Genomic DNA, 57671 nt, shown 5'->3' on the forward strand with positions numbered 1-57671 from the left:
CGAGCTGCCGCAGCACCAACGCCTGCTCGCGCTCCCGTACGGCAACCACGGGTTCGCCGTCCTCAAGTCGGCGCCGATCGACGCGGCCGCGCTGCTGGCCCAGATCACGGAGGCTGTGGGGGAGTGGGTGCTCGGGCTGCTCTGAGCGGGGGCCGTCCGGCTGGTGGGGGGTGCCGTGTTGCCAGTCAGCGTGGTGAGGCTAACCTAACCCCGCCGCACTTCTCCTGGGCGGAACCACCGACCATCTGACTCAAGGGACGCCCCGTGTCGTCTGCCGAGATCGCGCTGCTGGGCGCCATCGCCGGGTTCACCATCTTCCTCGGCCTCCCCCTGGGCCGCCTGAAGAAGCCCATGCCCAGGCTGCGCGCCATGCTCAACGCCACCGCCATCGGCATCCTGGTGTTCCTGCTCTGGGACGTGCTCGACCACGCCTGGGCCCCGATCGACGTGGCGCTCAGCGGTCACCACTACGCGACGGCGTTCGGCAACGGCGGCGTGTTCTTCCTCTGCTTCGCCGTGGGCCTGGTCGGCCTGGTCTACTTCGACGCATGGATGGCCCGCCGCACGGCGGCCGTCACCGAGCTCGGCGAGGCCCAGCGGACCGGATCGCGCTTCCGCACCCTGTCGATGATGATCGCGGTGGGCATCGGGCTGCACAACTTCGCCGAGGGCCTGGCCATCGGCAGCTCCGCCGCCTCCGGCGAGCTCCAGCTCGCCGTCCTGCTCATCATCGGCTTCGGCCTGCACAACGCGACCGAGGGCTTCGGCATCGTCGCCCCCCTCGCCGCCGAGGGCACCCGCCCCTCCTGGGGCCGCCTCGCCCTCCTCGGCCTGATCGGCGGCGGCCCGACCTTCCTGGGCACGGTCGTCGGCGAGCACGTCACCAACGACACCCTCTCCATCGGCTTCCTCACCCTCGCGGCGGGCTCGATCCTCTACGTCGTCATCGAGTTGCTCGCGGTCGCCCGCAGGAGTGCCATGAAGGAACTGGTCACCTGGGGCATCCTGCTCGGCGTGGCCCTGGGCTTCGTCACCGACGCGGTAGTGACCGCCGCCGGCGCCTGACCGCTCGGCCGCGGCGACACGGCTGCACCCCCTCTGTCCCTCTGCAACTGACCTGCGGATCCAGCGAATGGTGCACCGAGGCCGGTAGGGGGGTCTACGGAAGACTTGTTGTGTTCCTTATGATGTCAACTGCTTGTGCGCCTCTCGGGGCGGCGTCGGCACTGTAGGCGAAGGAACGGGGAGCGGACGATGAGCGGGTACGAGGTAGACCTCGGTTACTTGAAGGCGACGGTCAGCAAGCTGCAGGGGGTCGTCGACGGCATGAACGACACCCACAACAAGGCCAACTACGAAACCATTCTGACGCGGACGCAGGTGGGCTCCGAGGCGTTCGGCGAGGCCGGCACGCTCCACGCAGCGCACGACACCATGCAGACGTCGCTGACTGCGATGATCAAGACGCTGCAGACCATGATCCAAGAGTTCGCGGACAAGACGAACCACGTGCACAACACCTATTCGCAGAACGAAACCAACACCGCTGGCAACTTCGGCAAGTAGTGACGACGGCGACGGACGCTAGGGGGAGGGGTCGGATGTGACCGACTACGGGTACGGCGAGGCGCAGTTGCAGGCTTCCCTCGCGCAGCAGCAGGCGGACGCTGACGCTGAGTGGAAGAAAGCGATGGCCGCCAACGCCGGAGGGCATTCCGGTGCGGGCGGGTTCTCCACGGACTTCGAGACGGCCGGCGGACTTGTTGGCCTCCGCAAAATGATCACGGATGCGGATCCGAACGCGATGCACACGGTGTCCGGCCGCTGGACCAACGTCCACCAGGCCTTGCAGGCCACCGCCGACGAGCTCGGCACGCATGTCAGCAGTTGTCTGCAGAACTGGACCGGCCCGACTGCAGACGCTTTCCAGAAGAACGCACAGGATCTGCACACGAGCCTGACCAACGGTGCGCAGTACGCAAGCGGTACGTCGTCGGCACTTTCGGATGCGGCAATCGCGCTAGCGACGGCACAAACGAAGATGCCGCATGAGCCGAGTACGTGGGCGAAGATGTCTCGTGCCCTGACGAGTGAGCGCCAGGACTGGCAGTTCAAACAGGATGCGGCGCAGCACGGGTTGGACTGGGCGGTTCAGCACGACGGATCGCAGTTGTCCGCGTTGGAGCAGGCGCATCAGCAGGCAGTCGTGGTGATGGAGGAGTTGGGGACCAAGTACAACAATGCTGCGGCGCAGATGCAGCCGCCGCAGCAAGGCGGGGGAAACGGCGGAGTCTGGCCGCCTCCTCAGCCACCGCCACCGCCACCGCCCGTGCGACAGCCCAAGGGGACTGTCCCGGCATCCCCCGGACATGCGGGCCTGTCTGGCGGCGCTGGTAGCGGTAGTGGCACGGTGAAGCCGATTCACGGCGGCTACATGCCAGAGTCGCCGATTAAGACGACTCCGATCACTGTTCCCCCACCCGGCGGTGGACTTGGTGGAGGAGGGGGCGCTTCACCTGTCCCGCCCCCCGGCAGCACGATCGACGGGCACGGTGGTCCGACCACTGGTGTCGGCGGAGGTGCCAGCGGCGGCTACGGCAGTGGCGGCGGCTATGGCGGCGCTGGCGGCGTTGGGTCCGGTGGCCTCGGCCATGGTGGCGGCATGTTCGGCGGTGCAGGTGGCATGGGTCTTGGGGGTGGAGGTCGGCTGAGCGCCAACGCTCGCAGTCTTTCCGGCGGACTCGCTGGCGAGGGCCTCGCGGGCGGTGCGGCTGGGGAGGCTGGCCTGGTTGGCGGCGCTGCAGGGAGTACCGAATCTGCCAGCGAGATGGCCGCGAATGAGGCGAAGCTCGCCGCTGGCGAAGGTGCTGGCAAGGGCGCCGGTGCGGGCATGGGCATGGGTGGCATGGGCGGCGCCGGGCGCGGCAACAACAAGAAGAAGCGCAAGGGTCGTGCGGCGTACCTCCTTGAGGATGAGGAGACCTGGGAGCAGGACGCCACGCCGAACCCGCCGGTGATCGGCTAGCGGCCGCCAGCAAGAGACGATGGAAGACCGAGTAGTGTCCTGATGGCCCTGCAGGGGTGACCTGTGGGGCCATCAGTATTGAGCGAGCGAGGTGGATTGCATGGGCTTCACGCAAGCATTGCGTGCGGTGGGCGGGGCGGTGCTGGCGGGGGCCTTGGTCATGTCGGCCGCGCCTGCGGCGAGTGCGAACGATGGAGCCCGGGCGGCGGAATGGCCGTTGACCGAGTACGGCGCCACGAAGGACGTCTGGACTCACTCGACGGGCAAGGGTGTCACTGTCGCGGTCATCGACTCCGGCGTTCGCGCGACTCATGTTGATTTGACCGGACAGGTGCTCCAGGGGACCGACTACGTCCACGGAGGAAATGGTCAAACTGACTATGCTGCCGATGGGCACGGAACTGGCCTCGCAAGCCTAATTGCCGGGCATGGACACGGCTCCAATGGTGATGACGGAATCATGGGCCTTGCTCCTGGCGCAAAGATTCTCCCCGTGGGAGTCGGGACAGACGCGGATCACGCTAAGGACCACACTTCACTAGCCATCAGGTATGCAGTGGATCACGGTGCTTCCGTCATCAATATGTCCTTCGGCTCGGTCTATTCGAAGTCCGATGACGTTCAGGCGGCGGTCGCCTACGCCGAAGCGCACAACGTTGTGTTGGTGGCAGCAGCTGGAAATTCCGGAATGGAAGAGGATGATTATCCTGCTTCCTATCCCGGGGTTATCTCTGTTGGAGCTGTCGACCAAAATGCAAGCTTGTGGGGTCGGTCCGCATACGGCTCGCATCTCACGGTCGTCGCGCCCGGTGTCGGCATCGTTCGAGACGGTTCCGGCAGCGATGCTCAGATGTACAAAGACGATGGCACCAGCTACGCAACGGCGTACGTCTCCGCCATCGCTACCCTGATCCGTTCCGCGTACCCGCATCTGACGCAGGGCCAGGTCGTCAACTACATCATCAAGGGTGCCAAGCTCCCGGCCGGGGTCGCGCAGCATGACCCGCACTGGGGGTACGGCATCGCGCGGCCGAACCAGTTCGACAAGTGGGCGACGATGGACCCCGGGCCTGCGGCGGGGCCGTTGCCGCAGGCGACGGGGGCGGCGGCCGCTGCGCCGACGCAGGGAGGGACGCAGCCCGCGACCGGGCTGGCGAGTGGCAGCGCGAAGTCGTCGTCCGGGACGATCGTGTTCGCGGCGGTCGGGGGCGTGGTGCTGATCGTTCTCCTCGTCGTGATCGTTCTGATCGTGTGGAGGAAGAACAAGAACACGCGCGGTCCTGGTGGGCCAACCGGTCCTGGAGGCTATGCCCCGCAGCCGCCGCTGGGCGCGGGCGCGCAGGGACAGGCCTACCAGCCTCCGTACCAGCCGCAGCAACCCTTCCAGCAGCAGCCTTATCAGCCGCCGTACCAGCAGCCCCAGCAGTCGGTCTACCAGAACAACCCGTACGCACAGCCGCCTCAGCCCCCGCAGCCTCCCTACGGGGGCGGCAATCCGCAGGGCTGACCGCCGGCGGTTGGTCCAGGTGGCGCGGAGAGCGTGCGAACTGCTCTGCGCCACCTGCCCGGAGTCCGCTCCTGCAAAGGCGTCGCACCTGGTCAGAGCTGGTAGATCAGCAGTGGCTGCAAGGGGATTCGTCTGCCACCGTGGGCTCATGGAGCAGCAGCCGCACACCCACGATCACGGCCACGACCACGAGCACGACCACCCCCACGACCACCCGCACCCCCGCCGCCGTTTCCCCCGGCTCCGCCTCCCGCACGTCCTCGCCCCGCACAGCCATGACTCCGCCGACAAGGTCGACCGCGCCCTCGCCACCTCCGCCGACGGCCTCCGTACCCTGTGGCTGTCCCTCGCCGTGCTCGCGGCCACCGCTGCCGTGCAGCTCGCGGTCGCCTCGGTCAGCCACTCCGTGGCGCTCCTCGGTGACGCCGTGCACAACGTCGCGGACGCGCTCACCGCGCTTCCCCTCGCCGTAGCGTTCCTGGTCGGCCGTCGCGCGCCCACCCGTCGGTACACCTACGGCTACGGGCGCGCAGAGGACCTGGCCGGGCTGGCCGTGCTGGCGGTCATCGCGGCCTCGGCCGGCTTTGCCGCGTACACCGCGGTCGAGCGGCTGCTGCACCCGCGCCTCGCCACCGACCTCCCCGCCGTCGCGGCTGCGGCGCTGGTGGGGTTCGTCGGGAACGAGTTGGTCGCGCGCTACCGCATCCGTACCGGGCGGCGGATCGGGTCGGCGGCGCTGGTCGCGGACGGGTTGCACGCACGGACCGACGGGTTCACCTCGCTCGCGGTGCTGCTGGGCGCGGGCGGTACGGCGCTCGGCTGGGGTCAGGCGGACCCCGTGGTCGGACTGCTGATCACCGTCGCTGTGCTCCTGGTGCTGCGGGATGCCGCTCGCGAGGTGTTCCGACGGCTGATGGACGCGGTCGACCCGGCGCTGGTGGATGCCGCGGAGGGAGCGCTCGGCGCGGTCGGCGGGGTGCGCGCGGTCGGGTCGGTGCGGCTGCGCTGGGTGGGGCACGGGTTGCGCGCCGAGACGGAGATCGCCGTCGCGCCCGAGCTGACCGTCGTCGCCGCCCACGCCGTCGCCGTCGAGGCCGAGCACACGCTGCTGCACGCCGTTCCCCGGCTCACGGCCGCGACAGTGCACATCGACACCGTGACTGTCGACACGGTGCAGAAGGGCCACGCCGAGGCGACCGCACCCGGCCACCCCGGCCACCCCGGAGACGCCCGCACCGGCGACCCGCACGCCGTGCTGGCGCACCACGCATCCGCCTGAGCCGCAGTCAGGATCCCTCTCTGTCTACGGGGCTTGACCTGGAGTCGACTCGTGCCGCCCGGGACCAACCTCTACCGGCCGGACGGCGCCTGGCGCCCGCCGGTGCTGGCCGACACCGCGCGACGTCGGCGGCCGCTCGCGGATCGCGCCGCGGGCTAGTCGGGGCAGGGCGGCCGGGCGCCGCTCGACTGGGCGCCCGGTGCTCCGCGACGGTGGGCGACTACTTGTAGACGTCCACCGAGTCGCCGCCGGTGTACTCGCTCAGTGAGATCAGCGCGCCGTCCGGGGTGGTGTAGAGCGCGCCGCCGGAAAAGGTCCAGCCGTTGGTACCGGACGGCAGCGCGCCCAGGACCGTCGACTTGCCCGTCGTCGGGTCCAGCGACACGAAGTGCGGTGAGCCGCTGAAGCTGCCCGTGGACAGGGCGTAGAGCTTGCCGTCCGCCGCTGCGTTCACGAGGACCGCGCCGTGCTGGCTCTCGCCGTTGTACGTCCACAGCGGGTCGCCGGTGGAGAGGTCGTAGGCGACGACCTTTCCTGCCGTGCTGCCCGAGCTGGAGCTGAGGTCGTCAGCACTCTGCACCACCATGGTCTGCCCGGAGAGCGAGATGGCGTTGGTACTCCAGACGGAGCTCGTGTCCAGGCGGACACCCGAGACATTGAGCGGCTTGGGGTTGCCGCTGCCGTCGTACACGTTGACGGTCTCGTTGCCGCTGCTCGACACCGCGGCCACAAGCGGGTTGGCGCCAAGGACGGTGTCGACGTTGACGTGGTCGGTCTCGGTCTTGCGCCACAGCACCTTGCCCGTGGCACCATCTACTGCGCTCAGGGTGTAGGCGGGGCTGGCGTCGGCGCAGTAGTCGTCGACCAGGATGGCTCCCGTCGTCCCCTTGTTCGTCTCATTGCAGTACTGCCCGCGTGGCTGGTAGAGCCAGACCCGCTTGCCCGTCGTGGTGTCGAAGCCCCCGGCCTCGCCGCCGCTCACGACCGTCGCCACCGAGCCCTGGATGTACGTCTGGGCGCTCATCGCCACGGTGTGGCCCGCGCCGGTCAGCGGGATCGTCCAGAGGATCCTGCCGGTCGAGGAGTCGACCCCGGCGAAGACGGTGCAGGAGTTCGGGTCGGTGCCGAAGGCCATGGTGCCGATGCCACCGGTGGTCACCGTCGGGGAGATGGCGCAGGGGACGGAGCCACCACTCGGCGGAGTGATCGTCCAGGCCTTGCTGCCGTCGCTGACGTTGTAGGCGACGACTCCGCCGGCGCTGCTGGCGCGGACGAGAGTCGTGCCGGTAAGCCACGAGCCGACGAGCCGGTCCTCGGAGCCGTTCGCGGTCACCGACCAGACCTTCGCGAGGGTCTTGCCGCCGGGACTGCTGCTGCCGCCGGTCAGCATCACGGTGACGCCGGCGATGGCGGCGAGCACGACCACACCGATGATGATGCCCGCGATGGCGCCGCCGCCGAGCTTCTTCTTCGGGGCGGCCTGCGGGTAGCCAGGGCCGGGGTATCCGCCGTAGCCGGGGGCGCCGGGCACGGGGTAGCCGGGTTGCTGGGGGTAGCCCTGCTGGGGGTAGCCCCCCTGCGGGTAGCCCTGCTGCGGGTAACCCTGCGGAGGGTAGCCGGGTTGGGGTGCGAACGGCGTCGGCGGTGGCGTCTGCGTTGGCGGTGGTGCGTAGCCAGGTTGGGGGTAGCCGTAGCCGCCGTGCTGCACCGACGGGTAGGCCCCCGTCGCCCCGTTAGCGGGCCACGCGGCGGCCTGCGGGGGAAGGGCCTGCGGAGGCGCGCCCTGCGGGGGCGCGGTGGGCGGCGGCATTCCCGGGTTGTACGCCTGCGTGGGCGCGTAGGCGACACCCTCCGCCTGCGGCTGCCCGGCCGGCACCTGCTGCGGCACTTGCTGCTGTGGGGCACGCTGAGATTGCGCGGCGTGCGGCGCGTGCGGCGGTTGCGGGGCGTGCGGCGGTCCGCCCGCGTTGTACGTCTGCGTCGGCGCGTACGCCGCCCCGCCCGCCTGCTGGGGCACGCCCGGCGGGTACATCTCGGTCGGCGCATGGCTCTGCTGCGGCGGGAGCGGAGGTACCGCCTGAGCCGCTGACGCCCCGTCAGCCGCCACTGGTGGCCCGTCCAGGGGGCCGCCAGGACCTGATGGGTTCTCTGTCATCCCCCGCACACCCTTCATCGAAAACACGTCCGCTCGCGGGACATCGTAGAGGGAGGGGCGCACCGGGCAGCATGCGCCACCCGTGGACCCCTCCTCCGTCGCTGTGTCCCGGCCGCCGTTTCCGACTGAGCGTCAGCCCGCTGCCGCCGCCTCCGACTGAGCGTCAGCCCGCTGCCGCCGCTTCCGCCATCGCCGCAGTCGCGTCCCGCTCCTGCGCGCGCAGCGCCCGCGCCAGGTCGTCGCGGCACTCGAGCACCAGCCGCCGCAGCGCCGGCGCCGCGCCCTCGTGCTCGGCCAGCCACAGGTCGGTACGCTCCAGCGTCGCCGCCGTCGTCACCAGGTGCGGGAACAGGCCCTTGACGATCCGTAGGGCGATCTCGATCGAGCGCTCGCCCCAGACCTTCTCCAGGACCTCGAAGTAGGGCTCAGCATAGGGCGCGACCAGCTCCCGCTGGTCCGCCTGCTGGAAGCCGCTGATCCGTGCCTCGACCAGTGCGTTCGGAAGCTCGTCCGAATCCACCACCAGCCGCCACACCTCGGCCTTGGCCTCCGCCGTGGGCCGGGCCGCCAGGCACGTGGTCTGCAGCCGCTTGCCGCTCGCCGTGTCGTCGCGTGCCAGCTCCGCCGCGAGCTCGGCCTCGTCGGCACGGCCGGCCGCGGCAAGCGTCTGCTGCAGCGCCCAGCGCAGTTCCTGGTCGACGTCCAGGCCGTCGATCCGGGCGCTGCCCGCGAGCAGCCCGCTGACCAGCTGCAGGTCGGCCTCGGAACCGGCCGTACCGGCGAAGAAGCGGGCCCAGGCGAGCTGGTGGTCGCCGCCGGGTGCGGCGGATCGGAGCTCGCTCAGCGCGCCCTCGGCGAGCCGCGGCGCCCACTCCGCTCGCGCCGCGGGGGTGAGGTACATGTCGAACGCGGTCTGGGCCTGCTGGTGCAGCGACTGCAGGACGCCGATGTCGCTCTCGCGTCCGGCGAAGCGCAGCACGATGTCCAGGTAGTCGCGGGCCGGCACCAGTCCGTCACGCGTCAGGTTCCACAGGGCGGACCATGCGAGTGCCCGCGCGAGCGGGTCGTCCAGGTCCCCCAACCCCTCCCGCAGCGTCGTGAGTGACGCCTCGTCAAAGCGGATCTTGCAGTACGTCAGGTCCTCGTCGTTGACCAGGACCAACGCCGGCCGCTGCAGCCCCACCAGCTCGGGCACCTCCGTACGTGGCCCGGCGGCGACGTCCAGCTCGACCTTGTGGGTGCGGACCAGTGCGCCCTGCTCGTTCCGGTCGTAGAGCCCCACCGCGACCCGGTGCGGGCGCAGCGCGGGATGCGACTCCGCGGCCTCCTGGAGCACCGCGAACGAGGTGACGGTGCCCGCCGCGTCCGTCACCAGCAGCGGCGTCAGCACGTTGACGCCTGCCGTCTCCAGCCAGGAGCGCGACCACTCGGCCATCGCGTCTGCGCCGCGTCCGGACGTCTCGGCCAGAACTGCGAGCAGGTCCGCCAGCCTGGTGTTCCCGTACGCATGGCGCTTGAAGTACCGCCGCGCGCCCTCGAAGAACGCGTCGCGCCCGACATACGCGACCAACTGCTTCAGCACCGACGCGCCCTTGGCGTAGGTGATGCCGTCGAAGTTCAGCTTGGCGTCCTCCAGGTCGCGGATGTCCGCCGTGACCGGGTGCGTCGTCGGCAGCTGGTCCTGCCGGTAGGCCCACGCCTTCCGCCGGTTGGCGAAGGTGATCCATCCGGCGGCGTACTTGGTCACCTCCACCTGCGCGAACGCGCCCATGAAGTCGGCGAAGGACTCCTTGAGCCAGAGGTCGTCCCACCACTGCATGGTGACCAGGTTGCCGAACCACATGTGCGCCATCTCGTGCAGGATGACGTTCGCCCGGCCCTCGTAGGCGGCCTCGGTCACCTTGGAGCGGAACACGTACTCCTCGCGGAAGGTCAGGCAGCCCGGGTTCTCCATCGCGCCGAGGTTGTACTCGGGCACGAACGCCTGGTCGTACTTTCCGAAGGGGTACGGGTAGTCGAACTCGTCGTGGAAGAAGTCGAGCCCCTGCTTGGTGACCGTGAAGATCTCGTCCGAGTCGAAGTGCTGCGCCAGCGACCTGCGACACATCGCGCCGAGCGGGATCTCCAGTCGGCGGCCGTCCGCCAGCACCCGGCTGTAGTGGTCGCGGTCGACGTGGTACGGCCCGGCGACGACGGCGGTGATGTAGCTGGCGATTCTCGGCGTCGGGGTGAATTCCCAGATCAGGCCGTCGTCGGTGGTCTTCGGGTCGCCACCGGTGGGGGAGTTGGAGAACACCGCCCAGTGCGCCGGCGCGGTCACCGTGAAGGTGAACGGCGCCTTCAGGTCGGGCTGTTCGAAGGTCGCGAATACCCGTCGCGCGTCGGCTGGCTCGTACTGGGTGTAGAGGTAGGTCTCACCGTCCACCGGGTCGGTGAAGCGGTGCAGCCCCTCACCTGAACGGCTGTAGGCGCAGTCCGCCTCGACCACCAGCTCGTTGGTCTCCGCGAGCCCGGCCAGGGCGATCCGCGAGCCGTCGAACACCTCGGCCGGATCCAGTTCGCGGCCGTTGAGTACGACGCTGCGCACGGCCGGGGCCAGCAGGTCGGCAAAGCTGTCGGCACCCGGCTCGGAGCAGCGGAACCGAAGCACCGTACGGGAGCCGAACCTGCCGGCGCCCTGCCCTTCCGCCACCGGCTGTACGGCTGAGCGCAGGTCGAGGTGAACCTCGTAGCCGTCCACGCTGAGGATGCGGGCCCGCTCGCGGGCCTCGTCGCGGGTGAGATTGGTCCCGGGCACTGCGGTACTCCCTACTACTGCACTGCTGCCTCGTGCAGCCGGGTGAGGGTCCCGGCCGTCGAACCGCTGAGCTACCGGGTCGCGGCGCCGCTGGTTCCCGCGCATCCTTTCATGGGCCACCGACTTTCCGAGATACGGGAACGAACCTGGGAATGGACGGGCGGTCGGACGTGTTCGGCTGGACGCACGCGGACACCGCGGCTACGGCTATGCGCCTTGTGCGCCTTGGAGGAACCCCATGTCCGACTCGCTCGGCACTCCCGTGATCGCTGACTTCTGGTTCGACCCGCTGTGCCCCTGGGCCTGGATGACCTCCCGTTGGATGCTGGAGGTCGAGAAGCAGCGCCCGGTGACCACGCGCTGGCACGTGATGAGCCTCGCCGTCCTCAACTCGGACAAGGACATACCGGAGCAGTACCGCGAGTTCCTCAAGGAGGCATGGGGCCCGGTCCGGGTCTGCATCGCCGCCGCGCAGGCGCACGGTGACCAGGTGCTCGGCGCGCTCTACACCGCGCTCGGCACCCGTTTCCACCTGCAGGGCGAGCCGCGCACCAAGGAGACCATCGCCGCCGCCCTGGCCGACGCGGGCCTGCCGGTCGAGCTGGCCGAGGCCGCCGACTCCACGGACTACGACGAGGCCCTGCGTGCCTCCCACAAGGAGGGCATCACCCTGGTCGGCGAGGACGTCGGCACCCCGGTGATCGCCGTTCCCGGTCCGGACGGCGAGCAGGTCGCCTTCTTCGGCCCGGTGGTCACCCCCACTCCGCGCGGCGAGGCCGCTGCCCGGCTGTGGGACGGCACCCTGCTGGTGGCCGCTACCCCCGGCTTCTACGAGATCAAGCGCACCCGCACGGCGGGCCCGTCCTTCGACTGAGCGGGCCAGCAGGCGAGCCGGTCAGGTCCGCACTGCGCGTCGCGGCCCCCGTACGGATCACCGTGCGGGGGCCGCGGTGTGATCGGGACTCGGAGCGGGAGCGGGACTGGAGCAGGAAGAACGGTGCGCCGTCCTGCGTCAAGCATCCAACGCACTGAGCTGCCCTTTTGTCGGGATCGCCATACGCACGCACCGGTTGCAGCCGATAGGTTCACAGGCGTTAACAAGCATTCACGAGCGCCCGCCGGCACGCACGACCCGCGTCCGTACCACCGTCCCGCCCACGCCTCCCCAGGCCCGCCCCCGCGGAGAAGAACCATGAGCCTCGCCACCGCCGCTGTGCGCACCGTCCGCCCCGGCACCGTCCTCGCCGACCTCCTCCCCGCCTCCACCCGGGCCCGCGGCCACGCCCGCGACCTCGCCCTGGTCCTCGGCGGCGCGGCGTTCACCGGCCTGGCCGCCCAGTTCGCCGTGCCCGTTCCCGGCTCGCCGGTCCCGGTCACCGGCCAGACCCTCGCCGCGCTGCTCGTCGGTACCGCCCTCGGCGCCCGCCGCGGTGCCGCCTCCCTTGCCCTGTACCTGCTCGCGGGCCTGGCCGGGCTGCCCTGGTTCGCACAGGGCAGCTCCGGCTCCGGGGCGACCTTCGGCTACATCATCGGTTTCGTCGTCGCCGCCGCCCTCGTCGGTGAGCTCGCCCGCCGCGGCGCGGACCGCAGCCCGCTGCGCACGGCCGGAGCCATGGTGCTCGGCAACCTCGCCATCTACGCCGTCGGCGTCCCCTGTCTCGCCGCGTCCCTGCACGTCTCCCTCGGCACGGCCGCCTCGCTGGGCCTCTACCCCTACCTGATCGGCGACGCTTTGAAGGTCGCCCTCGCGACGGGTCTGCTCCCCGCCGCCTGGAAGCTCGTCGGCCGAAAGGCCTGACAGCACGGCACGGCAGGGACAGCACGGCACTGGGTCGACAGCACGGCACGGGGCGGGGGCCGCCGGAGGGCTGACGGGCAGCCGGGCGTCGCCTCGTGCCACACTGGCGACCATGCGCGTGTACCTGGGATCCGACCATGCCGGATACGAACTCAAGCAGCACCTCGTCCAGTGGCTGAGCAGTGCCGGGCACGAGCCCGTCGACTGCGGTCCGCACATCTACGACTCGGTGGACGACTACCCCCCGTTCATCCTCCGCGCCGCTGAGCGCACCGCCGCAGACCCCGAGGCGCTGGGCATCGTCATCGGCGGTTCCGGCAACGGCGAGGCCATCGCCGCCAACAAGGTCAAGGGCGTCCGTGCCGCCCTGGCCTGGAGCGTCGAGACGGCTTCGCTCGGCCGCGAGCACAACAACGCGAACGTCATCAGCATCGGCGGCCGGATGCACAGCCTGGACGAGGCCACCAAGTTCGTCGAGGTCTTCGTGGGCACCCCGTTCTCGCAGGACGAGCGCCACATCCGCCGCATCGACATGATCAGCGAGTACGAGACCACCGGCGAGCTCCCGCCGGTCCCGGCCCACCACCCCCAGGGCTGACGCGCAGGACCGATCAAACGACCAGAGCCGATGCCTGAAGGCCACACCCTCCACCGCCTCGCCGCCGAGTACCGCAAGGTGTTCGGCGGCGAGTCCGTGCGCGTCTCCAGCCCGCAGGGCCCCTTCGCGCCCGCCGCGATGCGCCTCGACGGGCGCACCCTCACCACTACCGACGCCCACGGCAAGAACCTGTTCCTCGGCTTCCGCGACGTGGGCTGGATCCACATCCACCTCGGCCTCTACGGCAAGGTCCGGCTGGGCGAGGGCCCCGCGCCCGCCCCCACCGGCCAGATCCGGCTGCGCATAGCCACCGACGAGCACTATGCCGACCTGCGCGGGCCTGCCACCTGCGCGCTGATCAGCAGCTTCGACAAGAAGGACGTCCAGCAGCGGCTCGGCCCCGACCCGCTCAGGCCCGCAGACGGGCTGGGCGGCGACCCGATGCCGGCCTGGCAGCGCATCAGCCGCAGCAGCACCACCATCGCCGCCCTGCTCATGGATCAGAAGGTGCTGTCGGGCGTCGGCAACATCTACCGCGCGGAGGTGCTGTTCCGGCAGGGCATCGACCCCCACCTCCCCGGCCGCGAGCTCACCCGCGACCAGTGGGACGCCGTCTGGACCGACCTCGTCGACCTGATGCGGGCCGGCGTGCAGAACGGCTGGATCGACACCGTCCGCCCCGAGCACACTCCGCGGGCGATGGGGCGCGCCCCCCGCGAGGACGCGCACGGCGGCGAGGTGTACGTCTATCGCCGCGCCGCCCAGCGCTGCCTGGTCTGCGGTACGCCGGTCCGTACCGAGACCCATGCCTCCCGCAACCTCTTCTGGTGCCCGACCTGCCAGCCGCCCAGCACCCACGGGGGACGGCCTTAAGGCGTGCAGGGCATGCAGGGCATCCAGGGCGTGCGGTGCCTGTCCAGCCCTAGAACCCCCGGGGCAGCCACGGCGCGATGTCGCTCGCGAAGGCGCGCGACGTCTCCGGAAGCGCCCCGGCGCGCAACTCCTGGACGCGCCCCGCGCCCGCCAGCGCACTCAGCGCGAAACCGCCCAGATAGGCGGCACTCAGCTCACGCACCGTCAGTTGCAGGTCGGCCGCGTCCGTCGTGCGCGCGCACACCGCCCCGTCCGCGTCGCCGCTGAGCCGCCAACGGCCCTCGTTCCAGCGGCAGAACGGGTCGCTGACCTCGAACACCACATCCAGCGGCGTCGCATAGCGCCGCGCCGCCAGCGCCGCCCCCACGTCCACCAGTCGGGCGTGCAGACCGTCCCGGAGGTGCGCCTCGCACCTCCGCACGTCCGACACCAGATGCAGCAGCGGATCGTCCACCGCCAGGTTGCGCGCCGTCACCGTGTCCGTCAGGTCGACGTCGAGCAGGAACCGCCAGAGTGCCGCGTACGCCGCCGGCGTGGCGGCCAGCACCTCGTGCACCACGACCGTCCCGCTCGGGCCGCTGAACTCCCAGTCGGGCCTCACCGCGTAGCGCGCGTACCCGAGCAGGCCCCCGCTTTCCGGGTCCTCCACCAGGACGCAGCCCAGCGGCGTCAGACCGCCGCGCTCCGACGGCGGGTCGAGCAGCGGCTGCCGCTCCCACCCCGGCGGGCGGGCCACCCACCCCGGTCGTGCCGGGCCGACCCGCTCGTACAGCGCCTCGCAGCCCGCCACAGCCTCCGCCGGATCGGCCAGCCGAAGCCGAAGATCCCGCCCGAGGTCCGAATCCAGCCGCACCCGGTGCCGGGGGATGGCCACCCGCATCTGCGCCGCCGCCACGGCATACCCGAACCGCCCGTAGATGCCCGGCTCCGACGCCGTCAGCACTGCCACCGCCTCGCCCCGCTCACGCACGTCGTCCAGCTGGTGCCGCATCATCCTCGTCAGCAGTCCCCGCCGCCGGTGCGTCGGCAGCACTCCCACCATGGTCACGCCCGCGGTCGGAAGCAGCGGCACGCCCCCGGGCAGCGCGAGCCGGAAGCTGAACGCGCCCGCCGCCGCCACCGGCTGCTTCCCGTCGAACACCCCGATCGAGCGGTCCAGTTCGGTGAGTCCCTGCCACAGTTCCCGTTCCTCGGCGGACTCCGGCATACCGCCGAAGGCCCGTTCCAGCATGTCGTACCAGGCGCTCCACTCCTCGGCGGTGATCGTCCGCAGTTCGAGACCAACGGATGAGGAGGGCACAGCGGGCACAGCGGACACAGGGGAGGAGGACGGTTCGCTCATATGCTCTCTCTATCAACAACGACTCGCCGACGCGACCGGATTTTCCGCCCCCTGCATCCGGCCACACGCGCCCCTTGCACGCCCTGTTCCGCGCCGCCGTGCGCGCCTTCCCCCGCGCGCCCCGTTCCGTCTCTTCCCTCGGTCCGGCGTCGACGCGCGGCACGCGCGCTCGGTAGGGTCAGCGGGCATGGCAGGCGGATCGGCCGAGGCACTCCCTCGGGACACTCTCACGGCACGGGGGCGCAGGGCGCTCAACCGGGCCCGCCGGAGGCTGCGCCGATCCGCCGTCGACTACTTTCGCGGTGATGCCTCGGACTGGTTCGCCTTCGGCGGGCTGTTCCTCCTCATCCCTCTGATCACCCTGGCGACCCTCATGGCGCCGTTGTGGTGCCCGCCGACCGCACTGGTCGTCCCGGTGCTCGCGGGAGCCCTGCTGCTCCGCCCGAGCAGCCTGGTCCTCCTCTACGCCGCTGCGGCCTCCGCGCTCGGGGTCGAGTCGGCACTGCTCGGCCCTTTCGGCGGGGGTCCCGGCCGGGTCACTCCTGGCTGCGTGCTGGTCGTCGGCGCAGTCGGCGCGGCGGGCCTGCTGCTCGCCCAACTCCGCAGTCGCGTCGGGGTGCCGTGGCGCGGTGGCGGCACCATGCTGTTCGACCTGCGCGAACGCCTCAAGGTGCAGTCGCAGATCCCCGACCTGCCCGCCGGCTGGCACGCCGAGATGGCCCTGCGCCCGGCCGGGGGCCAGTCGTTCTCCGGTGACTTCCTCGTCGCCGCCCGCACCGGCGACGGCAAGCGCGTGCTGGAGGCGGTCCTCGCGGACGTCTCCGGCAAGGGCATGGACGCCGGTTCCCGCGCCCTGCTCCTCTCCGGCGCCTTCGGCGGCCTGCTCGGCTCCCTGCCGCCGCACGACTTCCTCCCCGCCGCCAACGGCTATCTGCTGCGCCAGGAATGGGAGGAGGGCTTCGCCAGCGCCGTCCACCTCGTCCTGGACCTGGACACGGGCGAGTACGAACTCCTCTCGGCCGGGCACCTTCCCGGTATGCAGCGCTGCATGGGCGCGGGCCACTGGGAGACCAAGGAGGCCGAGGGCCCGCTGCTGGGCATCGTCGACGGCGCGAAGTTCACCGGACTGCGCGGGCGGTTGGCGCGCGGCGACGTCCTGATGCTCTGCACGGACGGGATGGTCGAGGCTCCCGGGCGAGACCTCTCCGAGGGCATGGACAGGCTCATGGGCGAGGCCGACCGGCTCATCGGTTCGACCTTCTCCGGCACCGCCTGGCGGCTCATCGAGACCGTCGCCAAGGACCTCAACGACGATCGTGCACTGCTGCTGATCTGGCGTGAATGACCGCGCTGCAGTGCAGAGTTAGTCACACCTGTACCATCCTCACCAAGATCTCTCGCCGCTCTTCGGCCAAACTCGGCCGAATAAGGATCACCTGGTGAGCTGTCTCCCAGAAGTGCTTTACGGAGCGGGTCGCTCCGGAGACACTGATGGTCGGGCGTGGGGAGGGAGGGGGCAGTGCCGGAGATCGGCGCGGCGGACCGGCCTGCCGGGTGGCCCGGGCCCCGAGCACGTCTGGAACGAGGAAGTGGAACCGAGTGACAACCTTCTCTGTCTCCGCCGTTGTCCTGCTGGGCATTCTCCTGATTGTGTTCATCAGGAACAAGAGCATGAAGCTCGGCTATACGATTCTCGCGGCTTTGTTCGGCTTCTTCCTTGCGAAGACGTCAGCTGCGACACCGATCCAGAGCTTTCTCGACCAGGTCGCCACCACCATCAACAACCTGACGAAGTAGCAGGCCTCAGCTTCAACGCCAGAGCCAGCGCCGCAACATCGCCGACGACGTCAGCGGGGCGACCGTGTCGGGTACCGACACGGGCCCCGGCGTCGCGCCGCCCGCGCCGAGGCTCAGCGGATCGGCGGCCAGCAGGACGAAACAGCGTGCCCAGGCGAGCCGCTCACCCCGCGGCCAGGCCAGTCGCCCCAGCGCCGCCGACGCGGCAGCGACCGGCTCGCCGTTGACCCGTACCTCGGAGACCTCGTCGTCTGCGCGTCCGCCGAAGAAGAACTTCACGCCGTTCAGCGCGGGTTCCGTGAGGTACGGCAGCACCGCGTCGGCGACGGCCGGCAGCAGCTGGTGCTCCGCCACCCAGTCGCCCAACGGCCCGCTGCGGAAACCGAACACGCAGGCCGGCCCCTGCACGGCATGCCATCCGGCCACCCCGCCGACGGCCCCCGGCGCGAAGTGGTCCCCGTGCAGCCCGCGCCGCTCCAGCAGCTCCACCACCGCTGAGGCGGTCGTGGTGCGCCACATCCGCACGGCGTTCTGCAGCCGCTCCTCCTCGGTGCGACCCAGGCCAGCGGTGCAGTCCCACACCACGGGCCCCTCGCCCTCACCAAGCCGCAGCGCGTAGCCGAGGTCGACATGCCCGCTGCCGTGGCCCCCGTGCTCGCGCACCGCCACAGCGGTCGTCCCCGGCCCCCGCACGATCCCGCCGTCGATCTGGAACTCCAGTCCCAGGCACGCCATTTCGCGCACGATGCTGCGCTGTATGACCCTCAGCCGCTGCGGCCCGCGCACGGGGAATCTCCAATTGTGTAGGGGCGGTGAACATTTTCACCGTCCCCGGGAGGGTACCGGCGTTCGACTCCCCTCCGTCACCCCCTACGAGTGCCCTACCGGGTCCGTGGCACAGGTCGGTCAGCGGGCGGTGCGAAGGTCGATGACGAGTCGAAAGCGTTCGAGGACCACCAGGGTGGTGTCCTGCACGGTGAAGGAGGGATCGTCCATCGCCTGCCGCATCTCCTCGCCGTGCCAGAACTCCTCGTGGTCCCTCCTCCACTCGGCCACCGTGGTGTGCCCCTCGCCCTCGTCGCGGGCGTGGGCGATGTCGACCTCGTTCAGGGGCACCACGCGCACACCGGTCACCTCGATGACCGCGACGGGACGGTCGTCGGAGTCGACCACCACCGCGCGCCGGCCGACCTCGGGCAGCGCCTCCTGGCCGTGCTCGTAATCGGCGACCAGCCCAGTCGTGGAGGTCTTGGACCCGTCCAGGATCGCCGCGACGAGCTGGTCGCGCAGCGGTCCGGGAAAGGCGAACTCGGCCTTGGGCAGCGAAGAGGCGTCCACGGACGCGGCGGGAGCGGGATCGGTAGTCACCCGGCGACCCTAACGACACTGAGGCCCAGGTCAGGAATCATTTTCCTGACCTGGGCCTCAGTCGTGTGAGCGGGCGACGGGAATCGAACCCGCGTAGCTAGTTTGGAAGACTAGGGCTCTACCATTGAGCTACGCCCGCAGAGCGCGCCGGTGCAGCACGTTCGGGGCACAGCCTAGCGGACCGGATCGGGCGGACGCACACCGGTTGACGGTGTCGCGGAAGATCGCGGGGACGCGGGGGAAAACCGGCTGGGGCCGGGTGATGAGCATGTACGCTACGTGTCGTCCAGAGAGTGGGCGGCGCGGGGTGTGGCGCAGTTTGGTAGCGCGTCCGCTTTGGGAGCGGAAGGTCGTCGGTTCGAATCCGGTCACCCCGACCAGTACAGCAGCCAGGTCACAGAGCCGCGCATCCCCGTCCCGAGCGGAGGGGATGCGCGGCTCTGTCCTTGTCCGGGTCCTTGTCCGGCCGGGCGGACCCGTCGATCGTCAACCTCGCGCCGCCGTCCGTCGGCCATCGGTTCCGCGTTGACGCCGCCTCCGTCGGGGTGGTCTACGTCGCCTTCCTGGTCCTCGCCGGGACCAATGCAGATTGTGGTACCGGTAGGATGGACCGCTGGCGGTTGTCCACGTGGCATGTCCCTCGGGATCTGCAGCTCAGGCCGACCGCCCGAGGGCGAGGAGCGAGCTCACCGTCCGATCCACCCGGCGGGCGATGTCGCCTCTGACCTATCTCCCGTCTCGCCGTGCCGCAGGCTCCCACCTCTGGCCCGGCGGACACCCCGACCGCAAGCCCCCAAGGAGACCCAACCGTGAAGAGCGCCGTGGAGACTCTGAACCCGACCCGGGTTCGACTCACCGTCGAGGTGCCCTTCGAGGAGCTCAAGCCCAGCCTCGACGCGGCGTACAAGAAGATCAACCAGCAGGTCACGGTTCCGGGCTTCCGCAAGGGCAAGATCCCGGCTCGCGTCATCGACCAGCGCTTCGGCCGTGCCGCAGTGCTGGAAGAGGCCGTCAACGACGCGCTGCCGCGTTTCTACACCCAGGCCGTGGACGAGGGAAAGATCGACGTCCTCGGCCAGCCGGAGATCAGCGACCTCGAGGGCATCGAGAAGATCGCGGACGGCGGCGACCTGAAGTTCACCGCCGAGGTGGACATCCGCCCGGAGATCACCCTCCCGGACTTCACCGGCATCGAGGTCGAGGTCGACCCGATCGCTGTGTCCGACGAGGACATCGAGGAGAGCCTGAACCAGCTCCGCGACCGCTTCGCCTCGCTCAAGACCGTCGAGCGCGCCGCCGCAGCCGGCGACGTCGTCGTGGTCGACCTCGAGGCCAAGGTCGACGGTGAGGTCCCCGAGGACGGCACCGCCACCGGCGTCAGCTACGAGATCGGCTCCGGCCGCCTCCTCGACGGCATCGACGAGGCCGTCACCGGCCTGGAGGCCGGCGCCACCGCGACCTTCACCACCGAGCTCAAGGGCGGCACCGCCGAGGGCAAGGACTCCGAGGTCACGGTCAGCCTGACCACCGTGCAGGAGAAGGAACTCCCGGCCCTGGACGACGACTTCGCCCAGCTCGCCAGCGAGTTCGACACCCTGGACGAGCTCAAGGACGACTCCCGCAAGCGGCTCGTCCGGATGAAGGAGTTCGACCAGGCCACCCAGGCCCAGGAGCGGGTGCTCGACAAGCTCATGGAGCTCGTCGACATGCCGTACCCGGAGAAGCTGCTCGCGGACGAGGTCGAGACCCGCAAGCACAACCTGGAGCACCACCAGCTGCCGCAGATGGGCATCGACCTGGACGGCTACCTCCAGCTCCAGGGCAAGACCGCCGAGGAGTTCGAGGCCGAGCTCGTCGAGCAGGCCAAGAAGGGCATCAAGACCCAGTTCGTCCTTGACGCGATCGCGTCCAAGGAGGAGCTCGCGGTGAGCCAGGAGGAGCTCACCGAGCACCTGCTGCGCCGCGCCGCCGGTTCCGGCATGACCCCGGACCAGTTCGCCCAGCAGGTCGTCGAGGGTGGCCAGGTGCCGCTGCTCGTCGGTGAGGTCGTCCGTGGAAAGGCGCTTGCCGTAGTCGTCGAGGCCGCCAAGGTCGTCGACACCGAGGGCAACGTCGTCGACTTCGAGGACGACGAGGACGAGGTCGAGGAGGCCGCCGAGGTCGCCGCCAAGGCCGCGAACGAGGCCCCCGAGACCGTCGAGCCCTGATCCGCAGGCAGCCGTAGGCAGTACTGAGCGAGGGGCCCGGACGCGCTGCGCGTCCGGGCCCCTCGTCGTCGTTTTGTGCACGATGGTGACCCTGCGCTCACAGCGAACAGTTCTGTGTAGGGGATGGCCAGGCCCCGCCTGCGCGTTAGGGTCCTTGGTACGAGGGGCAGGGTGACTGTCGGTCCATCAGGGTCAGCGCCTACCGACCTTCGACCGAGCTTCCTTCGTAAGAGACGCAGTGACGGCGGACGATCAGCCGTCCGAAGACAATGAGCGGGTGGATACGTGACGACTCCCCAGTTCCAGATGCCCGGCCAGCCTCACATGTCAGGGGCGCTGGCTCCCCACGCAGCCGGTGAGATCGGCGGCGGCGGTCTGGGTGACCAGGTCTACAACCGTCTGCTCAACGAGCGCATCATCTTCCTCGGCCAGCAGGTCGACGACGAGATCGCCAACAAGATCACGGCTCAGCTGCTGCTGCTCGCGGCCGACCCGGACCGCGACATCTACCTCTACATCAACTCGCCCGGCGGCTCGGTCACCGCGGGCATGGCGATCTACGACACCATGCAGTACATCAAGAACGACGTGGTGACCATCGCCATGGGCATGGCCGCCTCCATGGGCCAGTTCCTGCTGACGGCGGGTGCCAAGGGCAAGCGCTTCTCGCTTCCCAACGCCGAGATCCTGATGCACCAGCCCTCGGCCGGCCTCGGCGGCTCGGCGACCGACATCCGCATCCAGGCGCAGCAGCTGGTCCGCCTGAAGCACCGGATGTCCGAGCTGATCGCCCAGCACAGCGGGCAGACCACCGAGCAGATCATCAAGGACTCCGACCGGGACCGCTGGTTCCGACCGGAGGAGGCCAAGGAGTACGGCCTGATCGACGCCATCATGCACAGCGCCGCGGACGTCCCCGGCGGCGGCGGCACGGGCGCCTGACCGCCCGTAGTCAACGACCGTCAAACGACCACAGTCCGTACGCTTCCGGAGGCACACCGTTATGAACATCCCCAGCCTGTCCAGCGCCCGTGAGCGCGTGACGGACATGCGCGCCGAGGGCCGCTACATCATCCCGCGCTTCGTCGAGCGCACCTCGCAGGGCGTCCGTGAGTACGACCCGTACGCGAAGCTGTTCGAGGAGCGCATCATCTTCCTGGGCTCCCAGGTGGACGACGTTTCCGCGAACGACATCATGGCGCAGCTGATCTGCCTGGAGTCGATGGACCCGGACCGGGACATCAATATCTACATCAACTCGCCCGGCGGCTCCTTCACGGCGCTGACCGCGATCTACGACACCATGCAGTTCGTGAAGCCCGACGTGGCGACGGTCTGCATGGGCCAGGCGGCGTCCGCCGCCGCCGTGCTGCTCGCCGCCGGCGCCCCGGGCAAGCGGATGGCGCTTCCCAACGCCCGGATCCTGATCCACCAGCCGTACACCGAGACCGGCCGCGGCCAGGTGTCCGACCTGGAGATCCAGGCGAACGAGATCCAGCGGATGCGCGAGCAGCTGGAGGAGATGCTGTCGAAGCACTCCAACCAGACCGCGCAGCAGATCAGCGAGGACATCGAGCGCGACAAGATCCTCACCGCCGCCGAGGCGCTGGAGTACGGGCTGATCGATGCGATCACCTCGACGCGCAAGAGCTCGCTGAACGACTGAGCCGAGGCTCACTGAGACGAGTACCACGCGGGCCGTTGGCCCCCGGCTCTTGGAGCGGGGGCCCCGGCCTGGCACCATCGGTGGTACCGACTGTGCACCACTCGCCCCTGTCCTGAAACGGCGTGGTGGTGCCGAACGGGCTTCACAGTCTCCTCCCGGCACCTCGGCCGTATCCGCCGCCGTATTCGCCCAGGGCGGAAGAGGGAAGACCGCCGAACGCGGCGGATCGGGGGTCCTGACGGAGTACCGTCGGAAACCAAGACCAGGCTCCGGCCCCCACGGAGCCTTTGGCGAAGGGGAAGCACCTCGTGGCACGCATCGGTGACGGTGGCGACCTGCTCAAGTGCTCGTTCTGCGGGAAGAGCCAGAAGCAGGTGAAGAAGCTCATTGCCGGGCCCGGCGTGTACATCTGCGACGAGTGCATCGACCTGTGCAACGAGATCATCGAAGAGGAGCTCGCAGAGACCTCGGAGGTGAGGTTCGAGGAGCTGCCCAAGCCCCGAGAGATCTACGAGTTCCTCGACGGGTACGTGGTGGGCCAGGAGGCGGCGAAGAAGTCGCTCTCGGTGGCCGTCTACAACCACTACAAGCGCGTGCAGGCGGGTGAGAACGGCAAGCACGGCCGCGACGAGGGCATCGAGCTGGCCAAGTCCAATATCCTGCTGCTGGGCCCGACCGGCTCCGGCAAGACCCTCCTCGCGCAGACCCTGGCCCGGATGCTGAACGTGCCGTTCGCCATCGCGGACGCCACGGCGCTGACCGAGGCCGGCTACGTCGGCGAGGACGTCGAGAACATCCTGCTGAAGCTGATCCAGGCCGCTGACTACGACGTCAAGAAGGCCGAGACCGGGATCATCTACATCGACGAGATCGACAAGGTGGCTCGCAAGAGCGAGAACCCCTCGATCACCCGCGATGTCTCCGGCGAGGGCGTCCAGCAGGCCCTGCTGAAGATCCTGGAGGGGACCACCGCCTCGGTGCCGCCGCAGGGCGGCCGCAAGCACCCGCACCAGGAGTTCATCCAGATCGACACGACGAACGTGCTGTTCATCGTGGGTGGCGCCTTCTCCGGCCTGGAGCGGATCATCGAGTCCCGGGCCGGCAAGAAGGGCATCGGTTTTGGTGCGACCATCCGCAGCAAGCACGAGATCGAGTCCAGTGACCAGTTCCGCGCGGTCATGCCGGAGGACCTGGTCAAGTTCGGAATGATCCCGGAGTTCATCGGCCGCCTCCCGGTCATCACCAGCGTCCACAACCTGGACCGGGACGCGCTGCTGCAGATCCTCACCGAGCCGAAGAACGCGCTGGTCAAGCAGTACCGGCGACTGTTCGAGCTGGACGGGGTGGAGCTGGAGTTCACCGACACCGCGCTGGACGCCATCGCCGACCAGGCCATCAAGCGCTCCACCGGCGCGCGCGGGCTGCGCGCCATCATGGAGGAGGTGCTGATGTCGGTGATGTACGAGGTGCCGTCGCGCAAGGACGTCGCCCGCGTGGTGGTCACCGAGGACGTCGTCCTGGAGCACGTCAACCCGACGCTGGTGCCACGCGACCTGCGCACCCAGCGCGAGCGCCGCGAGAAGTCGGCTTAGACCGGTCGGTCTTCGTCGCAGGACAGGTTCTGTCGAGGAGCCCCACCCCCCGAACCGGGGGTGGGGCTCCCTGCGTTCGGCCTCGGCCCCGCGGTCAGCCCTTGGTCACCGGAACCGAGTTGATGACCACGTTGTCCTTGGGCTTGCCGTCGGGGGTGCCGGTCGCGGTGCCGTCCTTGGCGATGTGCTGCAGGATGTCCAGGCCGGAGGTGATGGTGCCGAAGGGCGTGTAGGCGGGGGACAGCTGGCTGTCCTGGTACACCAGGAAGAACTGCGAACCATTGGTGTTGGGGCCGGAGTTGGCCATCGCGACGGTCCCTGCCGGGTAGGTGCCCTTCTGCACGGCGGGGTCGGTCAGGTACTCGTCGGCGAATGTGTAGCCGGGCCCGCCGCTGCCGGTCGCGGTCGGGTCGCCGCACTGCAGGACGTAGATGCCGCTGGTGGTGAGCCGGTGGCAGGTGGTGTGGTCGAAGTACGCCTGCTGGGCCAGGAAGACGAAGCTGTTCACGGTCTTCGGCGCGTTCTTGGCGTCGAGTTTGATGCCGATGTCACCGCAGGAGGTCTTCAGCGTGGCCGAGTACGCGGCCGCGGTGTCGATGGTCATGGCCGGTGGGCTGGACCACTGCTTGCCGTTGGGACTGCCCGAAGCCGCACCGGTGCAGAAGGAGGCGGAAGACGAGGACGAGGAGGAGGCTGAGGAGGACGCGGAGGTGGGGCGGACCGCGTAGGCGATACCGCCGCCGACCACGGCGACCACGACGGCGCCGGACACCCAGAGCAGCGTCTTCCGCCGCCTGGCCTTCGCCTTCTCCGCCGCCCGCAGCTCCTCGATCCGGGCCCGCCGGGCCGTGTTCCGCTCCGCAGGGGTGCCGTCGGGGCCGCCGTCCGGGGTGGTGCCGTCCTTGCCGCCGCCGTCGCTCACCTGGGCTCCTCCTGTCGTGCACGCTGCCTCACAGCCGACAGTTGACCAGAGGTGGCCCGGCTGGGCGGAGGAGGCGCGGCCGACGCGAAGGGCCCCGCACCCGAGTGGGTGCGGGGCCCGGGAGCGGCGCGGCCGTTACTTCTTGACCTCCATCACCGTGCGCAGCGCGATGGTCTTGGCCGCGAGCGCCGAGAGGTCGGGGGTCGCCGTTGTCCCGTCCACCTTGGGCATCTGCATGAGGATGTTCATCGTGCTGTTGTCGGCCCAGACGCACATGGGGATGGTGACAGTGCTGTCGCTCATCACCGCGCACCTCATCGCGCCGCCCAGCGAGCCGGGGTTCTCGTCCGTCTTCTGGCTGATCTTCGGGCCGTTGGCACCGGCGGTGAACTGCGAGAAGGCCAGGTCGAGCTGGACCGAGGGGACGGCGAGGCCGCCGTAGAGACCGTAGCTCACATAGGCAGGCAGGCCGCTGGAGCCGCCGTAGACCGCAGTCACCGGGGTCTGACCCGCCGCGCTCACCTTGCTGTTGGCGGAGGAGAGCGAGTTGCCGATGGCGTTGTTGGTGGTCAGCTGCTGGCCGTCGAAGGCGGCCGGCGGGACCAGCTTGTACTTGCCCATCTGGGACGCCTGGTCGAAGACGAAGTAGGCGACGGAGCCGCCGACGGCGACGATGACCGCGGCGACGATGCCCAGCGCGATCTTCAGGCCCTTGCGGCTCTTCTTCGGCGGCAGGGGCTGGGCGTAGCCGGCCCAGGCGGCGTTGGGGTCCTCGAACGGGGCTCCGGGCTGCGGGGGCACCTGGCCGTAACCGGGCTGGCCGTACGCCTGCTGAGGCTGGCCGTAACCCTGCTCGGGCTGGCCGTAACCGGGCTGGCCGTACGCCTGCTGAGGCTGGCCGTAACCCTGCTCGGGCTGGCCGTACGCCTGCTGAGGCTGGCCGTAGGGGGCCGGGGCGGGGTGACCGAAGGGGTCGGCCTGGCCGGAGTTGTCCTCGGCAGGCGGCGGGTACATCGACATAGTCGAACATAAGACCAGCATCAAAGCTTCGATGTCCATCGGATTCCGGCCACCGGCCCGTTTCGATGGCCTTCGTCCACCGGATGGAAAGCCGTTCGTGACCACGGCCGCAGGCTCGTAAACTGTGCGTCGTGACCGACACGAACCAGCGCCCCGACAACTCCGGGGACCACAGCGCCGCCGAGACCCTGCCGACCCAGTACACCCCGGCGGAGGTAGAGGGTCCGCTGTACGAGCGCTGGGTCGAGCGCGGTTACTTCGAGGCCGACGCCAAGAGCGACAAGCCGCCGTACACCATCGTCATCCCCCCGCCGAACGTCACCGGCAGCCTGCACCTCGGCCATGCCTTCGAGCACACCATCATCGACTCGCTGACGCGCCGTAAGCGGATGCAGGGCTACGAGGTGCTGTGGCAGCCGGGTATGGACCACGCCGGGATCGCGACCCAGAACGTCGTCGAGCGCGAGCTCGCCAAGGAGGGCAAGTCCCGCCACGACCTCGGCCGCGAAGCGTTCGTGGAGAAGGTCTGGCAGTGGAAGGCCGAGTCCGGTGGCCAGATCTCCGGGCAGATGCGCCGTCTCGGCGACGGCGTCGACTGGTCGCGTGAGCGCTTCACCATGGACGAGGGCCTGTCCCAGGCAGTCCAGACCATCTTCAAGAAGCTCTACGACGACGAGCTGATCTACCGCGCCGAGCGCATCATCAACTGGTGTCCGCGCTGCCTGACCGCGATCTCCGACATCGAGGTCGAGTACCAGGACGACGACGGCGAACTCGTCTCCATCCGCTACGGGTCCGAGGCGGACGGGGTCGTCGTCGCGACCACCCGCGCCGAGACGATGCTCGGCGACACCGCCGTCGCGGTTCACCCCGACGACGAGCGTTACCGGCACCTCGTCGGCACCGAGATCGAGCTGCCGCTGACGGGCCGTCGCATCCCGATCGTCGCCGACGCGCATGTGGACCCCGAGTTCGGCACCGGCGCAGTCAAGGTGACGCCCGCTCACGACCCCAACGACTTCGAGATCGGCCGGCGGCACGACCTGCCGAGCATCACCGTGCTCGACGAGCACGGGGTGATCACCGTCCACGGCCCGTTCCTCGGCCTGGACCGTTTCGAGGCCCGCTCCACGATCGTCGGTGCGCTGCGCGCCGAGGGGCGCATCGTCGCCGAGAAGCGTCCCTACACCCACAGCGTCGGCCACTGTTCGCGCTGCAAGACCACCATCGAGCCGCGCCTCTCGCTGCAGTGGTGGGTCAAGGTCGGACCGCTCGCCCAGGCCGCCGGCGACGCGGTCCGCGACGGCCGGGTCCAGATTCACCCCAAGGAGATGGAGTCCCGCTACTTCGGCTGGGTCGACAACCTGCACGACTGGTGCATTTCGCGCCAGCTCTGGTGGGGCCACCGCATCCCGGTCTGGTACGGCCCGAATGGCGAGGTCGTCTGCGTCGGTCCCGACGACGAGATCCCGACCGGCGAGGGCTGGACCCAGGACACCGACGTCCTCGACACCTGGTTCTCCTCCGGTCTGTGGCCGTTCTCCACTCTGGGCTGGCCGGAGCAGACCCCGAGCCTGGAGAAGTTCTTCCCCACCTCGGTCCTGGTCACCGGCTACGACATCCTCTTCTTCTGGGTCGCCCGGATGATGATGTTCGGCCTGTACGCGATGGACGGAACGCCGCCGTTCCACACCATCGCCCTGCACGGGATGGTCCGCGACCAGTTCGGCAAGAAGATGTCGAAGTCCTTCGGCAACGCGGTCAACCCGCTGGACTGGATGGACGCCTACGGTTCGGACGCGGTCCGGTTCACGCTGGCGCGCGGTGCCAATCCGGGCACGGACGTCCCGATCGGTGAGGACTGGGTCCAGGGCTCGCGCAACTTCTGCAACAAGGTCTGGAACGCCACCCGCTTCGCGCTGATGAACGGCGCGACTCTGGACGGGCCGCTCCCGGCCGCCGAGGAGCTGACGGCCGCCGACCGCTGGATCCTGTCGCGCCTCAACGCGACCGTCGCCGAGGTGGACGCCCTCTACGACGACTACCAGTTCGCCAAGCTCAGCGATGCCCTGTTCCACTTCGCCTGGGACGAGGTCTTCGACTGGTACGTCGAGCTGTCGAAGGCGACGCTGATCGCGGGCGGCCCGCAGGCCGAGGCGACGCGCCGGGTCCTCGGCGAGGTGCTGGAGGTCACCCTGCGGCTGCTGCACCCGGTGATTCCCTTCGTCACCGACACCCTGTGGACGACGCTGACCGGACGCGAGTCCGTCGTCGTCGCCGACTGGCCGGTCGCCGACGCGGCTCGCCGCGACGTGGCCGCCGAACGGGAGATCGAGACGCTCCAGCAGGTGGTCACCGAGATCCGCCGGTTCCGTGCCGACCAGGGCCTCAACCCCGGCCAGAAGGTTCCGGCGCAGCTCGACCTGACGGGGACGGCGCTCACGGCGCACGAGGCGGCGCTGCGCTCAGTCGCGAAGCTCCAGCCCGCCGGGGACGGCTTCCACGCCACCGCCACCCTCCCGGTCGCCGGCGCCATCGTGGCGCTGGACCTGTCCGGCACCATCGACGTCGTCGCCGAGCGCAAGCGCCTGGCGAAGGACCTCGCCACGGCCGAGAAGGAGCTCGCGCAGGCGCGGGCGAAGCTGGCCAACGACGCGTTCCTCGCCAAGGCGGCCCCGGCGGCGGTGGAGAAGATCCACGCCCGCCAGGCCAAGGCCGAGTCCGACATCACCCGCCTCACCGCCCAGCTCGCGGCCCTGCCCGAGGCCTGAGCCGAGAGCTGATCCGAGGCCTGACAAGGCCTGAACCGAGGCCTGAGCCGACGGCTGACCGAGCCCCCGCCCTGATCCGGCGGGGGCTCCGTCGAGCCGGGTCCGACCCGAGGTCCAACCCGGGGTCCGACCCGAGGTCCGACCCGGGTCCGACCCGAGGTCCGACCCGAGGTCCGACCCGGGTCCGACCCGAGGTCCGACCCGAGGTCCGACCCGGAGTCCGACCCTGGCCGGACCCGGTCCGACCCGCGAGCCCGGCGGTGGGAGAGCCGATCGGCCTTCCGTAGACTGAAGCCGTGAGCGACGCATCCCGCAGCACCCCGCAGCCCGACCCCTCCGCCGCCGAAGACCCCGCGGCCGCGATGCGTGCCGTCGAGGTCGAGCTGACCTCGCGCTGGCCGGAGACCAAGCTCGAGCCGTCGCTCGACCGGATCGCCGCACTGATGGACATCCTGGGCCAGCCCCAGCGTGCCTACCCGGCGATCCACATCACCGGTACCAACGGCAAGACCAGCACCGCCCGCATGATCGAGCAGCTGCTGCGCCACTTCGAGCTGCGCACGGGCCGCTACACCAGCCCGCACGTGGAGTCGGTGACCGAGCGGATCAGTCTGGACGGGGAGCCGATCAGCCGGGAGCTCTTCGTCGAGACCTACCGCGACATCGAGCCCTACATCGCGATGGTGGACGCGGCGCAGCCGATCCGGCTGTCCTTCTTCGAGATCCTCACCGGCATGGCCTACGCCGCCTTCGCCGAAGCCCCGGTTGACGTGGCCATCGTCGAGGTCGGTATGGGCGGCTCCTGGGACGCCACCAACGTCATCGACGCCCCCGTCGCGGTGATCACTCCGATCTCCCTGGACCACACTGACAAGCTCGGTGACACGCCCGGCAAGATCGCCACCGAGAAGTCGGGGATCATCAAGAAGGGCAGCCTGGCGATCGTCGCCCAGCAGCCCTTGGACGCGGCCGAGGTGATCCTGCGTCACGCCGCGGAGCACGACGCCGTCGTGGCCCGCGAGGGCATGGAGTTCGGAGTGGTCCACCGCGACATGGCGATCGGCGGTCAGTTGCTGACCCTGCGCGGCGTCTCCGGGCAGGAGTACGACGAGGTGTTCATCCCGCTGCACGGCGCCCATCAGGCGCAGAACGCCGCGCTGGCGCTGGCCGCCGTCGAGGGCTTCTTCGGTGTCGGCATCGCGCGCGAGCAGCCGCTGGACATCGACAAGGTGCGGGCCGCCTTCTCCGGGGTCAGCTCGCCCGGCCGCCTCGAGGTGATCCGCCGCAGCCCGACGATCGTGCTGGACGCCGCGCACAACCCGTCCGGGGCGCGAGCGACCGCCGACGCCATCAGCGAGTCCTTTGGGTTCAGCCGGCTTGTCGGGGTGATTGGAACCAGTGGCGACAAGGACTCCTCAGGGCTGCTCGAAGCCCTGGAACCGGTCCTCGCCGAGGTCGTGATCACCAAGAACTCCACCCAGCGCGCCACGGACATCGACCGTCTCGCCGAGGAGGCCGTGGAGATCTTCGGGGCGGACCGGGTCCTGGTCGAACCCCGTCTGGACGACGCGATCGACGCGGCCGTGTCCCTCGCCGAGGAGGTCGGCGACCTGGGCGGCTCCGGCGTCCTGATCACCGGCTCCATCATCACCGTGGGCGAGGCCCGCATCCTGCTCAGCCCCCGCTGACCTGCCGAACTGCCTGCCCGAAAGGCCCGCCGCCGTGCGTACGCTCTGCTCGACCACGCTGATTGCCGAGGCGATGGTGATCGGCTTCGCCGCTCTCGTCGCGATGCACCTGTCCAATGTCGGCTCGGCCACGCTGTGGACGGTCTCCGGGGTCGCCATGGCTCTGTGCGTGCTGCTCTGCGGAGTGATCACCAGGCCGGGTGCGGTCGCGGTCGGCTGGGTGCTCCAGCTGGCGCTGATCGCGAGTGGTGCAGTGGTAGGGATGATGTATGGGCTCGGTGTGATCTTTGCGGTGTTGTGGTGGGCGTCTGTCCACTACGGCCGCAAAATTGACATCATCAAGGCGGCGCGCGCGCAGGCGGCCTGACGTTCGAGCGCCTGTATCAATTCAGGTAGGCTCGGCTTCAATCATCCTGACGTCGCACCATCGCACCGTTCGTAGCATTCGCAGCATCGCCTCGTGCCGTTCCACCACCCGCAGTGCTCGACCTCCCCGGAGCCGTTCCATGCCCCAGCGCACCCTTGTCCTCCTGAAGCCCGACGCGACCCGACGGGGACTCATCGGCGAGATCGTCAGCCGGATCGAGCGCAAGGCCGACTGGTCCATCACCGCGATGGAGCTGCGCACCCTGGACACGGCCACGCTGGAGCAGCACTACGGCGAGCACCTCGGCAAGCCGTTCTATGAGCCGCTGATGGAGTTCATGTCCTCGGGCCCGGTGGTGGCGCTGATCGTCGAGGGTGAGAGCGTGGTCGAGGGCGTCCGCGCGCTGGCCGGGAAGACCAACCCGCTGGAGGCCGGCCCCGGCACCATCCGCGGTGACTTCGCGACCATCACCCGCGAGAACCTGATCCACGCCTCCGACTCGGAGACCTCGGCCGAGCGCGAGATCAAGATCTTCTTTCCCGGTCACGCCTGAGTCGATCCGACTCCGAGGTTGACTCCAAGGTCGCCGAGACCGTGCTCGTTTGACCGAGTGTCGAACGGGTAGGCGGCCTACCGGAACGTAGGATTCCGGGGAACCGGGCGCTCGACACAAGCGTCCCAATAGCGGGAAATGTGATCGTCTGCACTGACAATGGCGGAGGGCCTGCGGTCACCCTGAGTGCGCGCATGGCTACCATGGTGGCGGTTCCCAGTCCGTTCCTGAGGCACTGTCACCACCGGCGCACTCCCTGGACTTCCGCCGACCTCCACCCTCGACCCCGGGAAGGCCTCACATACCCATGGCGAACAGCATGTCGTTCATCGGTCGTGACATGGCAGTCGACCTCGGCACCGCCAACACGCTCGTGTACGTCAGGGGTCGCGGGATCGTGCTCAACGAGCCGTCAGTGGTCGCTGTGAACACCAACACCGGCGGCATCCTGGCGGTCGGCTCCGAGGCGAAGAAGATGATCGGGCGCACGCCCGGCAACATCGTCGCCATCCGGCCGCTCAAGGACGGCGTGATCGCCGACTTCGAGATCACCGAGCGGATGCTCCGCTACTTCATCCTGAAGATCCACCGCCGCCGCTACCTGGCCCGCCCGCGCGTCGTGGTCTGCGTCCCCAGCGGCATCACCGGGGTGGAGCGGCGCGCCGTGATCGAGGCGTCGGCCCAGGCCGGCGCACGCCAGGTGCACATCATCGAGGAGCCGATGGCTGCCGCGATCGGCGCGGGCCTGCCCGTGCACGAGCCCACCGGCAACATGGTCGTGGACATCGGCGGGGGCACCACCGAGGTCGCCGTGATCTCGCTCGGCGGCATCGTCACGGCGCAGTCCATCAGGGTCGCGGGCGACGAGCTCGACAACGCGATCATCCAGCACATCAAGAAGGAGTACTCGCTCCTCCTCGGTGAGCGCAGCGCCGAGAACATCAAGATGACCATCGGCTCCGCCTACCCCGTCGACGGGGACAAGGAGGAGCACAGCGAGATCCGCGGCAGGGACCTCGTCAGCGGCCTGCCGAAGACCGTGGTGATCTCCGCCGCCGAGGTGCGCCAGGCCATCGAGGAGCCGGTCAACTCCATTATCGACGCTGTCAAGACGACCCTGGACCAGTGCCCGCCGGAACTCGCCGGTGACATCATGGACCGCGGCATCGTTCTCACAGGGGGCGGCGCACTTCTGCGCGGCCTGGACGAGCGGCTGCGGCGCGAGACCGGAATGCCGGTCCACATCGCGGAGAACCCGCTGGACTCGGTCGCCCAGGGCGCCGGCAAGTGCGTCGAGGAGTTCGAGGCACTGCAGCAGGTGCTGGACTCCCAGCCCCGTCGCTGACGCTGACCCCGAATCAGCCATACCGGCCACCTACCTGAAGGGCTCAGCCGAGGACCGTGAGGGACACACGAGAAAGCCGGCTCCTGCTGGTCCTGCTGGTCGCCGTCGCGTTCGCGCTGATCACCGTGGACATCCACGGCGGTGACGCCTCGCCGCTGAACGGGCCGAGGAACGTCGCCGCCTCGGTCTTCGGGCCGGTCGAGAGCGGCGTGTCCGGCATGGTCAACCCGGTCGCCGACGCCATGCGCTCACTGCGTGACTCCGGCACCCGGGGCGACCAGATCCGGACCCTGGAGCAGCAGAACGCCCAGCTCAAGCAGCAGCTCTCCAGCTCCGACCTGGCCCGGGGCCGGGACACCGAACTGACCAGGCTGCTGGGCACCGCCGGGTCCGGCCAGTACACCGTGAAGGCCGCGCAGGTCGTCGCCATAGGCCCAGCCCAGGGCTTCTCCTGGACCGTCACCATCGACATCGGCAGCAACGACGGCATCCAGCGCGACATGACCGTCATCGACGGCGACGGCCTGGTCGGCCGGATCACCACGGTCGGCCCCACCACCTCCACCGTGCTGCTCGCCAGCGACCCCGGCTTCTCGGTCGGTACCCGGATGGAGGGCAGCGGCGAAGTGGGTTTCGCCACCGGGCAGGGCGCCGCGCCGATGCGGGTGGAACTGCTCAACGGCCAGGCCCAGGTGAAGCCGGGAGACCGGCTGGTCACCTTCGGCTCGCAGAACGAGCGCCCGTTCGTGCCGGGCGTGCCGGTCGGCACCGTCACCAAGGTCGAACACACCCCCGGGCAGCTGACCCGCACCGTGCTGGTCCAACCCTTCGTCAGCTTCACCAGGCTGGACCTGGTCGGCGTGGTGGTCCAGCCGCCCGCCGCCGACCCCCGGTACTCGGTGCTGCCGCCCAAGCCCACGGCGCCCCCGGCGCCTGCCGCGCCCGGACCCACGACACCCGCGGCACCCGGCTCCACACCTGCCTCCACACCTGCCCCCACACCTGGTACGGGAAAGGCCCATTGACATGTGGCTGCACCGCATCCTGCTCACGGCGGTCCTCGTCGTCATCGCCCTGGTGGTCCAGGTCAGCATCTTCGCCCGGCTCGGCCTGCCAGGGGCGGTACCCGACCTGATGCTGCTCGTCGTGATAGGGCTCGCCCTGGTGTACGGGCCGACCGGCGGCTGCCTGGTCGGCTTCGGGGCCGGACTGCTCGCCGACCTCGCCCCGCCCTCCGACCACGCGGTGGGCCGCTTCGCGCTGGTCCTCTGCGTCCTCGGCTATGCGGCCGGGCTGCTCCGACCGGAGAACGGCCAGATCCGCTCGGTGGTGACGCCGCTGCTCGTCGTCGCCGGAGCGGCCTTCACCGCGACGATGTTGTACGCGGGCGTGGGCGCGCTGGTCGGCGACACCGCAGCCCGGCACGTCGGCATCGGCAGTCTGCTGCTGACCGCGGTGATCTACGACGTGCTGCTCGCGCCGTTCGTGGTACCCGGGGTGATGGCGCTGGCGAGACGCTCCGTCGTCGAGTCGGTCAGCAGCGGCGGCGGTACCGGGGGCGGCGGTCAGCGCAGGCCGTCCCGTACCGGACTCAACCGCAAGGGCTCCATGTTCGGCGGGGGAGGCAGCCGGACCGGCGGGATCGCCGGGCTCGGCACGGTCCCCGGATTCGGCAACGGCACCGGGACCGGCGGGGCCAAGTCCGGCAGCGCCAAGTCCGGTGGTCTCAAGTCCGGTGGCGTCAAGGCGAGCAGCCGCAGCGCCGACAACTGACCCCCAGGGGCGGGAAGCGATAACCATGACCCACATCCCACCGTCTTCGGGAGTGCAGCAGACCGGCCGCACCAGCCGGGTGACCGGGCGGTTGCTGATCCTCCAGGTCCTCGTGCTGTCGCTGCTGGCGACCCTGGGCGGGCGGCTCTGGTACCTGCAGATCCGCACCGGGCAGCAGTACGTGCAGCAGGCATCGTCCAACCACATCCGCACGGTCATGGTCCCCGCAGTGCGCGGCCAGATTCTCGACGCCAACGGCAAGGCCCTCGCCAGCAACTCCACCCAGCTCGTCGTCTCGGTCAGCCGCACCGCGCTGCTGCAGCAGAAGGACGGTGGCAAGGCCGTGCTCGGCCGGCTCGCCGAGGTCCTCGGGATGGCGCCGCAGGAGGTCCACGACAAGGTCCGGCTGTGCGACGCCAAGACGCCCCAGCCCTGCTGGAACGGCTCCCCGTACCAGCCGATCCCGGTCACGGACAAGGCGACCCCGCAGCAGGCCCTGCAGATCATGGAGCGCCGCGAGGACTTCCCCGGCGTCGCCGCCGACCCCACCGCGGTGCGGGACTACCCGGCGCCCAACGGCGCCAACGCCGCGCAGGTCCTCGGCTATCTGTCGCCGGTCACCCAGGACGAGATCAACGCCTCCACCGGGGCCGACGGCAAGGCCGGCTTCGCCGCCGCCGACCAGATCGGCCGCTCCGGCCTGGAGTCGGTGTACGACAGCGCGCTGCGCGGCAAGCCCGGCACCACCGACCTGGAGGTCGACAACCTCGGCCGGGTCATCGGCACCGCCGGAGGCAGCGCGGCGTCCCCCGGCGACGATGTCGTGACCAGCATCGACTCCAGGATCCAGGCCATCGCGGAGCAGCAGCTGCAGCAGGCGCTGGTCACCCTGCGCGGCACCTACGACAAGGTCACCCAGGAGAACTTCAAGGCGGACTCGGGTGCCGTGGTCGTCATGGACGTCCACACCGGCCGAGTGGTCGCGATGGCCAGCGCCCCCACGTTCAACCCCAACGTGTGGACCGGCGGCATCTCGGCCAAGGACTACGCGGCACTGACCAGTACCTCCTCCGACTTCCCGCTGCTGAACCGGGCCATACAGGGTCAGAGCGCGCCCGGCTCGACCTTCAAGGTGGTCACCACCTCCGGGGCGATCAACGCCGGCTACGGCTACGACGACACCTTCCCCTGCACCTCCTCGATGACCATCGGCGGCCGGGTGTTCAAGAACTTCGAGGGCGAGAACTTCGGCGCCATCAACCTGTCCAAGGCGCTGGAGGTGTCCTGCGACACCGTCTTCTACAACATCGCCTACCAGCAGTGGCTGAAGGACGGCGGAAACAAGCCCAAGAACCCCGGCGACTGGCTGTTCAAGGCCGCGCACCAGTTCGGGCTCGGCCAGAAGACCGGAATCGACCTGCCCAGCGAGGTCACCGGCCGGGTCCCGGACCGCACCTGGCACCAGAAGTACTACGACGCGATGAAGGACACCTGGTGCAAGCAGGCGGCCAGCGGCAAGAACGACTACGCCACCGCCATCGCCAAGGAGGACTGCGTCGACTTCGCGACCCTGCGCGCGGGTGACGAGGTCAACTACGCCATCGGGCAGGGCGACACCCTGGTCACCCCGATCCAGATGGCCCGGATCTACTCGGCCCTCGCCAACGGCGGCACCCTGTACCAGCCGCAGCTGGCCAAGGCCGTGGTCTCGCCCACCGGCACGGTCGTCAAGAACCTCCCGCCGATCGTCCAGGGCAAGCTCCCGGACACCCAGCGGACGCTGCAGTACATCGACGCGGCCACCGCGAACGTCGTCACCAGCGGTACGGCGGCGTGGAAGTTCCAGGGCTGGCCGCAGGACAAGATCGCGCTGCACGCCAAGACCGGTACCGCCGAGGTCGTCGGCAAGCAGACCACGTCCTGGTTCGACACGTACACCAAGGACTACGCCATCGTGATGACCATCGCGCAGGGCGGCACCGGCTCCGGCGGCTCCGGCCCGGCCGTCCGCAACATCTACAACGCCCTGTACGGCATCCAGCCGGACGGCTCCATCGACCCCAAGAAGGCGCTGCTGCCCGTCCCGCAGAAGAACCTGCCGGCCTTCGACGCCAACGGCAGCGTGGCCCAGCAGGCCGCCTTCACCATCGACCGCCCTGTCGACCGGCCGTCGCCGCTACCGCTGTCCGGCGGCCCCCTCGCCGTCACCGCCCTCGCCCCCGAGCGGAGGGCGGGCTCATGGGAGGCATGACCACCAGTTACCGCACGCCTCGCTACGCCCCCCGCCGCGGCGCGATCGGGCGACTGGTCGCCCGCGAGTCGCCACTGCGGCGGATGGACCTGCCCCTGTTCCTCGCGGCCACCGCGCTCTCCGGCATCGGCTCGCTGCTGGTGTGGTCCGCGACCCGCAGCCGTACCGAGATCAACCACGGCGACCCGCAGTACTTCCTGGTCCGCCACCTGGTGAACCTGGCGATCGGCATCGGCCTGTGCGTGGTGATAGTGCTGCTCGGCCACCACCGGCTGCGCACGGCAGCGCCGTTCCTCTACGGCCTCGCCGTTCTCGGCGTCCTCGCCGTGCTCAGCCCGCTGGGCTCGACGGTCAACGGCGCGCACTCGTGGATCGTCCTCGGCGGCGGCTTCTCCGTGCAGCCCTCCGAGTTCTGCAAGATCGCGATCATCCTGGGCATGGCGACCCTGCTCTCGGCCCGCGTGGACGCGGGGGAGCGGCCGTACCCGGACGGGCGGGCGATAGTGCAGTCACTCACCCTGGCGGCGGTGCCGATCGGCGTCATCCTGCTGATGCCCGACCTGGGCTCCACCATGGTGATGGTCGTGATCATCCTGGGCGTCCTGCTCGCCTCGGGCGCGCCCAGGCGCTGGCTGTTCGGCCTGATCGCCGTCGGCAGCGCCGGGGCCGTCGCGGTGGTCCAACTGCACCTGCTCAAGCAGTACCAGATCGCCCGCTTCGCGGCCTTCGCCAACCCCGCCCTCGACCCCGCGGGTGTCGGGTACAACACCGCGCAGGCCCGGATCGCCATCGGCTCGGGCGGCCTGCTGGGCAAGGGCCTGTTCCACGGCACGCAGACCACCGGGCAGTTCGTTCCCGAGCAGCAGACCGACTTCGTCTTCACGGTCGCGGGGGAGGAACTGGGCTTTGTCGGCGCCGGGCTGATCATCCTGCTGCTCGGCGTGATCCTCTGGCGGGCCTGCCGGATCGCCCGCCAGGCCGGAGACCTCTACAGCACCGTCGTCGCCGCCGGAGTCGTGACCTGGTTCGGCTTCCAGGGCTTCGAGAACATCGGCATGACGCTGGGCATCATGCCCGTCGCGGGCATCCCGCTGCCGTTCGTCAGCTACGGCGGCTCCTCGATGTTCGCCATCTGGGTCGGCATCGGGCTGCTCCAGTCCGTCAAGATGCAGCGCGCCATAGCGGCCTGAGGTCTGCGGCAGCAGCCTGTTCCGGTAGACCCGGCCGATGCCGCTGCACGCGGCCCAGCAGGTTCGGCTGCGACATCAGCTGGTAGAGGTACGGGCTGACGAAGCCGGGCCGCAGGCCGCTGCTCGCGGCGATCGCGGCCAGCAGGCCCGCGTACAGCGGAACGACCGCGCCGGGGTTCTGCCGCAGGCCAGGACGTACGGGGCGGAGGCGGGGAAGTCGCAGTGCGCCTGGCGGATCCGATGCTGCCTGGAGGCCCATCTGCGCGGGGGCAACGCTTCCGAGGCGCTGCGCCACTACGAGTCCTACCGGCGGCTGCTCGAGGGCGAGCTCGGCCTGGAGCCCTCACCGCTGCTGCGTCGGCTCCTGCTGCTCTGCACGCGTGCGTCGTGACGCGTCCGGCGTCGCCGCCGTGGCGCGTTATCCTGAATGGTCACCCCTGCGTCCACACGAAAGTCCTCCTCTATGTCGTCTGTCGAGTCGGTCTTCCCGCGCCTGGAGGCCCTCCTCCCGCACGTCCAGAAGCCGATCCAGTACGTCGGTGGCGAGCTGAACTCCACCGTCAAGGACTGGGACTCCTGTGACGTTCGCTGGGCCCTGATGTACCCCGACGCCTACGAGGTGGGGCTGCCCAACCAGGGCGTCATGATCCTCTACGAGGTGCTCAACGAGCGCGAGGGCGTGCTCGCCGAGCGCACCTACAGCGTCTGGCCGGACCTGGAGGCGCTGATGCGCGAGCACCGGGTTCCGCAGTTCACCGTGGACGCGCACCGCCCGGTGAAGGCCTTCGACGTGTTCGGCCTGAGCTTCTCCACCGAGCTCGGCTACACCAACATGCTCACCGCCCTGGATCTCGCGGGCATCCCGCTGGAGGCCGCGGACCGCACCATCGACGACCCGATCGTGCTGGCCGGCGGCCACGCCGCGTTCAACCCGGAGCCGATCGCCGACTTCCTGGACGCGGCCGTGGTCGGCGACGGCGAGCAGGCGGTACTGGACATCACCGAGGTCATCCGCGCCTGGAAGGCCGAGGGCCGCCCCGGCGCCGACGGCCGCAGCCCGCGCGACGAACTGCTGTTCCGCCTGGCGCGGACCGGCGGGGTGTACGTCCCCAAGTTCTACGACGTCGAGTACCTTCCCGACGGCCGGATCGGTCGGGTTGTCCCCACCATCTCCGGCGTGCCGTGGCGGGTGTCCAAGCACACCGTGATGGACTTGGACGAGTGGCCCTACCCGAAGCAGCCGCTGGTTCCGCTTGCGGAGACCGTCCACGAACGCATGTCCGTGGAGATCTTCCGCGGCTGTACTCGCGGCTGCCGTTTCTGCCAGGCCGGCATGATCACGCGCCCCGTGCGGGAGCGAAGCATCACCGGCATCGGCGAGATGGTGGAGCGGGGCCTCAAGGCGACGGGCTTCGAGGAGGTGGGGCTGCTCTCGCTGTCCTCTGCCGACCACACCGAGATCGCGGACATCGCCAAGGGCCTGGCCGACCGGTACGAGGAGGACAAGGTCGGCCTGTCCCTTCCCTCCACCCGGGTCGACGCCTTCAACATCGACCTGGCGAACGAGCTCACCCGCAACGGGCGGCGCTCCGGCCTCACCTTCGCCCCCGAGGGCGGGAGCGAGCGCATCCGCAAGGTGATCAACAAGATGGTGTCCGAGGAGGACCTCATCCGCACCGTCGCCGCCGCCTACGGCAACGGCTGGCGCCAGGTGAAGCTGTACTTCATGGTCGGCCTCCCGACCGAGACCGACGAGGACGTGCTGCAGATCGCCGAGATGGCGAAGAACGTCATCCAGAAGGGCCGTGAGGTCACCGGCCAGAACGACATCCGCTGCACCGTCTCCATCGGCGGCTTCGTTCCCAAGCCGCACACGCCGTTCCAGTGGGCCCCGCAGCTCGGCGTTGCGGAGACCGACGCCCGGCTGCTGAAACTGCGCGACGCCATCCGGAACGACAGGAAGTACGGCCGCAACATCGGCTACCGCTACCACGACGGCAAGCCCGGCATCGTCGAGGGCCTGCTCTCGCGTGGTGACCGGCGCGTGGGCAAGGTCATCCGCGCCGTGTACGAGGACGGCGGCCGCTTCGACGGCTGGCGCGAGCACTTCTCGTACGAGCGCTGGATGCGCGCCGCCGAGAAGGGCTTCGCCGGGACCGGCGTCGACGTCGCCTGGTACACCACTCGCGAACGCCAGTACGAGGAGGTCCTGCCCTGGGACCACCTCGACTCGGGGCTGGACAAGGACTGGCTGTGGGAGGACTGGCAGGACTCGCTGGAGGAGGTCGAGGTGGACGACTGCCGCTGGACCCCCTGCTTTGACTGCGGTGTGTGCCCGCAGCTGGACACCAGCATCCAGATCGGTCCCACCGGCGCGAAGCTGCTCCCGCTCACCGTGGTCAAGTGAGCTGACTGCTCGTCACCCGAGAGGCCCCGCCGGTCCGGCTGTCCGGACCGCAGGGCCTCTCCGCGAAGGTCCCCGACGGCGTGGCGGAGTCTCGGAACGCATCGCGTGATTCGGGCCCACCGGGCCCGCGTACCCTGGTAGGCGCACAACCTGTCCCTTCTGCCTAAGGACTGAGCGCCCTGGCACGCCGCACGCCCGACGGTCCGCCGCCCGCACCGGTGGTGCAGCGCATCCGACTGCGCTACACCAAGCGCGGCCGTCTGCGCTTCACCAGCCACCGCGACTTCCAGCGGGCTCTGGAGCGCGCACTCCGCCGCTCCGCCGTCCCCATGGCGTACTCCGCGGGCTTCTCCCCGCACCCCAGGATCAGCTTCGCCAACGCCGCACCCACCGGCTCGGCGAGCGAGGCGGAGTACGTGGAGCTGGCGCTGAGCGACCACCGCGACCCCGAGGTCCTGCGGGCGCAGCTCGACGAGTCGCTGCCCGTCGGCTTGGACGTGGTCGACGCGGTCGAGGTCCGTACGCCCAACTTCGTGGAGCGGCTCGAGGCGTCCGTCTGGGAGCTCCGGCTCGACGGCGTGGAGCCGTCCGTGGTCCGGGCCGCGGTCGCGTCCTTCCTCGCCGCTTCGAGCGTCGAGGTGCAGCGCCAGACCAAGAACGGCATCCGCACGTTCGACGCGCGCGGCGCAGTGGTCATCTTGGAACTCGTCGAGTCGCAGGTCGGCGCAGGTGCCGAGGAGTATGTTGAAAGTAGTACCGATATCGCCGCAGGCCGCGGCTGTGCGATACTGCGGCTGGTTGTTCGGCACGCAACACCCGCCGTGCGACCCGATGACGTCCTGTCCGGTCTTCGTGTGACGGCCGACCTCGCGCTGCCGGTCCCCGCTGGGGTGACCAGGCTGGCGCAGGGGCCGCTCGACGAGGAGTCCGGTGCGGTGACCGACCCGTTCGCGCCCGACCGTGGCGCGGCACCGGCCCTCCCATCCGAGGCGGCCGAGCCGCAGCCCGCGTAGGCAGCGGCGGCCGGTCAGGCCCGCGCCCTGCACCACTGGTGCATCGCGGCTCGTCATCGGCGGATCGAACCGCGCTTTTTCAGGGCCCCTGGGAGCCACCCGGGGCCCGGCGCAGCCAAGACCTGAAGACTGGCCTGACCAGAAGACTTGGGCACACCGCCGCATATCGGCGGAGCGCCCCGACATACGCAAGCCCCTGTGCGGCGCCCGCCCCTGAAGCGCGGCGCCCGGGGGCATGAACGGGAGAACCGCCCGGATGCTCGATATCAACGACCAGAACGAACCGAACGATCAGAACAACCCGCAGGGCGCCGAGTCAGGCGCGGCCGCGGAGGGTTCGGCACCGAAGGCGGCTCCGCGCCGCCGCCGTGCGGCCAGCCGTCCGGCCGGCCCGCCGCAGGCCGAGGGTGACGCCTCGGGCACGCCCGTCGAGGGCGCTGCCGACTCTGCCGCCGAGGCTCCCGCCCCGGCCAAGCGCGTCCGCCGGACCCGCAAGAAGGCCGAGCCCGAGCTCGCTGCCGAGACCCCGGCCACCGAGACCCCGGCCACAGAGACGCAGGCCGAGCTGCCTTCCGAGGCACCCGCCGAGGCTCCTGCTGCGGCGGAGCCGGTGAAGCGGGCCCGGCGTACCCGCAAGAAGGCCGAGCCGGTGCAGACCGAGATCGCCGTCCCCGAGCAGCCCGCCCCGGTGGCTGTCGCGGCACCGGCCGTCGAGGAGCCGCTGGTCGAGGAGGAGCCTGAGGAGGGCCCTGCTCCCGCCCCTGCCCCCGTGGCCGCCGCCCCCGCCGCCGAGGAGGCCGCCGCGCCGCGCTCCCGCCGTCGGGCCGTCCGTCCTTCCACCGCGGTCTTCCAGGCTCCGGTGTTCCAGGAGCCCGCCGAGATCGTGGTTCCCGCGCGTCCCGCCGTGCCGGCGGCCGCCTTCACCCAGCCGACCGCGCCGGCCCCCGACGTCGCCGACCGCGGCGAGCCCGCCGAGGACCCGCGTCGCCGCAACCGCCGCCGCGCCACCGCGCCGACCGCCGCGCCGGTCGTCGAGAGCGCCCCGGCGGAGACCGAGGCCGCCGACGAGGACACCACCGGGCGCCGTGCGTCCCGGCGGACCTCGGCCGCGGGCACCTCCGCCCGGGCTTCGGCGCCTGCCGCGCCGACCGCGCCCGCCGTCTTCCAGCAGTCCTCCGGCCGAGCTCCGCTGCCCGCGGCCGACCGGCCCGAGCGGGCCGTCGAGCGCGCGGAGGACACCTTCGAGCCGGTCGAGGACGACTCGCCCGCCGCCCGTCGCCGCAACCGCCGCCGCGCGGTGTCCCAGGCACCGACCTTCGAGGCGCCGCAGCCCCGCTTCGTCGAGGAGGCCGAGACCTCGGCCGAGCCGGAGGAGCTGGACGAGGAAACCACCGAAGCGCCGGACTCGTTCGCCGCCGACGAGGAGGGCCGTCCCTCGCGCCGCCGCCGCCGGGGCGGCCGTCGCCGCCGCCGCGGCGAGGGCGACGACTACGACGCCCCGGCCGCCGAGCAGCAGACCGGCCAGGTGGACGAGGAGCAGGACGAGGAGGACGAGGAGGAGGACCTGAGCGAGGCCCTCTCCGCGTCCAGCCGTCGCCGCCGTCGCCGTCGCCGCCGCAGCGGCGAGGGAGGCCCGGCCGAGGTCGAGGCCGTGAGCAACGGCGACGACCCCGAGCGCACCGTGGTCAAGGTCCGCGAGCCGCGCCGCCGTACCGCCGCCGCTGCCTCCGTCGTCGCCGACGCGCCGTTCGACCCGGACGAGGTGCAGTCCATCAAGGGCTCGACCCGTCTGGAGGCGAAGAAGCAGCGCCGCCGCGAGGGCCGCGAGCAGGGCCGCCGCCGGGTGCCGATCATCACCGAGGCCGAGTTCCTGGCGCGCCGCGAGGCCGTCGAGCGGGTCATGGTGGTCCGTCAGCTGGGCGAGCGCACCCAGATCGGGGTGCTCGAGGACAACGTGCTCGTCGAGCACTACGTCAACAAGGAGCAGGCCACTTCCTACGTCGGCAACGTGTACCTGGGCAAGGTGCAGAACGTGCTGCCGTCGATGGAGGCCGCGTTCATCGACATCGGCAAGGGCCGCAACGCCGTGCTCTACGCCGGTGAGGTCAACTTCGGCGCGCTGGGCGTCAAGGGCGGCCCGCGCCGGATCGAGTCGGTGCTGAAGTCCGGCCAGTCCGTGCTGGTGCAGGTCTCCAAGGACCCGATCGGTCACAAGGGCGCCCGGCTGACCAGCCAGATCTCGCTGCCCGGCCGCTACCTGGTGTACGTGCCCGAGGGCTCGATGACCGGGATCAGCCGCAAGCTGCCGGACACCGAGCGGGCCCGCCTCAAGAACATCCTCAAGAAGATCGTCCCCGACGACGCGGGCGTCATCGTGCGCACCGCCGCCGAGGGCGCGTCCGAGGAGGAGCTGACCCGCGACGTCCAGCGGCTGCAGCAGCAGTGGGAGGACATCCAGAAGAAGGTCAGCAGCGGCAACGCGCCGACCCTCCTCTACGGCGAGCCGGACATGACCGTCCGGGTCGTCCGCGACATCTTCAACGAGGACTTCACCAAGGTCATCGTGTCCGGCGACACGGCCTGGGAGACCATCCACGAGTACGTGGCCGGCGTCGCCCCGGACCTGGTGCCCCGGCTGTCGCGGTGGACCTCGGAGGTGGACGTCTTCGCGGCGTACCGCATCGACGAGCAGCTGATGAAGGCGCTGGACCGCAAGGTCTGGCTGCCCAGCGGCGGTTCCCTGGTGATCGACAAGACCGAGGCGATGATCGTCGTCGACGTCAACACCGGGAAGTTCACCGGCCAGGGCGGCAACCTCGAGGAGACGGTCACCCGCAACAACATCGAGGCGGCCGAGGAGATCGTCCGCCAGCTGCGGCTGCGCGACCTCGGCGGCATCATCGTGATCGACTTCATCGACATGGTGCTGGAGTCCAACCGCGACCTGGTGCTGCGCCGCCTGCTGGAGTGCCTGGGCCGGGACCGGACCAAGCACCAGGTGGCGGAGGTCACCTCGCTGGGCCTGGTGCAGATGACCCGCAAGCGGGTCGGCCAGGGGCTGCTGGAGTCCTTCTCGGAGACCTGCGTGCACTGCAACGGTCGCGGCGTCATCGTCCACATGGAGCAGGCTCCGCCCGTGCCCAAGGGCTTCACCGGCCCGATGCACCTGGAGGGCGCGGAAGCGCACGAGGTGTCGGCGGAGCAGGGCGCGCCGTCCGGGTCCGAGAGCGGTGGCAGCAAGCGCCGCCGTCGCGGTCGCGGCGGGGACGCGGCCGCGGAGGCGCAGGCGCACGACCGCGACGCGAACCTCAACGAGATCGCTCAGGAGCTTGTCACCCACGGTCTGACCGCCGAGGACGTCGACGACCTGGAGATCGTCACCTCCGGGGCCGAGTTGGAGGCGGAGCCGGTGGCCGAAGCCGCTGCCGCGATCGCCGCAGTCCCGCCCGCCCCGCTGGACACGGCGGTACAGGCGGAGGCCGAGGAACTCGCCGAGGCGATGATCGAGTCGTCCGCTCGTCCGGCGCGTACCCGTCGTCGCGCGGTGCGCAAGGCCACCTCGCCGGCCGGTCCGCCGGCGGCGCAGGAGGCGGCCGTCGTGGTCGTGCCGACACGCGCCGCGGAGGAGCCCATGGCCGAGGTGGTCGAGTCGGTCGAGGTGGCCGAGGTGGCCGAGGTGGTCGAGTCGGTCGAGCCCGAGGTCGGGATCGTGGCTGCGGCCGAGCCGGTGGCAGAGGCCGAGGTTGAGGTCGTCACGGAGGTTGAGGCCCCGGCCGAGGCCGAGGTTGAGCCGCTCGAGGAGGCTCCGGCCCCGCGCAAGCGGGCTCCGCGCAAGGCCGCCGCCAAGAAGGCCCCGGCGGAGAAGGCTCCGGCCAAGAAGGCCGCCGCGAAGAAGACGGCGACCAAGAAGGCGGCGGTCAAGAAGACCGCCACCAAGCGGGCAGCCAAGAAGGCGCCGTCCGGGGACGTCCCGGACGCCCCCGCCGCCGAATAGCACTACAGCAGTACACGCAGCCCGCCCCTCCGGTTCGATCGGAGCGGGCGGGCTGCGTCGTCCGGGAATGCGTCCCACCTGGGCTGGTTTGACCCGCAGGCCATGGATCCGTAGCCTTGACCCTCGGCGTGCTTTGCATTTCGGCACCGTCACGCCCCGCTCCTGAGCAACCACCTGCCGAGCTTCGCGCCCGGCAGAGGCCCCCTGCCGTTCCGCTGTGGGGAGGCTGGCATCAGGGGCTCCGACCGAGTGATGAGAGTGGGTTCGCGGTGTACGCGATCGTGCGTAGCGGCGGCAGGCAGCACAAGGTTGCTGTCGGCGATGTGTTTGAGTCCGACAAGGTTGACGCCAAGGTCGGCGAGACCGTTGAGCTTTCGACGATCCTGATCGTCGACGGTGACTCGGTCACCAGTGACCCCTGGGTCCTGGCGGGTGTGAAGGTTCGTGCCGAGGTGGTTGACCACCACAAGGGCGACAAGATCAACATCATGAAGTACAAGAACAAGACCGGTTACCGCAAGCGCATGGGCCACCGTCAGCGCCACACCGCGCTTCGCGTGACCAGCATCGACACGGCGAAGTAAGGGGCAAGGGGAGATGGCTCACAAGAAGGGCGCAAGCTCTACCCGTAACGGCCGCGACTCGAACGCTCAGCGCCTCGGCGTGAAGCGCTTCGGCGGCCAGAAGGTCAACGCCGGCGAGATCCTGGTCCGCCAGCGCGGCACCCACTTCCACCCGGGTTCCGGCGTCGGCCGTGGTGGCGACGACACCCTGTTCGCGCTCAACGCCGGTGCGGTCGAGTTCGGTACTCACCGCGGCCGCCGCGTCGTGAACATCGTCCCGGTCGCCTGATCCGCTCGATTCCGAGCAGGGCTCACCGCAGGACACCGCAGGGCACGCATGACGTGTAATACCTGACACCCAGGGTGGATCGGAACATTCCGGTCCACCCTCGGTGTTTGCAGACAGACACCCGCATCACAGACACCCAGTTGCTTATCGAGAGGCATTGTCACCATGACCACCTTCGTGGACCGCGTCGAGCTGCATGTCGCCGCGGGTAACGGAGGCCATGGCTGCGCCTCCGTTCACCGGGAGAAGTTCAAGCCGCTCGGCGGTCCCGACGGCGGCAGCGGCGGGCGCGGCGGCGACGTGCTGCTGGTCGTGGACCCGCAGGTCACCACCCTGATCGACTACCACCACTCGCCGCACCGCAGCGCCGGCAACGGCAAGCCGGGCGCGGGCGACCACCGTACCGGCGGAGAGGGCGGCGACCTGATCCTCCCCGTCCCCGACGGCACCGTCGTCCTGGACAAGCAGGGCAAGGTCATCGCCGACCTGGTCGGCAACGGCACCAGCTTCGTCGTCGCCGCAGGCGGCCGCGGCGGCCTCGGCAACGCCGCGCTGGCGTCCGCCCGCCGCAAGGCCCCGGGCTTCGCGCTGCTCGGCGAGCCCGGCGACAGCCTCGACATCGTGCTCGAACTCAAGTCCGTCGCCGACGTCGCCCTGGTGGGCTACCCCAGCGCCGGCAAGTCCTCGCTGATCTCGGTGCTCTCCGCAGCCAAGCCGAAGATCGCGGACTACCCCTTCACCACCCTCATCCCCAACCTGGGCGTGGTCACCGCCGGCGAGAGCGTCTACACCATCGCCGACGTGCCCGGCCTCATCCCCGGCGCCAGCCAGGGCAAGGGCCTCGGCCTGGAGTTCCTGCGCCACGTCGAGCGCTGCTCGGTGCTGGTCCACGTGCTCGACTGCGCCACCCTGGAGCCCGGCCGTGACCCGCTCTCCGACCTGGAGATGATCGAGGCCGAACTCGCCGAGTACGGCGGCCTTGACGACCGGCCCCGGCTGGTCGCCCTCAACAAGATCGACGTGCCGGACGGCCAGGACCTCGCCGACATCACCCGCGCCTCCCTGGAGGAGCTCGGCTACGAGGTCTTCGAGGTCTCCGCGGCCTCCCACAAGGGCCTGCGCGAGCTCAGCTTCGCCCTTGCCCGGATCGTCGCCGCGGCCCGCGCCGCGAAGCCGGTCGAGGTGGCCGCCCGCGTGGTGCTGCGTCCGGTCGCGGTGGACGACGCCGGCTTCACCGTCACCTACGACGAGAAGGAAGACCTGTACCGCATCCTCGGCAGCAAGCCGGAGCGCTGGATCAAGCAGACCGACTTCTCCAACGACGAGGCCGTGGGCTACCTCGCCGACCGTCTCGCCCGTCTCGGCGCCGAGGTCGCGCTCGGCAAGGCCGGCGCCAAGGAGGGCGACACCGTCGTCATCGGCAGCACCGAGGACGCCGTCGTCTTCGACTGGGAGCCGAGCATGGCCGCGGGCGCCGAGATGCTCGGCCGACGTGGCGAGGACCACCGCCTGGAGAGCCCGCGCGACGCCGTGACCCGCCGCCGCGAGCGCGAGCAGATCCGGGACGACGCCGCAGCGGAGTACGCCAGCTTCAATCCGATGCCGCGCCGGGAGATCGAGCCCGTCGACTCGGACGAGGACATCTGAGCATGTCCTCGCACCACCCCCTGCCCAAGGCCGAGCTGCACCTGCACATCGAGGGCACCCTCGAACCCGAGCTGGCCTTCGCCCTGGCCGAGCGCAACGGCATCGACCTGCCGTACGCCACGCCCGACGAGTTGCGCAGCGCCTACGCCTTCAGCGACCTGCAGTCCTTCCTGGACCTGTACTACCGGCTGACGGCGGTGCTGCGCACCGAGCAGGACTTCGCCGATCTGGCCGAGGCGTACCTGGAGCGCGCCGCCGCGCATGGGGTACGGCACGCGGAGATCTTCTTCGACCCGCAGGCGCACACCGCCCGCGGCGTCGACATCGGCACCGTGGTCCGAGGGCTGTCGCAGGCCCTGGACCGCAGCGAGGAGCGCCACGGCATCTCCACGCAGCTGATCCTCAGCTTCCTGCGGGACCTGCCGGCCGAGGACGCGCTGAAGACCCTCGTCGAGGCCGAGCCCTACCTGCACCGCATCTCGGCGGTCGGCCTGGACTCCGCCGAGGTGGGCCACCCGCCCGCCAAGTTCACCCAGGTGTACGCGGCGGCCAAGGCGGCCGGTCTGCGTCTGGTCGCGCACGCGGGGGAGGAGGGCCCGCCCTCCTACATCAGCGAGGCGCTCGACCTGCTCGGCGTGGAGCGGATCGACCACGGCATCCGCTGCCTGGAGGACCCGGAGCTGGTCGCGAGGCTGGTGGCGGAGCAGATCCCGCTCACCGTCTGCCCCCTCTCCAACGTCCGGCTGCGCTGTGTGGACCGCCTCGAGGAGCACCCGCTCCCGGCCATGCTGGAGGCCGGCCTGCTGGTCACCGTCAACTCGGACGACCCCTCGTACTTCGGCGGCTACGTCGAGGACAACTACCAGGGACTCCAGCGGGCACTCGGCCTGACGGACGATCAGCTGCGGCTGCTGGCCCGCAACTCCTTCCTGGCCGCGTTCGTCGACGACGAGCGCAGGGCGGAACTGCTGGCCGAGCTCGACGCCCCGTCCCGATCCTCAATACTCGGATGAGTCGCGCTGTCCGCTTCGCGTACATTGCAGAGCGGTAGAAGGCGATCATCTCTGGCTCGGGAGCGACGGCGTGACAGGCACCCTGCGGGAAGACGTGCTGCAAGCGCGGCGCATCGTCGTCAAGGTGGGGTCGTCGTCGCTGACCACGGCCTCCGGCGGCCTCGACGCCGACCGGGTGGACGCGCTGGTGGACGTGCTCGCGAAGACGCGGACCCGCAACGAAGGAGCGCCGAACACCGAGATCGTGCTGGTCTCCTCCGGGGCCATCGCGGCCGGGCTGGCGCCTCTGGGGCTGGACAGCCGGCCGAGGGACCTGGCCCGGCAGCAGGCGGCGGCGAGCGTCGGCCAGGGCCTGCTGGTCGCCCGGTACACCGCCTCCTTCGCCCGCTACGGGCTGCGGGTCGGGCAGGTGCTGCTCACCGCGGAGGACGCCAGTCGGCGGGCGCACTACCGCAACGCCTACCGCACGCTGGAGCAGCTGCTGGTGATGGGGGCGGTGCCGGTCGTCAACGAGAACGACACGGTCGCCACCGCCGAGATCAAGTTCGGCGACAACGACCGCCTGGCCGCGATCGTCGCCCACCTGGTCCGGGCCGACCTGTTGGTGCTGCTCTCGGACGTGGACGGACTGTACGACGGCGACCCGAGCAAGCCAGGCAGCAACCGCATCGTGGAGGTGCGCGGTCCTGAGGACCTGGCCGGGATCGAGATCGGCAGCGCGGGCAAGGCCGGGGTCGGCACCGGCGGCATGGTGACCAAGGTGGACGCGGCCCGGATCGCCACCGGCGCGGGCATCCCGGTGATCCTCACCGCCGCCCGGCACGCGGCCGACGCCCTGGCCGGCCGCGAGACCGGCACCTTGTTCCACCGGACCGGTCGCCGCTCGGCCGACCGGCTGCTGTGGCTGGAGCACGCGAGCGCCCCGCGCGGAGCGGTCCGGCTGGACGCGGGCGCGGTCCGGGCCGTGGTCGAACGGCGTACGTCGCTGCTTGCCGCAGGAGTCACCGGAGTTGAGGGCGAGTTCGCCGCCGGCGATCCGGTGGACCTTCTTGACGAAAACGGCAACATCGTCGCCCGGGGGCTGGTCAACTTTGATGTGAGGGAGCTTCCCCGGCTGCTGGGGCGGTCGACGCGGGAACTGGCACGGGAGCTTGGCCCCGCGTACGAGCGTGAGGTGGTGCACCGCGACGACCTGGTGGTGCTCCCCTCGGCGCTGGGCACTGCCTGACGGCGATGTTCCCGAGCTGGGCGGGTCCGGACCGGTCGCCGGGGGGCGCGGGGCGGCTCTGCCTGCAGTGACATGACCGACTGAGATCACCGACAGGAGGCCGCCGGTGGGACGCAGACGCCAAGGGGCGCGACCCGTGGGTTCGGTGGATCCCGTGCTCACCAGCATCGAAGGGGGCGCGTCGCGAGTCGTGCGCGCCACCCGGACGCCTCCGGACGCCCCTGCCTCGGCCTTCGGCTCGGCAGCTTCCGCTTCCGCCGAGGAGGACGGGGGCCGCACCCGTCTCTGGCATGTGGTGCTGAGCGTGGCGGGCCGGGCCACGCCGCTGACCGAACTCAAGCGCGGACTCGAACAGCTGGCTCACGACCATACGCCCTTCCTGACCGCCCGCTATGCGGCCGACCACGGCGAGATCCGCTACTGGGAGCAGGCCGAGGACCTCCACGACGCGGCGGCGATGGCGCTGCGGCTCTGGGGCGAGCACAAGGCCAGCGCGAATCTGCCGCCGTGGGAGATCGTCGGCCTGGAGGTGGTGGACCGTCCCACCTATCACAAGCGGATCGCCGAGGGGTACGGCGAGTCGCCCGCCTTCCTGGGCGGAGTCCACCCGTACTAGGGTCTGTCCGGTCGATCTTCGCGGGCGCCCACCGCCGCAGGGACACCATGCGGCTCCGCCGCGTGACGGCACCTCGCCGCGTTGCACCGCCCTGGTAGCGCCGCTACGAAGGGTGCTCCGCCGCCTTGCGAGGCACCGCAGCAGACAGCGTTGCGCCCCGCGGCGGAGCCGCTGATGCCCGCTCGCGACTGTCGGCCGGACCGGCCCTGGCGCGTGGCCGCCTCCGGTGGATCTCACTCCACGGAAGGGTCGGCCTGCGTTCCTCGTCCGAAGGCTAGGCTTGCCGCCATGAGCAGCTGCCCCGACCCCGCGTCCCCGGTGAACGACGCCCCGTTGACTGCGTTCCCGTCACCGGACCTGCCCTCCCCGCTGCCGCAGTCGCCCGTGCTGCAGGCCGCCTACCGGGCCAAGGCCGCAGCCGCCGAGCTCGCGCCGCTGCCGCGCACGCCCAAGGACGAGGCGCTGCTCGCCATCGCCGACGCGCTCGTGGTCCGCACCCGCGAGATCATCGAGGCAAACGCCGAGGACGTGGAGCGGGCCCGTGAGGCGGGCACCAGCGAGTCGGTGATCGACCGGCTGACACTCAACCGGGAGCGCGTCGCCGCGATCGCCGCAGACGTGCGGCACGTCGCGGGGCTGCCCGACCCGGTGGGCGAGATCGTCCGGGGGTCCACTCTCCCCAACGGTCTCGACCTGCGCCAGGTACGGGTACCGCTGGGCGTGGTCGGGATCATCTACGAGGCCAGGCCCAATGTCACCGTCGACGCGGCGGCGCTCTGCCTGAAGTCCGGAAACGCGGTGCTGCTGCGCGGCTCGTCCTCCGCGTACGCGTCCAACCGGAAGTTGGTGGAGGTGCTGCGCGACGCCGTCGGTGGCGCGGGGCTGCCCGCCGACTGCATCCAACTGGTGCCGGGGGAGAGCCGTGAGTCCGTGCAGGAGCTGATGCGGGCCCGGGGCATGGTGGACGTGCTGATCCCGCGCGGGGGTGCGTCGCTGATCCGTACCGTCGTCGAGCAGTCGACCGTGCCGGTCATCGAGACCGGAACCGGGAACTGCCACGTCTACGTGGACGCGCAGACCGACCTGGCGATGGCGGTGGAGATCCTGATCAACTCCAAGGCGTCGCGGCCCAGCGTCTGCAACGCGGCGGAGACGCTGCTGGTGCACCGGGATGTCGCGGACGCGTTCCTGCCGCTGGCGCTGGACGCCCTGGCCGCCGCCGGCGTGACCGTGCACGGCGACGAGCGGGTGCTCGCCTACGCGGACGACTCCAAGGCCACGGTGGTCCCGGCGACGGTCGAGGACTGGGAGACCGAGTACCTGTCCTACGACATCGCGGCCGGGGTCGTCGACTCGCTGGAGGCGGCGGTGGCGCACATCCGGCTGTGGTCGTCCGGGCACACCGAGGCGATCGTGACGACCTCTCAGGCCGCCGCCCGCCGGTTCACCCAGTTGGTGGATGCCGCGACGGTCGCGGTGAACGCCTCGACCCGGTTCACCGACGGCGGCCAGTTCGGCTTCGGCGCGGAGATCGGCATCTCCACCCAGAAGCTGCACGCGCGCGGCCCGATGGGGCTGCCCGAGCTGACCTCCACCAAGTACATCGTCACCGGTGACGGGCACCTGCGCGGCTGACGACCCAGGGAGCGCGGTCGCTCCCCGGGTCGTCAGACGGACCGGGCCGCCGCCGGGAACCACAGACAAGTCGTGGGCACGGCGCTAGGCTCTTCTTCCAGAGGTGTGACCCGACCTGGGGGGTCCCGTGAATCCCGATGGCTTCGACGCAAGCGCTGGTGCCGGTGAGCCCAGCGCCGACGAACCCGACACCGGCGGTCCAGAGGACCTGCACGGCTCGTCGGACGACACCGACGGCTCGGCCGTCTTCGACGTCTTCGAGGGTCTGGTCCTCGACGAGGCGTTCGTCCTCGCCGCGCTGATACACGAGCCCTCGGCGGAGGAACGCCTGCTGGCCCTACGGGCGGGCGCGCGGCGGCGCGGCCGCGCCAGTCTGAGCGGTTCCGGGTCCCAGGCGGCTCGGACCGGCTCGCCGAGGCAGGCCGGGTACGGGAGCGGCTCCTTCGACGGGCGTCGTGGACGGCACCAGGCTGTCCCCGGACGCTGGCAGCGCGTCGTCGCCCGGGTGATGCTGGTGGTGATCGGGGTGCTCGCGATCCTGGTGGCCGCCGCTGCGGTCTACCGGGGCGCCGCGCCGGGGCACCAGCCCCTGCAGCGGCCGAGCACGGGCACCGGCGGCAGCACCGCGGCGTCCGCGGCCGCGGTGTCCGCACAGGCCGGAGTCGCACAGGCCGGATCTGTACAGGCCGGATCCGTACGAACGGTGACTGCCGGACATTGAGTGAGCAATATCTCAACGCGCTCTGATTTCCTGGGCGTTATGTCCCATATGTCGCCAGGAGAGTGATGAGTTCCGCCGTCGCGGAGCGCTCGCGGGGCCGCTCATCCAGGACAAGGTCAAATCGGGGGCAGAACTTGACCCCTGAGGGCTCTTCACTCTCCGCAGGGCGACTTACCCTTGAGTCATGGGTGGCCGGGCAGAGCCCCCGGAGGGCGCGCCCGAGGGCGGTTCCGGGGGCGAGGACGAGTTCCGATCCGTCGTGTTCGACGAGTCGTTCGTCAGAGCTGCTCGGATCCAGGAGCTCTCGGCCCGGGAGCGGATGACCGCGGGAACCCGACCGATCCGGCGGCGCGGGCTGCGCGCTGGTGGCCTGCCCCGGCAGGCGCTCGCGCTGATGCTGCTGATCGCCCTGGCCTTCTCCGCAGCTGTCTACCTGGGGACCAAGCATCCTTACCCGCAGGCGGGGGGAAGCGCGGCCGAGCTCAGCATCACGGTGATCCCGCTGCAGCCGGGAGCCGCCGGGATCCCCACCGGGGCGGTGCCCTCCGCCTCGGTCGGTTCCTCCCCGGCCGGCTCGCCCGCGACCGGAAGCGGAACCCCCTCGGCCTCGGCGTCCACCGGTGCGTCGGGGTCTGCCGGCGCGAGTTCCTCGGCCTCGCCCTCGGCGTCCGCCTCCGTCTCGCCCGGGTCCTTCTCCGGGAGCCCGCTCCAGGACTACCCGGTGGGCACCGCGGGGCTGCTGCTGCCGAACCCGGGCCACACCGCGCACTTCAGCCGGGAGCAGGTCCTGCAGGCGCTGACGATGGTCCAGAAGTACCTGGAGGCGTCCTCGCTCAACGCCGACGTGCTGATGGGCGGCCAGGCCGACTCGGTGCGCGGCCTGCTGGCGCCGGGCCAGTACGGCCAGTTCGACCAGAGCCTGTCCGCCCCCGAGGACGACCGCCGGCACGAGGCGACAGGGTGGCTGGTCCGCTTCAATCCGAAGCAGGTGCGACTCGCGCCGGGCCAGCAGATCCGGGCCCTCGGCAAGATCACCTATCGTGAGCTGGACTCCGGCGCGCTGGAGCTGGTCAGTGACCACACCTTCGTCTACGCGCTGACCCCGGCAGCGCCGACGCAGGCGCCCGGATCATCGGCGGCGGGGTCACCGGCGCCCGGATCGCCGGCGGCGGGGTCACTGACGTCGGGTTCCGCCTCCGCGACCCCGCAGGCCGGGGCGAGTACGGCGGCGGCAGCCCCCCAGCAGCCCGTCGTGCTGTTCTCGGTGCGCCGCGAGATCCGCTACCTGATCACTCCGGCGGACCTGGGCGCCGGCCGGCTGGAGCTCTCCGACTCGGTGGTCCAGGCGGGTCCGATGGCCTGCGACGGCGACGTCAGCCGGTTCCTCCAGCCGATCTTCCCGCAGCCCGCCGCGGCTCCCGCTACCTCCGTGAAGCCCAGCACCGGCAGCCGGACCGGCGCCGCGGCGGCGAGCCCGGCACCGGTGCCCGGGCCCAGCATCGACCCCTTCGACCGCACCCGCCCGGCCTGGGCGGTCTGCGGGGTGCTGAGCGGGCCGACGCTCTGAGGGGAGTCTCCCTCGTGGCGTCGGCCCGTCCATGCGCGTGATGCGTCGTCAGCCCTGTGCCGGGCCGGACTCGGCCGGGGGCTCCTCGGCGCCGCGGGGCTCGGTGCTCCGCCCGGCGAAGACGTCCCGCAGCTTGCCGCCGATGTCGCCGGCGCCGCCCGCGACATCGCGGATCAGACCCATCAGCGGGTCCTTGGTGTCCTTGAAGGACTGCGCGTAGGAGTCCGCCGCCGCCTTGACCTGGTCGCCGACCGAGGCGTCGCCGTCCTGCTGCCGGCGCGGGTAGGCCCCGGCCATGATGGAGCTGTACTCGTCGCTCTCAGCCCACTTCTTGAGCTTCTGCACGCGCACGGCCACGAACGGGTGGGTCTGCGGCAGCAGCTGCAGCAGCTTTATCACACCGTCCCGGAGGTCCCCGGCGCGGTCGTACTCCTCGGCCTGCTCCAGGAACGCGTCGGTGTTCATCTCGTGCAGGTGGTGACCGCCGGCCAGCTTCATCAGGCCGCGCATCGACGCCTGCAGATCCTGGCCGACCAGCAGCCCGGCCCGGTCACAGGAGATCTCCGACTTGCGGAACCATTCCTTGAGCGCGGTGATGATGCCCAGGATGGCGATGTTGCCGAGCGGGATCCAGGCGATCTTGCTGGCGAGGTTGGTGAGGATGAGCAGCATGGTCCGGTACACGGCGTGCCCGGACATCGCGTGTGCGACCTCGTGACCGATGACGGCCCGCATCTCCTCCTCGTCGAGCAGCTCGACCAGCGAGGTCGTCACCACGATCACCGGGGCGTCCATGCCGATACACATGGCGTTGGGCATCGGGTCCTGGGTGACGTAGAGCGGCGGGACCTTCTCCAGGTCCAGGATGTACGCGGCGTCGCGCACCATGTCGTGCAGATGCGCGAACTGGCGCTCGGAGCTGCGCACGGCCGAGGCCAGGAACATCAGCCGCACGGCACGCTCGGAGACCAGGCCGCCGAGCTTCTTGAGGATGTCGTCGAAGCCGCTCAGCTTGCGGAGCGCGACCAACGCGGAGCGGTCCGCGGGGTGCTCCCAGGCCCGGGTGGAGATGCCGGGGAAGCGCTTGCGGTTGCGGCTCGGCACGCTGCTGTCGGTAGGTTGGGTCATCTGGCTGCTTCCTCCCGGTCGACGACGGGCCCCGGCTCGCGTGCCGTCCCCCGCCATCCTGTCGTTTGTCGTCCCTGACTGCTGCCGCTCGTCCCCAATGCGCCTTGCTTGTCACACTACGCCGGGACCACGACAACCCACCGTCGATCCCGCCGACTCCTCATGCGCGCGCCCGGTCTAACCTGAGTTGTCCGGCCGTTCCTCTGAGGAGTCCCACCCCATGCGTACCACCACCGCTCTGCAGCAGCTCGCCGCCATCTCCGACGGCAGTGGTCCGGGGATGTTCCTGCGGATCATCGTCATCGCCTCGGTCGTGGGCGTCGTCCTGCTGGCAGTCGTCCTGCTGCGCGGCTACCGCCAATAGCGGCTGCCGCCGATAAACGCACACGGAGTCAGACGCGTGGAGCCGCCGCGCGGTTGCCGGGGGCCTGGCCGTAGCATGAGCACGTTTAAGACCGACCGGCAAATGGAGGGTGGAGGAAGGAGCGGGTCGAGGGCCGAGTCCAGGCGGTGCCGACGAAGGAGCCATGGCGGAGCCCTGGCGACTGAGGAGAAGCCGTCTGGGCGAGAGCCATCGGCCCGCGACGCCGCCCTCCATTTGCCGGTCGGTCTAAGCCCGACCGGCAGTCGGGGGGCGAGAGCCATCGGCGCGCGACGCCCCCCCAACTGCCGGTCGGTCCAGGCCCCTACACGCCTCCTCACCAGAAGGTCCCGCCACCGATGAGCCTCCACGCCACCGCTCCGGCCCTCGCCCTGCTCGCCGAGGGCAACGACAACCACAGCAGCCTCAACCCGTTGTTCACCGGCGGTGGCGCGCTCCTGGTGCTGCTCGTCCTGCTCTTCCTGACGACGCGTTTCAACAAGGACCGCTAGGGACGAGCCTTCGGCAGCGTCCGCGAGGCTCCCGGACAGGCAGCGGACCTGTCCGGCCCGGGGCTCCGACATCCGTTCGTCTCCGGGCTCGCGTAGGGTGACTGCCCATGGGAGAGCAGGCTGAGCCCGGATACGGGCCGGTGAAGAAGCGCCTCGGCGTCATGGGCGGCACATTCGACCCCGTCCACCATGGACACCTGGTCGCCGCCAGCGAGGTCGCGAGCCAGTTCCACCTCGACGAGGTGATCTTCGTGCCGACGGGCGAGCCGTGGCAGAAGGGCGGCCGGCCGGTCTCCCCGGCCGAGGACCGCTATCTCATGACGGTCATCGCCACCGCGTCCAACCCGCAGTTCTCGGTGAGCCGGATCGACGTGGACCGCAAGGGCCCGACCTACACCACGGACACCCTGCGGGACCTCCGCGCCGAGCACGCCGACGCGGACCTCTTCTTCATCACCGGGGCGGACGCCCTCTCCCAGATCTTCTCCTGGCGCAACGCCGAGGAACTCTTTGACCTCGCGCACTTCATCGGAGTGACCCGTCCGGGGCACACTTTGACGGATCCCGGTCTGCCTGCGGGCGGTGTGTCCCTGGTGGAGGTGCCCGCGTTGGCCATCTCCTCCTCCGACTGCCGACTGCGGGTCGCCCGGGGCGAGCCGGTCTGGTACCTGGTTCCGGACGGAGTGGTGCGCTACATCGACAAGCGCAGGCTCTATCTGGAGCCGCAGGCCGGACACAGCAAGGGACCAGGGATAGGGGCGGCGTGACCGGAACCGCAGATCGCAGGGGACCGGGGGGAGAAGCGTGGCCTCAGGAGCCACAGCAGCAGCAGGACGAGTGGGGGCAGCCGCCGGCCGCCCCGTACGGGGGCGTGCCGCAGCAGTACAGCTATGAGCAGTACCCGCAGGAGCAGGTGTACGACACCGGTCAGTACACAGTCCCGGCCCCCGGTTACGACAGCTACGGCTACGACCCCTACGGGCAGCCGCAGCCGCAGCAGTACCCGGAGCCGGGCTACCAGTACCCGTACGCCCCGCAGCAGCCGCACCCGCAGCAGCAACCGCAGGCCTACCCGGCCCAGGACTTCCAGGGC

The 57671-nt window shown here is 70.3% G+C and carries 50 protein-coding genes and 2 tRNA genes (2 of these 52 cut by a window edge); 43 read left to right on the plus strand and 9 right to left on the minus strand.

The features are described 5' to 3' along the window. The 6 genes from ABIA33_RS26340 to ABIA33_RS26365 all read left to right on the plus strand — a co-directional run. On the plus strand, positions 1-145 hold the end of the coding sequence (locus ABIA33_RS26340; protein ID WP_370084996.1) for an alpha/beta family hydrolase. Its footprint begins 500 nt before the window's first position; 145 of the gene's 645 nt are visible here — the last part of the coding sequence; the start codon falls outside the window, past its left edge; the stop codon is at positions 143-145. Positions 146-264: 119 nt separating this feature from the next. After that, positions 265-1065, plus strand: a complete 801-nt coding sequence (locus tag ABIA33_RS26345) for a ZIP family metal transporter (RefSeq protein WP_370084998.1) — start codon at positions 265-267, stop codon at positions 1063-1065. Between the two features lie 189 nt (positions 1066-1254). Continuing rightward, entirely contained in the window at positions 1255-1566 is a 312-nt protein-coding gene (locus tag ABIA33_RS26350; protein ID WP_370085000.1) for a hypothetical protein, read from the plus strand. A 37-nt stretch (positions 1567-1603) separates the two neighbouring features. Then, positions 1604-3025 carry a WXG100 family type VII secretion target gene (locus tag ABIA33_RS26355; protein ID WP_370085002.1) on the plus strand — a complete coding sequence of 474 codons (1422 nt, stop codon included), beginning with the start codon at positions 1604-1606 and terminating at the stop codon, positions 3023-3025. Between the two features lie 100 nt (positions 3026-3125). Beyond that, a complete protein-coding gene (locus tag ABIA33_RS26360; RefSeq protein ID WP_370085004.1) occupies positions 3126-4532 on the plus strand; it encodes a S8 family serine peptidase in 1407 nt (468 codons plus the stop codon). Positions 4533-4680: 148 nt separating this feature from the next. Further along, positions 4681-5811 (plus strand): cation diffusion facilitator family transporter, encoded by a 1131-nt coding sequence (locus ABIA33_RS26365; RefSeq protein ID WP_370085006.1) that lies wholly within the window; start codon positions 4681-4683, stop codon positions 5809-5811. 220 nt (positions 5812-6031) lie between these two features. Here ABIA33_RS26365 and ABIA33_RS26370 read toward each other — a convergent pair whose 3' ends face one another. Both ABIA33_RS26370 and pepN read right to left on the minus strand, forming a co-directional pair. Further along, entirely contained in the window at positions 6032-7828 is a 1797-nt protein-coding gene (locus ABIA33_RS26370) for a PQQ-binding-like beta-propeller repeat protein (protein WP_370085008.1), read from the minus strand. A gap of 301 nt (positions 7829-8129) precedes the next feature. Continuing rightward, complete coding sequence (gene pepN / locus ABIA33_RS26375; protein ID WP_370085009.1) at positions 8130-10763, minus strand: aminopeptidase N; 2634 nt, start codon at positions 10761-10763, stop codon at positions 8130-8132. Between the two features lie 238 nt (positions 10764-11001). On the opposite strand from pepN, the gene ABIA33_RS26380 reads away from it, so the two are divergent. From ABIA33_RS26380 to ABIA33_RS26395, 4 genes are all read left to right on the plus strand, one after another. After that, positions 11002-11637: a DsbA family protein gene (locus ABIA33_RS26380; RefSeq protein ID WP_370085010.1), complete on the plus strand. Its 636-nt coding sequence runs from the start codon at positions 11002-11004 to the stop codon at positions 11635-11637. A 318-nt stretch (positions 11638-11955) separates the two neighbouring features. Then, positions 11956-12561 carry a biotin transporter BioY gene (locus tag ABIA33_RS26385; protein WP_370085012.1) on the plus strand — a complete coding sequence of 202 codons (606 nt, stop codon included), beginning with the start codon at positions 11956-11958 and terminating at the stop codon, positions 12559-12561. A gap of 112 nt (positions 12562-12673) precedes the next feature. Further along, a complete protein-coding gene (locus ABIA33_RS26390; protein WP_370085014.1) occupies positions 12674-13159 on the plus strand; it encodes a ribose-5-phosphate isomerase in 486 nt (161 codons plus the stop codon). A 30-nt stretch (positions 13160-13189) separates the two neighbouring features. Continuing rightward, complete coding sequence (locus ABIA33_RS26395; protein ID WP_370085015.1) at positions 13190-14032, plus strand: Fpg/Nei family DNA glycosylase; 843 nt, start codon at positions 13190-13192, stop codon at positions 14030-14032. A gap of 49 nt (positions 14033-14081) precedes the next feature. Here ABIA33_RS26395 and ABIA33_RS26400 read toward each other — a convergent pair whose 3' ends face one another. Then, on the minus strand, positions 14082-15374 hold the full coding sequence (locus ABIA33_RS26400) for a GNAT family N-acetyltransferase (protein ID WP_370085016.1): 1293 nt from the start codon (positions 15372-15374) through the stop codon (positions 14082-14084). Positions 15375-15561: 187 nt separating this feature from the next. Here ABIA33_RS26400 and ABIA33_RS26405 point away from each other — a divergent pair, with 187 nt between their 5' ends. Both ABIA33_RS26405 and ABIA33_RS26410 read left to right on the plus strand, forming a co-directional pair. After that, on the plus strand, positions 15562-16719 hold the full coding sequence (locus ABIA33_RS26405) for a PP2C family protein-serine/threonine phosphatase (RefSeq protein WP_370085018.1): 1158 nt from the start codon (positions 15562-15564) through the stop codon (positions 16717-16719). A 254-nt stretch (positions 16720-16973) separates the two neighbouring features. Continuing rightward, positions 16974-17171: a hypothetical protein gene (locus ABIA33_RS26410; protein WP_370085019.1), complete on the plus strand. Its 198-nt coding sequence runs from the start codon at positions 16974-16976 to the stop codon at positions 17169-17171. 12 nt (positions 17172-17183) lie between these two features. Here the strand turns inward: ABIA33_RS26410 and ABIA33_RS26415 are convergent, their stop codons facing one another. The 3 genes from ABIA33_RS26415 to ABIA33_RS26425 form a co-directional block, all read right to left on the minus strand. After that, on the minus strand, positions 17184-17906 hold the full coding sequence (locus ABIA33_RS26415) for a DUF6348 family protein (RefSeq protein WP_370085020.1): 723 nt from the start codon (positions 17904-17906) through the stop codon (positions 17184-17186). A gap of 171 nt (positions 17907-18077) precedes the next feature. Then, entirely contained in the window at positions 18078-18539 is a 462-nt protein-coding gene (locus ABIA33_RS26420) for an ASCH domain-containing protein (RefSeq protein WP_370085021.1), read from the minus strand. Positions 18540-18607: 68 nt separating this feature from the next. Beyond that, positions 18608-18678, minus strand: a tRNA-Gly gene (locus ABIA33_RS26425). Between the two features lie 164 nt (positions 18679-18842). Between ABIA33_RS26425 and ABIA33_RS26430 the strand changes: the two genes are divergently transcribed. From ABIA33_RS26430 to clpX, 5 genes are all read left to right on the plus strand, one after another. Then, a tRNA-Pro gene (locus ABIA33_RS26430) sits at positions 18843-18919 on the plus strand. Between the two features lie 429 nt (positions 18920-19348). Beyond that, positions 19349-20746 (plus strand): trigger factor, encoded by a 1398-nt coding sequence (tig, locus tag ABIA33_RS26435; RefSeq protein ID WP_370085022.1) that lies wholly within the window; start codon positions 19349-19351, stop codon positions 20744-20746. A gap of 324 nt (positions 20747-21070) precedes the next feature. Further along, on the plus strand, positions 21071-21688 hold the full coding sequence (locus ABIA33_RS26440; protein ID WP_370085096.1) for an ATP-dependent Clp protease proteolytic subunit: 618 nt from the start codon (positions 21071-21073) through the stop codon (positions 21686-21688). A 61-nt stretch (positions 21689-21749) separates the two neighbouring features. Further along, the gene (locus ABIA33_RS26445; protein WP_370085023.1) at positions 21750-22412 is read left to right on the plus strand and encodes an ATP-dependent Clp protease proteolytic subunit; all 663 of its coding nucleotides are present in this window, start codon (positions 21750-21752) and stop codon (positions 22410-22412) included. Between the two features lie 308 nt (positions 22413-22720). Beyond that, positions 22721-24004 carry an ATP-dependent Clp protease ATP-binding subunit ClpX gene (gene clpX / locus ABIA33_RS26450; protein WP_370085025.1) on the plus strand — a complete coding sequence of 428 codons (1284 nt, stop codon included), beginning with the start codon at positions 22721-22723 and terminating at the stop codon, positions 24002-24004. A 94-nt stretch (positions 24005-24098) separates the two neighbouring features. Here clpX and ABIA33_RS26455 read toward each other — a convergent pair whose 3' ends face one another. Together ABIA33_RS26455 and ABIA33_RS26460 are read right to left on the minus strand one after the other, a co-directional pair. Next, complete coding sequence (locus ABIA33_RS26455; protein ID WP_370085026.1) at positions 24099-24926, minus strand: peptidylprolyl isomerase; 828 nt, start codon at positions 24924-24926, stop codon at positions 24099-24101. A 135-nt stretch (positions 24927-25061) separates the two neighbouring features. Then, entirely contained in the window at positions 25062-25940 is an 879-nt protein-coding gene (locus ABIA33_RS26460) for a hypothetical protein (RefSeq protein WP_370085028.1), read from the minus strand. A 137-nt stretch (positions 25941-26077) separates the two neighbouring features. On the opposite strand from ABIA33_RS26460, the gene ABIA33_RS26465 reads away from it, so the two are divergent. The 22 genes from ABIA33_RS26465 (at position 26078) to ABIA33_RS26570 (ending at position 54577) form a co-directional block, all read left to right on the plus strand. Then, positions 26078-28717 (plus strand): valine--tRNA ligase, encoded by a 2640-nt coding sequence (locus ABIA33_RS26465; RefSeq protein ID WP_370085030.1) that lies wholly within the window; start codon positions 26078-26080, stop codon positions 28715-28717. A 296-nt stretch (positions 28718-29013) separates the two neighbouring features. Then, positions 29014-30405, plus strand: a complete 1392-nt coding sequence (locus tag ABIA33_RS26470) for a folylpolyglutamate synthase/dihydrofolate synthase family protein (RefSeq protein ID WP_370085032.1) — start codon at positions 29014-29016, stop codon at positions 30403-30405. 34 nt (positions 30406-30439) lie between these two features. After that, positions 30440-30772 (plus strand): DUF4233 domain-containing protein, encoded by a 333-nt coding sequence (locus ABIA33_RS26475; RefSeq protein WP_370085034.1) that lies wholly within the window; start codon positions 30440-30442, stop codon positions 30770-30772. A 139-nt stretch (positions 30773-30911) separates the two neighbouring features. Further along, positions 30912-31325, plus strand: a complete 414-nt coding sequence (gene ndk, locus ABIA33_RS26480; protein WP_370085036.1) for a nucleoside-diphosphate kinase — start codon at positions 30912-30914, stop codon at positions 31323-31325. Between the two features lie 319 nt (positions 31326-31644). Next, positions 31645-32670, plus strand: a complete 1026-nt coding sequence (locus tag ABIA33_RS26485) for a rod shape-determining protein (protein ID WP_370085098.1) — start codon at positions 31645-31647, stop codon at positions 32668-32670. Positions 32671-32726: 56 nt separating this feature from the next. Beyond that, entirely contained in the window at positions 32727-33695 is a 969-nt protein-coding gene (mreC, locus tag ABIA33_RS26490) for a rod shape-determining protein MreC (RefSeq protein WP_370085038.1), read from the plus strand. Between the two features lies 1 nt (position 33696). Next, entirely contained in the window at positions 33697-34443 is a 747-nt protein-coding gene (gene mreD / locus ABIA33_RS26495; RefSeq protein ID WP_370085040.1) for a rod shape-determining protein MreD, read from the plus strand. A 25-nt stretch (positions 34444-34468) separates the two neighbouring features. Further along, positions 34469-36694, plus strand: a complete 2226-nt coding sequence (gene mrdA / locus ABIA33_RS26500; RefSeq protein WP_370085042.1) for a penicillin-binding protein 2 — start codon at positions 34469-34471, stop codon at positions 36692-36694. Beyond that, positions 36691-37884, plus strand: a complete 1194-nt coding sequence (gene rodA, locus ABIA33_RS26505) for a rod shape-determining protein RodA (protein WP_370085044.1) — start codon at positions 36691-36693, stop codon at positions 37882-37884. The genes mrdA and rodA overlap by 4 nt, the downstream gene beginning before the upstream one ends. A gap of 37 nt (positions 37885-37921) precedes the next feature. Next, on the plus strand, positions 37922-38275 hold the full coding sequence (locus tag ABIA33_RS26510) for a BTAD domain-containing putative transcriptional regulator (RefSeq protein ID WP_370085045.1): 354 nt from the start codon (positions 37922-37924) through the stop codon (positions 38273-38275). A 72-nt stretch (positions 38276-38347) separates the two neighbouring features. Then, complete coding sequence (locus tag ABIA33_RS26515) at positions 38348-40291, plus strand: TIGR03960 family B12-binding radical SAM protein (RefSeq protein ID WP_370085047.1); 1944 nt, start codon at positions 38348-38350, stop codon at positions 40289-40291. A 221-nt stretch (positions 40292-40512) separates the two neighbouring features. Beyond that, a complete protein-coding gene (locus ABIA33_RS26520) occupies positions 40513-41304 on the plus strand; it encodes a TIGR03936 family radical SAM-associated protein (RefSeq protein ID WP_370085099.1) in 792 nt (263 codons plus the stop codon). A gap of 235 nt (positions 41305-41539) precedes the next feature. Then, the gene (locus tag ABIA33_RS26525; RefSeq protein ID WP_370085049.1) at positions 41540-45298 is read left to right on the plus strand and encodes a ribonuclease E/G; all 3759 of its coding nucleotides are present in this window, start codon (positions 41540-41542) and stop codon (positions 45296-45298) included. A 269-nt stretch (positions 45299-45567) separates the two neighbouring features. Further along, on the plus strand, positions 45568-45882 hold the full coding sequence (gene rplU, locus ABIA33_RS26530) for a 50S ribosomal protein L21 (protein WP_370085050.1): 315 nt from the start codon (positions 45568-45570) through the stop codon (positions 45880-45882). Positions 45883-45895: 13 nt separating this feature from the next. Beyond that, positions 45896-46150, plus strand: a complete 255-nt coding sequence (rpmA, locus tag ABIA33_RS26535) for a 50S ribosomal protein L27 (protein ID WP_030250668.1) — start codon at positions 45896-45898, stop codon at positions 46148-46150. Between the two features lie 165 nt (positions 46151-46315). Then, complete coding sequence (gene obgE / locus ABIA33_RS26540; RefSeq protein WP_370085053.1) at positions 46316-47797, plus strand: GTPase ObgE; 1482 nt, start codon at positions 46316-46318, stop codon at positions 47795-47797. Between the two features lie 2 nt (positions 47798-47799). After that, positions 47800-48810 carry an adenosine deaminase gene (locus ABIA33_RS26545; protein WP_370085054.1) on the plus strand — a complete coding sequence of 337 codons (1011 nt, stop codon included), beginning with the start codon at positions 47800-47802 and terminating at the stop codon, positions 48808-48810. 94 nt (positions 48811-48904) lie between these two features. After that, positions 48905-50038, plus strand: coding sequence for a glutamate 5-kinase (gene proB, locus ABIA33_RS26550; protein ID WP_370085100.1), 1134 nt, complete (start codon positions 48905-48907; stop codon positions 50036-50038). A gap of 106 nt (positions 50039-50144) precedes the next feature. Next, positions 50145-50654 carry a hypothetical protein gene (locus ABIA33_RS26555; RefSeq protein ID WP_370085055.1) on the plus strand — a complete coding sequence of 170 codons (510 nt, stop codon included), beginning with the start codon at positions 50145-50147 and terminating at the stop codon, positions 50652-50654. Positions 50655-50942: 288 nt separating this feature from the next. Beyond that, the gene (locus tag ABIA33_RS26560) at positions 50943-52289 is read left to right on the plus strand and encodes a glutamate-5-semialdehyde dehydrogenase (protein WP_370085056.1); all 1347 of its coding nucleotides are present in this window, start codon (positions 50943-50945) and stop codon (positions 52287-52289) included. A gap of 127 nt (positions 52290-52416) precedes the next feature. Then, positions 52417-53010, plus strand: a complete 594-nt coding sequence (locus ABIA33_RS26565) for a hypothetical protein (protein ID WP_370085057.1) — start codon at positions 52417-52419, stop codon at positions 53008-53010. A 184-nt stretch (positions 53011-53194) separates the two neighbouring features. Next, a complete protein-coding gene (locus ABIA33_RS26570) occupies positions 53195-54577 on the plus strand; it encodes a hypothetical protein (RefSeq protein WP_370085059.1) in 1383 nt (460 codons plus the stop codon). A gap of 48 nt (positions 54578-54625) precedes the next feature. Here the strand turns inward: ABIA33_RS26570 and ABIA33_RS26575 are convergent, their stop codons facing one another. Beyond that, on the minus strand, positions 54626-55705 hold the full coding sequence (locus ABIA33_RS26575) for a M48 family metallopeptidase (RefSeq protein WP_370085060.1): 1080 nt from the start codon (positions 55703-55705) through the stop codon (positions 54626-54628). A 220-nt stretch (positions 55706-55925) separates the two neighbouring features. Between ABIA33_RS26575 and ABIA33_RS26580 the strand changes: the two genes are divergently transcribed. From ABIA33_RS26580 to ABIA33_RS26595, 4 genes are all read left to right on the plus strand, one after another. After that, the gene (locus tag ABIA33_RS26580; RefSeq protein WP_370085061.1) at positions 55926-56069 is read left to right on the plus strand and encodes a hypothetical protein; all 144 of its coding nucleotides are present in this window, start codon (positions 55926-55928) and stop codon (positions 56067-56069) included. A gap of 356 nt (positions 56070-56425) precedes the next feature. Continuing rightward, complete coding sequence (locus ABIA33_RS26585; RefSeq protein ID WP_370085063.1) at positions 56426-56578, plus strand: hypothetical protein; 153 nt, start codon at positions 56426-56428, stop codon at positions 56576-56578. 107 nt (positions 56579-56685) lie between these two features. Next, on the plus strand, positions 56686-57345 hold the full coding sequence (gene nadD, locus ABIA33_RS26590) for a nicotinate-nucleotide adenylyltransferase (RefSeq protein WP_370085065.1): 660 nt from the start codon (positions 56686-56688) through the stop codon (positions 57343-57345). Continuing rightward, a protein-coding gene (locus ABIA33_RS26595; RefSeq protein WP_370085066.1) for a LytR C-terminal domain-containing protein crosses the window boundary here: on the plus strand, positions 57342-57671 show its 5' end (the start). The gene runs 1359 nt beyond the window's last position; 330 of the gene's 1689 nt are visible here — the first part of the coding sequence; the start codon lies at positions 57342-57344; the stop codon falls past the right edge of the window. The genes nadD and ABIA33_RS26595 overlap by 4 nt, the downstream gene beginning before the upstream one ends.

This window comes from Streptacidiphilus sp. MAP12-16 (assembly GCF_041262165.1).
Taxonomy (GTDB): domain Bacteria; phylum Actinomycetota; class Actinomycetes; order Streptomycetales; family Streptomycetaceae; genus Streptacidiphilus.

Bases quoted from the DNA above. Each gene is read 5' to 3' on its own strand.
- mreD (WP_370085040.1), top strand. From the start codon at position 33,697: ATGTGGCTGCACCGCATCCTGCTCACGGCGGTCCTCGTCGTCATCGCC.
- ABIA33_RS26575 (WP_370085060.1), bottom strand. From the start codon at position 55,705: ATGACCCAACCTACCGACAGCAGCGTGCCGAGCCGCAACCGCAAGCGC.
- ABIA33_RS26365 (WP_370085006.1), top strand. From the start codon at position 4,681: ATGGAGCAGCAGCCGCACACCCACGATCACGGCCACGACCACGAGCAC.
- ABIA33_RS26515 (WP_370085047.1), top strand. From the start codon at position 38,348: ATGTCGTCTGTCGAGTCGGTCTTCCCGCGCCTGGAGGCCCTCCTCCCG.
- ABIA33_RS26440 (WP_370085096.1), top strand. From the start codon at position 21,071: ATGTCAGGGGCGCTGGCTCCCCACGCAGCCGGTGAGATCGGCGGCGGC.
- ABIA33_RS26525 (WP_370085049.1), top strand. From the start codon at position 41,540: ATGAACGGGAGAACCGCCCGGATGCTCGATATCAACGACCAGAACGAA.
- ABIA33_RS26405 (WP_370085018.1), top strand. From the start codon at position 15,562: ATGGCAGGCGGATCGGCCGAGGCACTCCCTCGGGACACTCTCACGGCA.
- ABIA33_RS26545 (WP_370085054.1), top strand. From the start codon at position 47,800: ATGTCCTCGCACCACCCCCTGCCCAAGGCCGAGCTGCACCTGCACATC.
- ABIA33_RS26510 (WP_370085045.1), top strand. From the start codon at position 37,922: ATGCCGCTGCACGCGGCCCAGCAGGTTCGGCTGCGACATCAGCTGGTA.
- ndk (WP_370085036.1), top strand. From the start codon at position 30,912: ATGCCCCAGCGCACCCTTGTCCTCCTGAAGCCCGACGCGACCCGACGG.
- ABIA33_RS26395 (WP_370085015.1), top strand. From the start codon at position 13,190: ATGCCTGAAGGCCACACCCTCCACCGCCTCGCCGCCGAGTACCGCAAG.
- ABIA33_RS26580 (WP_370085061.1), top strand. From the start codon at position 55,926: ATGCGTACCACCACCGCTCTGCAGCAGCTCGCCGCCATCTCCGACGGC.
- ABIA33_RS26415 (WP_370085020.1), bottom strand. From the start codon at position 17,906: ATGGCGTGCCTGGGACTGGAGTTCCAGATCGACGGCGGGATCGTGCGG.
- ABIA33_RS26350 (WP_370085000.1), top strand. From the start codon at position 1,255: ATGAGCGGGTACGAGGTAGACCTCGGTTACTTGAAGGCGACGGTCAGC.
- ABIA33_RS26385 (WP_370085012.1), top strand. From the start codon at position 11,956: ATGAGCCTCGCCACCGCCGCTGTGCGCACCGTCCGCCCCGGCACCGTC.
- rpmA (WP_030250668.1), top strand. From the start codon at position 45,896: ATGGCTCACAAGAAGGGCGCAAGCTCTACCCGTAACGGCCGCGACTCG.
- ABIA33_RS26460 (WP_370085028.1), bottom strand. From the start codon at position 25,940: ATGTACCCGCCGCCTGCCGAGGACAACTCCGGCCAGGCCGACCCCTTC.
- ABIA33_RS26380 (WP_370085010.1), top strand. From the start codon at position 11,002: ATGTCCGACTCGCTCGGCACTCCCGTGATCGCTGACTTCTGGTTCGAC.
- ABIA33_RS26360 (WP_370085004.1), top strand. From the start codon at position 3,126: ATGGGCTTCACGCAAGCATTGCGTGCGGTGGGCGGGGCGGTGCTGGCG.
- ABIA33_RS26585 (WP_370085063.1), top strand. From the start codon at position 56,426: ATGAGCCTCCACGCCACCGCTCCGGCCCTCGCCCTGCTCGCCGAGGGC.
- rodA (WP_370085044.1), top strand. From the start codon at position 36,691: ATGACCACCAGTTACCGCACGCCTCGCTACGCCCCCCGCCGCGGCGCG.
- mrdA (WP_370085042.1), top strand. From the start codon at position 34,469: ATGACCCACATCCCACCGTCTTCGGGAGTGCAGCAGACCGGCCGCACC.
- ABIA33_RS26390 (WP_370085014.1), top strand. From the start codon at position 12,674: ATGCGCGTGTACCTGGGATCCGACCATGCCGGATACGAACTCAAGCAG.
- ABIA33_RS26445 (WP_370085023.1), top strand. From the start codon at position 21,750: ATGAACATCCCCAGCCTGTCCAGCGCCCGTGAGCGCGTGACGGACATG.
- nadD (WP_370085065.1), top strand. From the start codon at position 56,686: ATGGGAGAGCAGGCTGAGCCCGGATACGGGCCGGTGAAGAAGCGCCTC.
- obgE (WP_370085053.1), top strand. From the start codon at position 46,316: ATGACCACCTTCGTGGACCGCGTCGAGCTGCATGTCGCCGCGGGTAAC.
- ABIA33_RS26560 (WP_370085056.1), top strand. From the start codon at position 50,943: ATGAGCAGCTGCCCCGACCCCGCGTCCCCGGTGAACGACGCCCCGTTG.
- ABIA33_RS26485 (WP_370085098.1), top strand. From the start codon at position 31,645: ATGTCGTTCATCGGTCGTGACATGGCAGTCGACCTCGGCACCGCCAAC.
- ABIA33_RS26400 (WP_370085016.1), bottom strand. From the start codon at position 15,374: ATGAGCGAACCGTCCTCCTCCCCTGTGTCCGCTGTGCCCGCTGTGCCC.
- ABIA33_RS26570 (WP_370085059.1), top strand. From the start codon at position 53,195: ATGGGTGGCCGGGCAGAGCCCCCGGAGGGCGCGCCCGAGGGCGGTTCC.